This window comes from Pseudomonas sp. Pse1 (assembly GCF_024519635.1).
Lineage (GTDB): Bacteria > Pseudomonadota > Gammaproteobacteria > Pseudomonadales > Pseudomonadaceae > Aquipseudomonas.
The window spans coordinates 1-57062 of sequence record NZ_JALJRO010000006.1; the positions used below are offsets into that span (position 1 = coordinate 1).

The following is a 57062-nucleotide window of genomic DNA, read 5'->3' on the forward strand; positions in this document are numbered from 1 at the left end:
TTGGAGCGGGAAACGAGACTCGAACTCGCGACCCCGACCTTGGCAAGGTCGTGCTCTACCAACTGAGCTATTCCCGCATTGGCGTCCCCTAGGGGACTCGAACCCCTGTTACCGCCGTGAAAGGGCGGTGTCCTAGGCCACTAGACGAAGGGGACACAGCTACAACTTCACTCCTCACCGCGTTTCGCTATTCGCTTTCCGCTGTAAGTGGCGCGCATTCTATGGATGGATTGAGAGGTCGTCAACCCCCCGATATAAATTTATTTAAATCAATGACTTCCCTGCCCTTTCAAGGACGAATCAGGGTTTTCGGCCGACCGGTGTTTGACGCCTATATTCTGGCACTCGCCAAGGCGCTATAGTCCCTTGCACGCCGATAATGGCAATGTGCATTCATGGGCGCAGCGTCGTTGCAGCAAGCAAACTGACCCGTTTCTGATCGTCGCGCCGGCCTATGCGCTCTTGGGCATAGCCACTAAACTCGCACGCAAACCCTTAAAAGAGGTCTTCAAGGTGACGCCACTCATGATCACCCTGCTAGTAATAGTTGGGATCGCATTACTGATCGCCATTGGCTACATGAACAATGTGGTGGAAAACAACAAGCTGCAAAAGGCCCGCACCAAGCTCGAACTGAATGACCGTCTGCGCCGCTGTGGCGAAATCACCGAAACCTTTCCCGGACAACTGATGACCCCGGCGCTCAAATTGCTGCTGGCGCGCCTTGAACTGAATGTCTGCCAGCGCATGCTCAACCTTGAGAAGTCCAATGCAGCGCTGAAAAGCCGTATTGAGGAGTTGAAGGCGCTGATCGCTCAGGGCGAGTCGATTCCGGTCAACAATCCACCGGCACCGATTCTCACCGAGGCCAAGGCCAAGGACGTGCGTTTCTTGCTGGAAGCCTTGCATGGTCAGGTCACGCGCGCGGCCCACGACGGTTTTCTACCGACCAACGAAGCCAAAAGCTGGATACGCGAAATTCGCCATATCCTGGTGTTGCTGCACATCGAGTTCTTCAGCAACCTTGGCCAGCACGCCTTGCAGCAGGAACAACCCGGGCAGGCCCGCCTGGCGTTCGAGCGTGGCGTACAGTATCTGCGCAAACAAACGGACCCGCAGGTATACAGCGAGCAGTTGAAGTTTCTTGAAAAGCTCCTTGCCCGCGCCAACTCCACGGTGCTGACCAACAGTGCGCCGGTTGAAGGTGATGTCAACGAGCTGACCGAAGGCCTGAAGGACGTCGAGGCCGAAGCGGACTGGAAAAAGAAAGTGATCTACGACTGATAGCCACACCCTGAAAGATCGCTGGCCGTCTCTGGCCCGCGATCTTTCCTCATGATGGAACCGCACTACAGCCTGAAATGCCCCACCATTCCCTTGAGCTCACCCCCCAATTGCGCCAGTTCAATGCTCGATGCAGCATTGCCTTGCATTGCCAGTGACGATTGATCGGCGCTGGCACGAATGCTGGTCACGCTACGATTGATTTCTTCAGCCACCGAACTCTGCTGCTCGGCTGCCGCCGCAATTTGCTGATTCATCTGCTGAATCAACGAAACCGCTGCAGCAATACTGCCCAGCGCGCTTTCAGTCTGCAGCGCATCGCTGACCGCCAGCTTGACCAGTTCGCCGCTGCCGCGGATCGTTTGCACTGAAGCCTCGGCCGCCGCGCGCAGGGCGCTGACCAATCCTTCGATCTCCTCGGTTGATTGCCGGGTACGTCGGGCCAGGGCCCGAACCTCATCGGCCACCACCGCGAATCCCCTGCCCTGCTCACCCGCGCGCGCGGCTTCGATAGCAGCGTTGAGTGCAAGCAGATTGGTCTGTTCGGCCACACTCTTGATTACGTCGAGGACGCTGCCGATATTCTGGATCTGCGCGCTCAGGCCATCAATGCTGGAGCTGGCCGAGGTCGCCGAGTCCGCCAGTTGTTCAATCCGCTGCATACTCTGGCGCACCACCACTTGACCGTTTTCGACTTTATCGTCGGCAGTCTGTGCCGCCTGCGCAGCCTCTTCGGCGTTGCGGGCGACGTCGTGCACAGTGGCTGTCATCTGATTCATGGCAGTGGCGACCTGTTCGGTCTCCTCCTTCTGGCTACTGACTTCCAGATTGGTCTGTTCAGTCACTGCCGACAGTGACTGCGCGGAGCTGGCCAACTGCTCGATTCCCGCCTGCAACCCGCTGACGATCCGGCTCAAACCTGAACCCATCTGCTGCATGGCCTGCATCAGTTGGCCGATTTCATCGCGCCGGGTCACCTCCACCGTTGCACTCAAGTCACCTGCAGCAATTTGCTCGGCAAGCCGGATCACGCTGCGTAAAGGCGCAACAATCAACCGGGTAATGACCCAGGCAGCGACCAAGCCGACCAACAAGGCGAGAATCGACGACGCAATGATCAATAGCGAGTTTTTCTGCAGTTCCGCCTGCATGGCCTGATCCTGTGCCGCGTAGGCCTGATCGACCTGACGCACCACGTCGCCGGCACGTTGATGCAAGCGTTGATAGACCTGCTTTTCCTGAGCCAGGAGCCCGGTGTATTCAGCCAGTTTTTCACTGAACCCGGCGATGTGCCCGGTCACCTCGTTGAGTACCGTTTGATAACCCGCGTCCTTGAGCATACCGGTCAAGGCCTGCGCCTGGGCCAGCGCCTGATCTGCCTGCTCGATCTTGCCCTCATTGCTCTCATCCGAATTGGCCTGGCGGCCTTGATCAAGACGCACCCGTGCCTCGTTCATTGCCTGCAGCATCAATTTCGACACCTGGCTGACCAGGTTGGCCTGCTCGATGAACTCGGCACCCTCCTTGCCCGCTGACTCCTTGAGCGTGTAAGTGCCATCATCCGCCAGCCCGGCCTGCAAGACGTCGAGATTATTGGCCACACTGGACACTGACCAACTGGCCATTTCCAGCGCCAGATCCTTGGCCGCGGTCAATTCCACAAACTCATCGAACGCCTTGCGATAGGCGTCCAACGACTGGTCGACCTCGGACATCACCGAAGCACTGGCTTGGGACTCGGCCTTCAGACTTGTCGCCAACCCCTTGATCTCATCGATGCCCAGGCGCAAGGCATCGGCGGTCTTCCCATCGCCGCGTAACGCAAACTCCTGCTCCAGCAGGCGTACTTTAAGCAAGCCACTGTTGAGCGATGACATCTGTTTGAGCCCGTCGAAACGCTGACTGATGGTTTGCAGTGACCAGATGCCGATGGCAGCCACAAGGGCCGTCAATAGCAACACCAGGACAAAACCAAGTGCCATTTTCTTTGCCATGCCGAGGTTGGCAAATGGCCCTTGCACGCCTGAGATCATTACTCGCCCTCTCCTATCAGTGTCCATCGGAACAGGATGATTGTTGATTGCTGCAGGTTCGCAACGGGCCACCCCGGAGCACAAGCCTCAGGCACGGCGTTAATGGCAAAAAGCTACACAAGCGTCGCTTTCAGGATGCTTGAGGTCGATCTGACAATGAACAGTCCTGGAAAAAGGCAAGCGCTCGCGCATCATCCGCGTACGCCACATTGATACGCAGCCAATCGCTGGTCTGGCCCGTTGCATTGAAGGTGCTGCTACACGATAGCGAAACACCGTGAAGTAACGCGCTCGCACAAATCTGTTGGCGATCACGGTTTTTCGGACGCGCCCAGATGTACAAACCTGCAGTAGGTTGGCCGAACACCTCCCACTCCCGGTCTTCCAGCACCTGCAACGTTGCGCGCATGTCATGGCGCAACCGCAGGCGCTGTCGCTGGATCAATTTACGGTAGGCACCATTGGCCAGCAGTTGTGCGAGTACCGACTCGCAGAATTGCGAGGTTCCCAGGCTGGTAATACGTTTCACAGTTGCCAGGCGCGCGGCAATTTCTTCACCGGCCATTACGAAACCAACCCGCAATGAGCTGCTGAGGGTCTTCGAAAAGCTGCCCACGTAGATCACACAGCCGAAGCGATCCAATGCTGCCAGCCGAACCGCGCTACGTCCCTGAAAATCGGCATACACATCGTCCTCGACAATCATTGCCCCGTACTGCTCGGCCAGCGCCAGCAGTTGTTGCGCCACCTCCAATGACAGGCTGGTGCCCGTAGGGTTGTGACACAGACTGTTGATAAACAGAGCCCGCGGCGAGTGGCACCGCATCAGCGCTTCCAGGGCTTCGATATCCGGGCCGCGCGGCGTGCGCGGCACCTCCAGCAGTCGCACACCGTGCAGGCGCAATTGTTCGAAAAGATTCGGGTAGCCAGGATTTTCGACCACCACGCAATCACCCGGCTTGAGCAGCGCCCGAATGATCAGGTCGAGGCCATGGGTGGCCCCTGTAGTGGAGATCACTTGCGTTTCATCGGCGGCAATATTGAACGAGCGCAAACGCCTGAGAATCTGCTGACGCAGAGCGGGTAACCCATAGTCGGAGCTATAACTGAACAAGCCCTGCATGTCGGTGCGGGACACCTGGCAGATGGCGTAGCCCAAGTCATCGCTTTCACGCCAATGCTCCGGCATGCCTCCGTGCCCCAAGGGCAAACTGTTCCGTGGGCTGGCGGAAAATTCGGGAGCGCTTGAGGGCATCGCCACGAAAAAACTTGTGCCGTGACGTGACACGAGTACTCCTTGCGCCACCATGCGCTCATAGGCCTCTACCACACAGGACTGGCTGAGCAGGTTGTCACGGGCAAGTTGACGAATAGAGGGTAGACGGGTTCCAGGCTCGATGCCGCTGAGGCGAATCCAGCCGCTCAAGGCATCGACGATTTGCTGCACGACGGGGACAAGGGCCTGACGATCGATTCTCAATTCCATGAGAGTCCAACTCCAACTGTTTGAGGGTGTTTCCGCAATCAGTTAAGCACAGCGTGCCTGTCGCATATGTACGACAAAACCACCAAAACGGCCGCCTCTAACCCTTTGAAACACATTCCACCGAAGTTAAAAAAGCCCACATGAATGTGGGCCGAGTCTCACGCAAATGACAGCTGTCGTGCTGACAAACTACCGCACCTAGCCAGTGATCAGAACGCAGTCACACCGCCATCAACGGCCAGCGAATGTCCGGTAGTAAATGCCGCGCCATCGCTGCACAGATACAGCACCGCACTGGCAATCTCCTCCACCTTGCCAATCCGCCCCACCGGGTGCATGGCGGCAGCGAAATCGGCTTTCTTCGGATCGGCCTCATAAGCCCTGCGGAACATATCGGTATCGATCACCGCCGGGCACACCGCGTTCACGCGGATCTTTTTCTTCGCATATTCAATCGCCGCTGATTTGGTCAGGCCAATGACGGCATGCTTGGACGCTGCGTAGATGCTCATCTTCGGCGCCGCGCCAAGGCCAGCTACCGATGCGGTGTTGACGATGGCTCCGCCGCCCTGGGCCAGCATCAACGGCAATTGGTACTTCATGCACAACCAGACGCCTTTGACGTTTACCCCCATGATTGCGTCAAATTCATCGATGGAACCATCGGCCAACTTGCCCTTCTCGATCTCGATGCCCGCATTGTTGAAGGCGTAATCAACGCGTCCATAGGCACTCACTGCCTGCGCCAGCAAATTTTGCACATCGTTTTCGTCGGTAACGTTACAGCGCACAAACAGCGCTTCACCGCCTGCTGCGCGGATCAACTCGACCGTCCCTTCGCCACCGGCTGCATCAAGATCCGAAACCACTACTTGTAACCCTTCGGCGGCAAATGCCTGTGCGGTTGCGCGACCAATCCCGGCTGCACCACCCGTCACCAACGCTACCCGACCAGAAAACGTCATGCTCATTGTTATGCCCTCGAAAGATGGGAGTGATCGACTGCAGGCAGTCTAGCCACCCGCCCACCACGCGCGGCAGCACTATTGAAGGGCCGGTTGGCCAGCCATGAGTCCCAGTGATAAGTAGCTCGGGCCAACTATCACTGCTTTGGATCGGGTTGTATTCGCTGGCACGGCAGACCTTGCGACATCGACCTCGAGGGTCTATCAATCAGTCTTCCTTCACCCTTGAGTGACCGCCATGACTGCCCAGACCAATCGTCAATTCCTGCTCGCCAAACGCCCGGTAGGCGCTGCGACCCGTGAGACGTTCACCTACCAGCAAGTCCCGGTCGGTGAGCCAGCGGCGGGTCAGATCCTGGTCAAGAACCAGTACTTGTCGCTGGACCCTGCCATGCGTGGCTGGATGAATGAAGGCAAGTCCTACATTCCGCCGGTGGCCATTGGTGAAGTCATGCGCGCGCTGGGTGTAGGCCAAGTCATTGCCTCGAACAATCCGGGCTTTGCCGTGGGCGACTACGTCAATGGTGCACTGGGCGTGCAGGATTACTTCCTCGGCGAGCCGCGGGGTTTCTACAAAGTCGATCCGAAACTGGCGCCGCTGCCGCGTTATTTGTCAGCCTTGGGCATGACCGGCATGACCGCGTACTTCGCCCTGCTAGATGTCGGCGCACCGAAAGCCGGTGATACCGTGGTGCTGTCCGGTGCAGCCGGCGCCGTAGGCAGCATTGCCGGGCAGATAGCCAAGCTCAAGGGCTGCCGAGTGGTGGGGATTGCCGGGGGTGCCGACAAGTGCAAATTCCTGGTCGATGAACTGGGTTTCGACGGCGCCATCGACTACAAGAGCGAGGACGTGGTGGCCGGTCTCAAGCGCGAATGTCCGAAAGGCGTGGACGTGTACTTCGACAACGTCGGCGGTGACATCCTCGATGCGGTGCTCAGCCGCCTGAACCTCAAGGCCCGGGTAGTGATCTGCGGTGCCATCAGTCAGTACAACAACAAGGAAGCGGTCAAGGGCCCGGCCAACTACCTGTCGCTACTGGTCAATCGCGCGCGCATGGAGGGCTTCGTGGTGATGGATTATGCGGCGCAATACGCCAGTGCCGCCCAGGAGATGGCCGGTTGGATGGCCAAAGGGCAGCTCAAGAGCAAGGAGGATATCGTCGAAGGGCTGGAGACGTTCCCCGAAACCCTGATGAAGCTGTTCAACGGCGAGAACTTCGGCAAGCTGGTGCTGAAAGTGTGACGCAAAGCATTGCGGGAGCCGCCAGGCGGCTCCCGCAAAACCTCAGGCCAGTTCGGCGACGACGTCGGCCAATGCCTTGGCCGGATCGGCCGCCTGGCTGATCGGACGACCGATCACCAGGTAATCGGAGCCGGCGTCCAGCGCCTGGCGCGGGGTCAGGATCCGGCGCTGGTCGTCCTGGGCGCTGCCTGCCGGACGGATTCCCGGGGTCACCAGTTGCAGCGACGGGTGCGCCGCCTTCAGGGCCTGGGCTTCCAGCGCCGAGCACACCAGGCCATCCATCCCGGCCTTTTCCGCCAGGGCCGCCAGGCGCAGCACTTGCTCCTGTGGCTCGATGTCCAGGCCGATACCGGCCAGATCCTCACGCTCCATGCTGGTCAGCACGGTCACGCCGATCAGCAACGGCTTCGGACCGCTGCGCTGATCCAGCACTTCGCGGCAGGCCGCCATCATGCGCAGGCCACCGGAGCAATGCACATTGACCATCCACACGCCCATCTCGGCCGCGGCCTTGACGGCCATGGCGGTGGTATTCGGGATGTCGTGGAATTTCAGGTCGAGGAACACTTCAAAACCCTTGTCGCGCAGGGTGCCGACAATTTCCGAAGCGCAGCTGGTGAACAACTCTTTACCGACCTTGACCCGGCACAGCTTCGGGTCCAACTGGTCCGCCAGTTTCAGTGCGGCGTCACGGGTAGGGAAATCCAGGGCGACGATGATAGGAGTCTGGCAGGCGGACATGAGTGGGCTCTCAGGCAAGTCGAAATCGGCGCGCATTGTAGCGGAACACGAGCCCGTCCGGGACCCGATGATCGGTAAATCATCCTTTACCCCTAAAAACCCCAGGCTCAGCGCCTCTCTTCTACCCGCGCCTGGCTCTTGCTCCAGTCAGTCAGGAGGCTATACGCCACCGCCAGCAGGGTTGGACCAATGAACAGGCCAATGAAGCCAAAGGCGATCAAACCGCCGAACACCCCGAGCAGCACGATCACCAGCGGCAGATTGCCACCACGGCTGATCAGGTAAGGTTTCAGGACATTATCCACACCGCTGATGATGAACGTACCCCAGATCCCCAGGAATACCGCATAACCATACTCGCCCTTCCACACCAGCCAGGCAGTGGCCGGAATCCATACCAACGGCGGGCCCATGGGAATCAGGCTGAGCAGGAAGGTCACGATGCCCAGCACCAGCGCCCCCGGCACACCGGCGATCAGGAAGCCGATCAGCGCCAGCAGCGCCTGCGCCGCCGCCGTACCAATGACCCCGTTGACCACGCGCTGGACCGTCCCGGCCACGAGTTCGATGTAATAACTGGCACGATCACCAATCAGGCGCTCCAGCAGGCGATGAACGAACATCGCCAGGCGTGGACCATCCCGATAGAAGAAGAACACGAAAACGATACTCAGGGTCAGTTCAAGGATACCGCCGCCGATCTGCGCACTGCGCGCCAGCAACCAGTTACCGACCTGCCCGAGGTGCGGCTTGATCGCCACCATCAATGCGGCACCTTGCTGGTCGATGCTGTTCCAGATACCCACCAACCGCCCGCCCACCAGCGGCACGCCGGCCAACCACAGTGGTGCCTCGGGCAGGCCGTCGACCTGCACGTCCTTGATAAAGGCCGTGGCATCGCGCACGTGATCCGCCAAATTCAAGCCCAGCCAAACCAGTGGCGCCGCCACCAGCAGCATCCAGCACAGGGTCAGCAATGCCGCTGCCAGGGATTCGCGCCCCTTGAGCCAACCGGTCAACAGACGCATCAGCGGCCAACTGGCAAACGCCAGCACCGCGCCCCAGAACAGCGCCGACCAGAAGGGCGCCATCACCCAGAAGCTGGCACCAAATAACACCAGAAGGAGGATTTGCACCAACAGGCGATCGTTATTGAGCATGGACAATCTCGAACAGGGTTAGTCAAAAGGTGCACGGGCGGACAGCCGATGGCGCGTCCGCCTGCACAGAGCTTAACGCAAGAGTTCGAAATGCAGGCCTGGCGCTTGCATCTCGCCCAGTTCCAGTCGAGCGTTGCGCACGCCTGCGGCGATCAGGGCCTGGCGCCAGGCCTCGGCCTGAGTACCGGAAATACTGACGCGAGAGGTGGTGTCGAGGTTCAGTCCACGGGACAACAGCGTTACCCAGGGCGCCTGCGGGTCGCCGGTCAGGCGTGCCAGGTCAAGCTTGCCGGTGTCCTTGAGCTGGCGCAGCAAGGTCGCGGAAGTGGGCAACACCTCGCCCAATGGCGCACTGGCGTCGAACTGCTCGACATGCAGGTAGGCCCGGCGATTACCTCGGGTGACGCTGTACAACGCTACCAGCGAGTTGTCCTGTGGTGCGGCCAGGCGCAGCAACAGGTAGGACTGCTCGGTATCGGCCCCGGAGAGCTTGGCGTTGCCGAAGACCTCATTGGCCCACAGGCTGTTTTCACCGCAATCACGCGCCTGACACCAGAACAACAGTTCGGCGCCCTGCTTCTGCAAGGCTTCCCGAGCGTTGGTGAAGGCCGCTTGGGCCGTGTGCTCCGCTGGCAACTCATAGGTCACTGCGGTCAACTGCCCACGGGGATTGAGCTGGCTCTCGGAGCGGATCCGGTTACTGATCTTGCGGATCGAACCCATCGGGTATAGCCGCTCCAGTTGCGCGGCCTGACGATAATCGACGATTTGCGCGTCGTCCGGACGGGGCAACAAAGGTAAATCCTGGCTGCCCGGTACATCGGCAGCCACTGCCAGCGAACTGAAACAACCAACCACCAGCAAACTGATAAAACGCATGGGCTTCAACCTTGAAGAGACTCTCATCGGATCAACATGGACTGGGCGCCCTTGATGACACTGGCATCGTCGATCCGCTGCGGGACCCGCAAACCACGCTGCACCGCGTCACGCCCGGCCATGGTTGCCATCCAGCGCTGCAGGGCCGGCAAGCCGTCGACCGAGACACCGGACCACTCATGACCACGGACCCAGGGGTAGGTGGCGATGTCGGCAATGCTGTAGGTGTCGGCGAGGAATTCGACGCTTTGCAGGCGGCTGTCGAGCACTTCATAGAGACGGCGGGTTTCATGCTGGTAGCGATCGATGGCGCCCTGGAGCTTTTCCGGGAAGTAGCGGAAAAACACATTCGCCTGGCCCTGCATCGGCCCGACTCCCCCCATCTGGAACATCAACCACTGGATGACCAGGGAACGTCCCTTGGGATCTTTGGGCAGCAGTTGCCCGCTCAGTTCTGCCAGGTACAGAAGAATCGCGCCGGACTCGAACACGGCGAAATCGCCGTTGGCACGATCGACAATCGCCGGGATCCGGCCATTGGGATTGATCTTGAGAAATTCGGGGGTCTTTTGTTCCTTCTTGTCGAAACTCAGGGCATGCACCGTGTAGGGCATGCCGAGCTCTTCGAGCACGATAGAGACCTTGTGGCCATTCGGGGTCGCAGCGGTGTAGAGATCTATCATGGTTGTCTCCCATTTCAACCCGCCCAGCCTCGACAGTTGCCCGCGGCAAGTCAAGGAATGGCGAAGAACCGATTGAAACAGTCTGCAACAAGGGTTGCACCGTGCTCGTCGTTCAAGTGCAGATGATGGCCGCCCGGCAGCTGTTCGCGACTGAAGGGTAGACGCTCCAGCAATTCGGGATGTTTGCCGAGCATGCCGTCCTCGGCGACCACCAGGTGCGCCGGGCAGGTTCGGCGCAGGGCGAACGACATCGCCTGTTCGCTGGACAGGCGCAAGGCTGAAGGCAGTGTCAGGCGGCTGTCAGTGCGCCAGGTGTAGCCACCCGGAACCGGCATCAGGCCGCGCTGGGCGAGCAACTCGGCGGCCTCGCGACTAACCGCGACCAAGCCCTTCATGCGCACTTCCACGGCGCGTTCCAGGGTCGGATACACCGGCTTGGTTTTGCCCAGCAGGTCAAGCTGGGCCTGCAAGGCCATGCCCATGCGTTCAGCTGCGTTATCGTGCTCGGCGGTCGGTGGAATGACCCCATCGATCAGCGCCAGGTGAGTAACGCGCTCGGGCATGGCCCCGGCGAGCACCAGCGCAACAATTGCTCCCAGGGAGTGTCCCAGCAGGGCAAACCTCTCCCAGCCAAGCTGCTCGGCAACTTGCAGCACGTCGTAGGCGTAGTCCCACAGCGCGTATCCGGCACCTGGGGGGCGATGCCCGGAATGACCGTGCCCGGCCATGTCCAGGGCGACGATGCGCAGCCCCTGAAGTTTCGGCGCCAGACGCGCAAAGCTGTTGGCATTGTCCAGCCAGCCGTGCAAGGCGATCACCGGCAGGCCATCTTCAGGCCCGAACAGATGGGCGGCCAGCTCGATGTGAGGCAGGTTCAGGCGCACTTCCTCGACGCCGCTCATGCGCAACTCCGGTCGCAGCGACCTTGCCAGCGCTGGAACAGGTCCTTGATCAGCGCAGCGGTGTTGTGTGGCTGTTCAAGGGGAAACATGTGCCCTCCCGGCACGCTCAGCGCCTCACCCTGTGGCATGCGATCGACAGCGTTGGCGTGATGACGCATCACCACCCGGCTCTGGCGACCACGCACCACGGCCAGAGGCACTTGCAACTGGCGTGTGCGCCCCGGGCTGGTATGGGGTACACCGCGGTAGATATTGATTTCAGTAGCCGGATCGAAACGCAGGCGCAGGCGATCACCCACCTGATGCAGACCGTGCTGCAGGTAGGCGTCGAAACACTCGGGGTCAAAACCGCGAAACAGGCTCTTGCCGGCGAAATAGCTACGGGCCGCTTCCAGGTCGTCGAATTCTTCCCGTCGCCCCAGCGTACGCCCTGCCGGGGTCAGGCGATCGATAAAGCCGAAGCGCTTGGCGGCGCGGATGATCCATTGATCGGAACGGGTCAGTACCGGCGAATCAAGCATCACCACGCCGCGATAAAGCTGTGGACAACGCAGGGCCGCGTGCAGGTGCAGGACACCGCCAAAGGAATGCCCGACGCCCCATACCGGCTCGGGTTGCTGTTCCAGGTGGTGGATCAGCTCATCCACCAGGTTGTACCAGTTATCGTCCGCCGGAAACCTGGGGTCATGGGCGTGCTGCTGCAGATGCGCGACCCGATATTCAGGCGCCAGTGCGGCGAACAACTTGCCGTAGGTACCTGAAGGAAAGCCATTGGCATGGGCGAAAAAAATCTGCTGCGGCATAACGGCGCGTCCATAAACGAAATCAACCTTGATTGTCCGTAAGACGCCGCCCTACAGCAATGACCGTAACTGCCATGAATGATGACAGTCAGGCCATCACCGCGATTGCTCCCTGCAGCCCGGCCTTGGTGGCTCAGCGTGCCGGCGGATTTTCACCCAGCGGCACCACCGCCATGGTCAGGCGCGACACGCAACTGGCCTTGCCCTCATCGCTGCTTAGGCGAATGTCCCAGACATGGGTGGTGCGCCCGATGTGAATCGGTGTGGCCACCGCCGTGACGCGTCCACTGCGCAGGCCGCGCAGGTGGTTGGCATTGATTTCCAGGCCCACGCAATAAAACTTGCTGGTATCGATGCACAGGTAGCTGGCCATCGAACCAACCGATTCGGCGAGCACCACCGACGCGCCGCCATGCAACAGGCCGTAGGGCTGATGAGTACGATGATCGATGACCATGCTCGCGGTCAGTGACTGCTCGTCGAAGGACTCGAAACGGATGTCCAGTACTTCACCGATGGTGTTTTTCTGAATCGCATTCAGTTGTTCAATGTTCGGGGTGGTACGCCACAGACTCATCACTTCATCCCTTGTTGGTGTTGTTGGACGTCAATCCTGCCATAGCACGGCTTCGCTGCGGGCGCTCCATTCTTCGAAGCGTGCTCCGTAGGTCGCCTCGATCACATTGCGCTTGATCTTCAGTGTCGGGGTCAGGAAACCGTTCTCGACCGCCCAACTGTCCTTGACCACCACCAGACGGCGCAAGCGCTCATGCTTGTCGAGGGCCCCGTTGACCTCTTCGAGCAGGCGCTCCAGGCTCGCCTGCAAGGCGTTACGCGCAGAACTGGTGGCGTCCTGCAGGCCGACGGCGGACAACACGCAAAGCCCCAGCGGCGCGCTCAGCCCATCGCCCACCACGCACACCTGTTCGATGCGGTTATGCACCGCCAGACGATTTTCAATTGGCGCCGGCGCAACGTACTTGCCTTTGCTGGTCTTGAAGATTTCCTTGAGCCGCCCGGTCAGGCGCAAATAGCCTTCGGCGTCCTGCTCACCCTTGTCGCCCGTGCGCAAAAAGCCGTCCTCAGTCAGGGTTTCGGCGGTCTTGTGCGGCTCTTTGAAGTAACCCTGCATGTTCGCACCGCTGCGCACCTGGACCTCGCCCGCCTCGTCGATGCGAACCTCTACTTCCGGACACGGCTTGCCGATCCAGCCCGACCGCTGCTGTCCTGCCAGGGAAATATGCGAGTAACCGCAGCTTTCGGTCATGCCGTAGACCTCAAGCACATCCAGCCCGAGGCGTTTGTACCAATTGAGTAATGCCAGCGGCACCGGGGCGGCACCGGACAGGGCAACGCGCAGCGCATCCAGCCCCAGGCCGGCGAGCACCTTGTGCCCGACGCGCTTGCCGATGATCGGCAAGCCCAACAGCAGATCGAGGCGCTTGGCCGGGATCTTGTTGTACACGCCCATTTGAAATTTGGTCCAGATACGCGGAACACCGAACAGCGCCGTGGGGCGCGCACGCCGTAGATCCACCAGGAAGGTGTCCAGACTTTCGGCGAAGAACACCGTCTGGCCCGTGTAGATCGACGCCAGCTCGACAAACATGCGCTCGGCCACATGACACAGTGGCAGGTACGACAGCAGTCGATCCGACTCGTTGAGGTTAAACAGCTGAGTGCCACGGGTCGCGGCAAATCCGAGGTTGCCGAAGTTGTGCATCACACCCTTGGGCAACCCAGTGGTCCCCGAGGTATAGATGATGGTCGCCAGTGCGTCGGCCGCCGGGGTCGGGCTGTCCTGGATTGGCGAGCAGCGCTGCAGGTCGGCCCAACTGAAGTCGAACATCCCTTCCGGACACAGCGGCAGGCTGACAGTTGGCAGGTCGGCGCTGACCCCTCGGGACATGCCCGACCAGTCGTCCAGCTTGCCAATGAAGGCAAGCGCCGCTTCGGAATGATCAAGCACCTGGGCCACTGATTCGGCCGTCAGGTTGGGGTAAAGGGGAACGGAGACGTGCCCGGCCATCCAGATCGCCAGGTCGGCGATGATCCAGTGCGCGCAGTTTTTCGAGATCAGCGCAATGTGGCTGCCCTGGGGCAACTCGCGCGCCCGAAGCCAGTGTGCGGCACAACGGGCCTGATGACCGACGTCGGCCCAGGTCAGGGTTTCCACCTGGCCGCCGGCCGACGGCTGCACCAGAAAACGCTGGGCGGGATGCCGACCTTCTCGCTCGTAGAACACTTGCAGCGGCAAACGAAAAGCGGCGGACATGGCGGGCGCTCCTTTTTGTTCGATGTGGCGGCAAGCGTAGACCAACCAAGCGATTGCTTGGTTGGCAATTGTAAACAAAGATATTCAACGCGGCCCCAGCCCATGTCGCCAGCTGCGTTGAGCGGCCCAAGGGCCGCGCCGATCAGTGCTTGGGGTGCTTGAGGCTGTTGAGCTTCATCAGCCCGGCCATTGGCCACTCGCCCTCCAACTCCGCCAGGGTCGCGGTGTGGACGGTTTCCGGCGCCTGCACATGACCATGCTGCAGGTAGCCCAGCAGGTTGCTCACCAGCGGGTTGTGACTGACCAGCAGCACGTTGTCCGCAGTGGCCAGTTGCTCCGCCACGGCTTGCGGACGGTTGTCCGGCGTCAACCATTCAACGGTGCGCAGATCCGGTGTGAAACCGAGAACCTCACGCACGATCTGCGCCGTCTGCTGCGCACGCAGGTAAGGGCTGGCGTAAATCGCCGTCAAGGGTTTGCCCATCAACTTCGCAGCACTGTGCAGGACCTCTTTGCGACCCCGCTCGGTCAGGGCTCGTTCCGAATCAGGACGCGAGCCGTACGGCTCGGCTTCGCCGTGACGCAGGACCCAGATTTTCATAGCTTCGGTTCCTCATCACGAACCGGGTGCGGAGCTGGCGGGACGCTATGGGGCGCCTCGCCTTCCGGGGTGCGCGGGGTCGGCCAGTCGGCAAATGGCCAGGGTTTCTGGTCACTGTGAAAGCTGCCGAAACGGCCGATCTGCGCAAGGAACTGGCTCAGGCTATCGCCGAAGTTCATCAGACCGGCATTCGGGGCGCCGTAAATCAGTCGATAGATCAACTGCACCACCACCAGCGCGCCGAGCAGGAATTGCGCCACCTGCCAGACCAGCACAAACACCAGCATCCACAACACGCGCAGGGCAATGGATTCGTACTTGGCGTCTACTTTGGGTTCGTTCATGGGTTGCTCCCTGGCTCGAGTGTTCAGTTAAAACCGCTGGTAGAGATGAAATCGACATCAGTTTTCGGTTCGCCGCGCATCAGCAGTTCAATCACCTGTTCAAGCGTGCGCCCTTCAAACAGAATCGCGTGCAGGCCGGCGACCAGTGGCATGTAGACCCCGACTTCCTGAGCCTTGGCCTTGAGCACTTTGAGAGTGTTAACGCCTTCAGCCACTTCGCCCAGGCGCGTCACGGCCTCTTCCAGGCTCAGGCCCTGGCCAAGGGCGAAGCCCACTTGATAATTGCGGCTCTTGGGCGAGGAGCAGGTGACGATCAGGTCGCCGACGCCGGCCAGGCCGAGAAACGTCATCGGGTTGGCGCCCTGATTCACCGCAAAGCGGGTCATTTCTGCCAGCGCCCGGGTAATCAGCATGCTCTTGGTGTTCTCGCCCATTCCGAGCGCCACCGCCATGCCGGCGATGATCGCGTAGACGTTTTTCAGCGCACCGCCCAACTCAACGCCAAAACGGTCGCCACTGGCGTACACGCGGAACGTCCGGCCATGCAATGCCGCCTGCACCGCTTGGCACAGCGCTTCGTCCTCACTGGCCACCACGGTTGCCGTCAGCGCGTGCTCAGCCACTTCACGGGCGAGGTTCGGCCCGGACAGCACGCCGATGCGCGCCTGCGGTGCGATCTCTTGAAGAATTTCGCTCATCAACTTGAAGGTTTGCGCCTCAATGCCTTTGGTCAGGCTAACCAGCATCTTGCCGCTCAGACGCTCAGCGTGCGGGGCCAATACCGAGCGCAGGGCGCTGGATGGCAAGGCAACGAAACACAGGTCGCAGTCGTTGAGGGGCGTCAGTAAATCCGTGACCGGCTCCACGGCCGAGTGCACTTTGATACCTTTGAGGTAGCGCGGATTCTCACGATTGACGCGAATGGCTTCGGCCTGATCGGGATCACGCATCCACTGTCGAACCGGATGACCGTTTTCCGCCAGCAAATTAGCCACAGCGGTACCAAAACTCCCGCCTCCCAGGACCGCAATAGGGCGCTGTTCTGTCATATCCAATCCATTAATCCATACCAGTGGCGATGGCGGCATTATACGGGGCGGTCGACCATCGGCCAGCCCCAGAGAAAATTACCGACACTTGTAGGAAGCTAGACAACAAATCCGAGGAAAACGCTGATAACGTAAATGGAAAAATAAACTGGCTCGGTTAACATGCGCCCCCTCCAAACGGTATCAAGGCTGTTCCGTGTTTGCTGGCCCCTGCCCTCTACGTTCGTCGCTGGCCCTGGCGCTGATCTTCAGCGACACGTTGCTGGCCGATGACCTGTTCCTCGACAACACGCAGTTGCCGCAAGTGCTGACGGCCACCCGACTCAAACAATCGCCTGCCGCCGTACCGGGCAGCATGACTGTGATTGATAGCCAACTGATCAAGGCCAGCGGCGCGCGGGACATCAGCGAAGTGCTGCGACTGGTGCCAGGGATGATGGTCGGCAATCTCACGGGCAACCAGCCGACCGTCAATTATCACGGTACCAACGCCAGCCAGGCGCGACGCATGCAAGTGCTGCTCGATGGCCGCTCACTCTACCGGGCCGGCCTGGCGACCGTGGAATGGAGTGACATCACCGTAGCGATGGAGGACATCGAACGGATCGAGGTTTTTCGTGGCCCCAATACGGTCAGCTACGGCGCCAATGCCCTGATGGCGGTGGTCAATATCATTACCCGCTCGCCCGCCCACAGCCATGGTTCGAGGGTCAAGGTTACCCGCGGTCAACGCGGCATCAACGACTGGTATGCCAGCCACGGCAACGGCTGGGCGTCCGGCGACATGCGCCTGTCACTGTCCGGCCAGCAGGACGATGGGTTCGACACCCATCAAATGGGCACGGACTATCGCGACAGTCGGCGCCTGGACCGCTTCAGCCTCGCTGTCAGCCAGGCGCTCGATGAGCGGCAGAGCATCGATTGGCAACTCAATGCCAAAGATGGCAGCAACCAACGGCCTTATACCTATCGTCCGGTGTTTTCCGGGATAACCGCTTCCGGCAACGGTTCCGATGTGATTGCCAAAACCTACGCCACCGCGCTGCGCTGGAATCTCGACTTCGATCCTGATCACAGCCTGTACGTCGAGGGCACCGCCCAGCATTGGGATCGCCAACAGACCTGGCGCGCTTGCGATGCCGAGATCTCGTTCAGCCCGCAGTTGACTGAGCTTTGGCAGTTGAACCCGAACTACGCCGAACAACTGGCGCGGCACATGGACAGCTTTACCGGCAGCGGCGCACCCTACGCCGCACCAGCGGAACAAGCGCTGGCCAATCAGGTGCTGGCGCAATGGAAAGGCGGCGCCAATCGAACCCTGTGCGGCGACATTGACCAAAGCAGTCGCGAATCGCGCTACGAAGTGGAAGTGCAGGACACCCTGGGCCTCTCCGACAGCCTGCGACTGGTCAGCGGCCTGAACTACCGTTACGACCGGGCCGACTCCGAGACCTACTTCAATGGCACCCTGGCTGAAACGACCTGGCGTCTGTTCGGTCAACTGGAGTGGCGTGCCACTGAGCATTGGCTGCTGCAGGGCGGCGCCATGTACGAAACCAACTACCTGATCGGCGACTCGCTGACACCGCGCTTCGCGATCAACTACCTGATCAATCCGCGCCACGGCCTGCGGGCGGTCTATTCGGAAGCCGTGCGCTCCCCGGACATGTTCGAGGACAACGTCAACTGGAGTTACCAGGTCAACGGACTGCAGCCCGCCGCCTACGGCCGGAGCAGTGCCCGCTATTTCGTCAGGACCCGCGGTCCGGGCGATCTGGAGCAAGAGCACATGCGCTCGCGTGAAGTGGGCTACAACGGTTTCTTCCCGGACTTTGGGCTGAACCTCGACGCGAAACTGTTCCATGACGAAATCACCGGCATGATCAGTGAGCCCCTGCGCAACAATCAGTACATTGCCAGCAACGCCAACACCGCGCGCTTCCAGGGTGGCGAAGCCCAGCTCGACTGGCGCGTGACCGCCGCCGATCGGCTGCGCCTGACCTACGCCTATGTCGATGCGCAGGCCAGCAGCCCTCTGGATGAGCCATTGACCGCGCGCCACAGCGGTTCCGCCGGCTGGCTGCGGGATTGGGGGCAAGGCTGGAGCAGCGCCCTCTTCTACTATGGCGCTGATGCGCTCAATGGTTACCGCTTCGAACGTGTCGATACGCGCATCGCCAAACGGCTGCTGCTGGGCAAGACCAGCCTGGAGCTGGCCGGCATGCTGCAGCAGCGGCTCGATCCGCAACCCACCACCTACGCCGACAATAACTACGACTCGCGTCACGTGGTGTATTTCAGCGCCGAGTTGACGTTCTGATATGAACCAGGCCCGCAGAGTGACTCGCGCAGTGAGCAGACTATGGTGTTGGTCGTGCATGCTGCTGCTCGCCAGCCTGTGCGCAGTGCCAGCGCGGGCAGCCGATGTGCTGCTGACCGGTGCCGAGAACAGCCCCGGCATGCAAGCGTTCACCCAGGCCCTCGCTGAACGGCGACCCAAAGACACTGTGCGCTTTATCGTCCTTGATCAGTTGCCGGCACCGTCGCGGATCCCCACCACTACCCGCCTGATTCTGCTGGACCTGGCCAGCCTTGACTGGCGCCTGCAGGACAATCAGGGGCCGCCTACCCTGGTGCTGCGGGTCAGCCGCGTGCAAGCCAATCAGCGCGTCGGCGAAACCCGGCCCATGCACCTGTGCCTACTCTGGAGCGATCCGCCCCTGAGCCGTCAATTGCGCCTGACCCGGATCCTGCTGCCGCAAGCCAGGCGAGTCGGCGTGGTGTACGGCAAAAACAGCGAATTCCTGCTCAAGGAACTGCATGGCAGCGCTCAGCACATGGGCCTGGAAATCGTCGCCGAACGTTGGGACGACACCCGCGACAGCCGGCCTCTGCAAGCGCTGCTGAAGAACAGCGATGTGCTACTGGGGCTTGATGACGCCGAGTTGTTTAATGCAAGCACCGCGAAAAACCTGCTACTGAGCAGCTACAGCCAGCAACAAGCGCTGATCGGCCCCAATGCGGGTTTCGTCAAGGCCGGCAGCCTGGCCAGTAGCTACAGCGATCAGGACGACTGGCTGGCGATCCTTGACGACCTGCTCGACCGTCCGCCCTCCATCTGGCCTCGCAGCCTGTATCCCAAGCGGTTCAAGGTGGCGAGTAACCCGCAAGTGGCGCGATCGCTGGGAATCGAGCAAATTGACCCGGCGACGGTCTCTCTTCAGTTGGCCGAAGGAGAATCGACTCCATGACCTTGCGCCGCCACTGGGGTATCAGCACCCGCACCCAGGTGATCAGTCTCGGTCCGGCCTTGCTGCTGACCCTGCTGCTGATCAGCTTCTTTACCTTCGTGCGCATCCAGGATCTGCGCCAGGAGCTCAACCACACCGGGCAATTGATCGCCAACCAACTGGCCCCCGCCACCGAGTACGGGGTGATTTCCGGCAACAAGGAAGTCCTCGAAAGCCTAATGAAGGCGACCCTGGCCACGCCCCATGTGCGCTTCCTGCAGGTCCGCGACAGCGCCAACAACATCCTGGTGCATGTCGAGCAGCCGTCGCTCTCCAGGGAAACATCGCAACTGGTCGAAGTGTTCCAGGCCCCGGTGCGCCTGCAGCGCATCTCGCTGAACAATGACTTTCTGCAGGGCGCGCCGCCAAATGGCGGAGTCGCCGAGGATTATTTAGGACGGGTGGTGGTCGGCATGTCCAACGACGCCTTCAACCAGCGCCAACAGGAAATCGTGCTCAAGGCCGGGATTCTCGCGCTGTTCGCCCTGCTCTTCACTTTCGTCCTGGCGCGTCGCCTCGCCGCCAGCCTGTCCGAACCGATCAGCGCCATGGGCAATGCGGTGAAAGCGATCCAGCAAGGCGACTACAGTACCCCGCTGCCGATTGTCGATGATGCCGAACTGGGCAGCCTGGCGCGGCACATTAACAACCTCGCCGACGGCCTGAAACACGCCAGCCACGACCAGCAGCAAGCCATGGCCCAGTTGATCCAGACCCGCGAGGAAGCAGAAAAGGCCAACAGCGCAAAATCCGATTTCCTGGCAATGATGAGCCATGAATTGCGCACGCCGATGAATGGCGTACTGGGCATGCTGCAACTGCTCGAAACCACGCAGATGACCGATGAGCAGGTGGAATACGCGGCGCTGGCCTCCCAGTCCACCGAACACCTGCTCAAGGTGATCAACGATATTCTCGATTTCTCCCGTATCGAACGCGCGCCCTTCGAGTTGGAGCACATCGCATTCAATCTCGCCGACTTGATCAGCAGTTGCGCCCAGGCCTTCGCCCACAGCGCCGTGCAGCGCGGCCTGAAGCTGCAACTGCAGCTACCCGATGGTATGCAGGCACTGCAAGTCCAGGGCGACCCTACGCGGATCCGGCAGGTTCTGGTCAACCTGATCGGCAACGCCTTGAAGTTTACTGAACGCGGCCAGGTGACCATCGAACCGCAGTGGCAATCCCTCGATCATGAATTGCTCTGGTTTACCTGCACCGTGCGCGACAGCGGCATTGGCATCGCCGCCGACAACCTGGAACCGATGTTCAATGCCTTCCAGCAAGCCGACAGTTCAATCTCCCGCCGCTACGGCGGCACAGGCCTGGGTCTGCCCATTGCCCGAGCCCTGGCCGAACGCATGGGCGGTACGCTGCGCGCGCAAAGCGAAGAAGGCCGGGGCTCGGTCTTTACTCTCGAAATTCCCTTGGCCCTGTCCCGCCAGGCCTTGCCACCGCCCACTCCGGCGCCGCGAGCCACGACCGTCAACGGTGCCGGGCGCCATGTCCTGCTGGTGGAGGACAACCCGGTTAACCAGACCGTGATTGAAGCAATGCTGCGCAGCCTGGGCTTTACCGTTAGCGTTGCCGACGACGGTGCACAGGCCGTGCAGAGCGCCGAAGGCCTGCGGTACGAGGCGATTCTGATGGATTGCCGGCTGCCAATCATCGACGGCTACGAAGCGACCCGGCAAATCCGCCAATTGCCCGGCTGCGCCGACGTGCCGATCATCGCCCTGACTGCCAACGCCCTGCAGGGTGACCGGGAAGCGTGTTTGTCGGCGGGCATGAACGATTACCTGGCGAAGCCTTTCAAACGCACTGATCTGCAGCAAATTCTCCAGCGTTGGCTGCAGTAGTACGCGGTTATCGAGCATCTGTGACTGGCGTGAAAGGCGAAAGTGCGGCAGTCTTAGACACCTCGACAGGCTCGTTTTTGGGCTTGAATAATAATTTCAGTGCACAAGTGTACATTCATGTCCCTTGTCCTGTGACTTTCACTACAACGCAATAGTCTATGAGTAGGCTGCCGTTACCAGGCATGAATGCCTTGTAGCGGCCGGGAAGATTCGCCCCACCTGCCGCATGGGATTATTGAGGAGCTCGCATGACCAAACAAAACGCCTTTACCCGGGAAGATCTGCTGCGCTGCAGTCGCGGTGAGCTGTTCGGCCCAGGTAACGCGCAACTGCCCGCCCCGAACATGTTGATGGTGGATCGCATCACCCACATCAGCGAAGAGGGTGGCAAGTACGGCAAAGGTGAATTGGTCGCCGAGCTGGATATCACCCCGGACCTGTGGTTCTTTGCCTGCCACTTTGAAGGTGACCCGGTGATGCCAGGCTGCCTGGGCCTCGATGCCATGTGGCAACTGGTTGGCTTCTTCCTCGGCTGGCAAGGCCTTCCAGGCCGCGGTCGCGCCCTGGGTTCGGGCGAAGTGAAGTTCTTTGGTCAGGTCCTGCCGACCGCCAGCAAAGTTACCTACAACATCCAGATCAAGCGCGTACTCAAAGGCAAACTGAACCTGGCCATCGCCGATGGTTCGGTCAGCGTTGACGGCCGCGAGATCTACACCGCCGAAGGCCTACGGGTCGGCGTATTCACCTCCACTGACAACTTCTAAGGGTTATTCGCATGCGCCGCGTCGTTATCACTGGTCTGGGCATCGTTTCGTGCCTGGGCAATGACAAAGAGACCGTCTCCGCTAACCTGCGTGCAAGCCGCCCGGGCATCCGGTTCAACCCGGAATATGCCGAAATGGGTCTGCGTAGCCAGGTTTCCGGCTCCATTGACCTCAACCTTGAAGAACTGATCGATCGCAAGATCTATCGCTTCGTCGGCCACGCGGCGGCTTACGCCTACCTGGCCATGAAAGACGCTATCGCTGACTCCGGCCTGACCGAAGAGCAGGTTTCCAACCCGCGTACCGGCCTGATCGCCGGCTCCGGTGGCGCATCGACCCTGAACCAGATGGAAGCGCTGGACATCCTGCGCGAGAAAGGCGTGAAGCGCGTTGGCCCATACCGCGTGACGCGGACCATGAGCAGCACCGTTTCCGCTTGCCTGGCCACCCCGTTCAAGATCAAGGGCCTGAACTACTCCATCGCTTCTGCCTGCGCCACCAGTGCTCACTGCATCGGTACTGCCATGGAACAGATCCAGATGGGCAAACAGGACATCGTGTTCGCCGGCGGCGGTGAAGAAGAGCATTGGAGCCAATCGTTCCTGTTCGACGCCATGGGTGCACTGTCCAGCAAGCGTAACGACACCCCGGAAAAAGCCTCCCGTGCCTACGATGCCGACCGTGACGGCTTCGTCATCGCCGGCGGTGGTGGCATGGTCGTGGTCGAGGAGCTGGAGCACGCTCTGGCCCGTGGCGCGAAGATCTACGCGGAAATCGTTGGCTACGGCGCGACTTCCGATGGCTACGACATGGTCGCCCCAAGTGGCGAAGGCGCAATCCGCTGCATGCAGCAGGCGCTGTCCACCGTCGACACTCCGATCGACTACCTGAACACCCACGGCACCTCGACTCCGGTCGGCGACGTCGCGGAAATGAAAGGTGTGCGCGAAGTCTTCGGCGACAAGGCTCCAGCCATCAGCTCCACCAAGAGCCTGTCGGGCCACTCCCTGGGCGCCGCAGGCGTTCACGAAGCGATCTACTGCATGCTGATGATGGAAGGTAACTTCATCGCCGGTTCGGCCAACATCGACGAACTGGACCCTGAAGTGGCCGATTTGCCGGTGCTGACCAAGACCCGCGAGAACGCCACCATCAACACCGTGATGAGTAACAGCTTCGGCTTCGGTGGCACCAACGCCACCCTCGTGCTGAAGCGCTGGGAAGGCAAGTGATTCGTCACTGCTGAACCCCACATGAAAACGCCCCGACTGGTTCGGGGCGTTTTTTATTGTCGGCGTTTTTGCCGCCTGGCATCACTGAACGGTAAAACTCTGTTGTGTCAGCAAGCGATCGCCCTGGAACACCATGAAACGCCACTCCCCCGGCACCACCTCGTGACTCTCGGTGAACTCGTAAGCCATCACATCCTGGGGTGCACCTGGCAGCAACTTCTGCATGACTTCCAGCTTATCGTGGCGCACGCCATCTGGGGTACGAATACCCGGCGTGAAATACAGCAATGTCAGCGGCTGGCCCTCGGCGGTTTTGCCTGCCAACTGGTAACGGATGCCGAACTTAGTGCCCAGTTTGGCCGGCACGGTGTGTGTTGGCTGGATCGACTCGTTGCTACGGCGTATCACCCGCTCCCCCGATTGCAGCTCAGCCTTGGTGCCTTCGAATACACCAAACTCCACCGGGCCTTGAACACTGACGTCGGCACCGGACAGGCCGCTGACCAGCATCAGCGGGGCCAGTACGCTTAAACGAACGAGGGACATATCACGCTCCTTGATTGAGATGAGCGCGAGGGTATGACGCCGGCGTGACAGGCTGATGACAGTCCTGCTCCGGCAGGTTCAGCGAGGCAACACCGCAAGAAAGTTGTCCCGCGCCACCTTGCGCGCCACGTCCTCGGGCAAGGCATCGAGAAACGGCTCGAAGCTGCGCATCTGCGCTCCCTGCTTGTTAAAGCGCCCGACCACATCGGATCCCAGCATGAAACGCTCGGGAAAGCGCTCCACCAACGCCAGCCACTCTTGTTGCGGCTGCCCCGCCTCATCCAGCAGATAAGGGTTCAGCACGCTCCAGGACAGGTCGACGAACAGGTTCGGATAGGTATCCAGCAGACGGGTCAAGGTGGGTAACAGGAAATCCATCCGGGTCTGATGCCGATGAATTTCCAGGCTAGTGCCAGCGTGCGCCCAGATAAAACGCGTATGGGGGTGATTACGCAGCGGTTCTTCAATTTCCGCCAGGTAGAGCGGATTCTTCTCACGCTTGGAGGTGATGTTGGAATGCAGCAACACCGGCAGATCATTCTCGGCGGCCAAATGATAAATCCGCGTCATGGCTTCATTGTTCGCCCGCGGCGTGTCGCCCGCGGTCAAGGCGGTCAGATCGTCGTGACGAGTAAACACCTCACCGATGCCCTGCCATAGCCCGGGATTGAGATCGAGCATGCGCTGGATATGGGCTGCGGAGTTCTTGTCATTGGGATTGAAGCCGGCAAGGAATGGATGGAAATGTTTGCGCTGCTCGGGCGTGAGCTTGTTTACGGCGTCGGCAACAATCACGTCAGTGGCGCTGTACCAATAGGCATCGGCGTCATCTCCGGCGTAGTAGCGCGGGCGCTTGGGCTCGTCTTCATGCCATTTCTTTGCCACTGGCACACCGGAAATCATCACGTGCTCGATACGATTTTCCTGCATCGACGCCAGAAGCTTCGGCATGCCTGCGGTTTCCTGGAAAAAATCCACGTAGTGCAGGTGCGCATCGCTGTAGGTGTATTCGCGGGCCTCGACCAGACCGCTCATTAGCAGCAACCACCCGGCAATCTTCCAGGTTTTCCAAGGCATTCCCACGCTCCCACTGACCAGAGCAAGGTAGACCGCGACTGTCCACCCAGGGTTCAGCTGTAAAGAAAGTGGAACGCCATGCCGACCGGATGCTCTATAACTGCAAGGTCTCAGCCCGTTCTATCCACTGCCCACGAGGTATGCCATGACTGTCACCATCAATACCGAATCCAGCGAAGGGTTTCGCCACAGCGTGCAGATCGACGACCATCAGCTCTTCGCCGATGTCCCGGTAGCCGCCGGCGGCGAAGCCTCTGCTCCCGAGCCGCACGACTATTTCGACGCAGCATTGGGTGCCTGCAAGGCCTTGACCCTCAAGTTGTATGCGAAGAAGAAAGGCATCCCGCTGACCGGGGTCACGGTCGAGGTCAAGCATGACAACAGTGAAGAGCAAAAAGGCAAATACGCCTTGCACGTCAAGTTGACCCTCAAGGGCGTCCTCACCGACGCTCAACGTGACGAACTGCACCGTGTCGCCGACCGTTGCCCGATCCACAAGCTGATGACCACCAGTGAAGTGAGCATCGAAACCCACCTGTCCGAAGGCGCGTTCAGCCAGTAACAGCATTCGCAGGCGCTAGCGGTTATGCTCGACGGCATCACCGCTATTGCCTGGAAGGCCTCATGAACACTCCGCTCGTCATCCGCCCACGCCCTGAAGATGTCGAAGGTCAGCCGATCCTGCGTCCATTGCCGTCGGCCAAATGCCGCAACGTCGGCCCCTTTGTGTTTTTTGATCACATGCTCGAAACCACCTATCTGGCAGGCAAGGGCATGAACATCCGCCAACACCCACACATCGGCCTGTCGACCCTGACCTACCTGTTCGAAGGTCAACTGCAGCACAAGGACAGCCTCGGCTCCGACCAGATCGTCAAGGCCGGCGACGTCAGCTGGATGACCGCCGGCAGCGCGATTGCCCACGTCGAGCGCACTCCGCAGGCGCTGTGGGACAGCGAATTCAAGATGCATGGCCTGCAGATCTGGCTGGCCTCGCCCAAGGAGCACGAGCGAGGCCCGGGACACTACAGCTATCATCCAGCCAGCAGCTTGCCGGTCAGCGACAACCTGGGTGTGAAGATCCGCATGATTGCCGGTTGCGGCTTCTGCCTCGAATCGCCGGTCCCGGTGCTCTCCCCCACCCTGTACGCCGAGTTGCAACTGCAAACCGCGACCACCCTGCTGATTCCCAACGAGCATCAGGAGCGGGCGATATACGTCCTCAGCGGCGACGCCCAACTCGACGACACCGCCCTGGAACCTCATGCGCTGGTGGTCTTGCCGCCCGGCGCGGAAATGATCCTGAGCGCCGCCAGCGACTGCCACGCCGTACTGTTCGGTGGCGCCCCGCTCGACGGACCACGGCGGATCAACTGGAACTTTGTCGCCAGCGATCCGGCTGCCATCGACGAGGCCCGCCGCCGCTGGGCGAGCGGCGACTGGCCAACGGTGCCGGGGGAAAACGAGCGAATCGAATTACCGCAGCGTTAGACCAACACCTCATCCAGCAAATTGTGCATCGCCAGGAACGCCCGCCCGGCGGTTTTGGCGTCGTACATCATCATGCCGGGCACCTTGGCATGGGGATCGGTAAAGGAGTGCACCGCCCCGCCGTAGCTGAGCAATTGCCAATCGACGCCCGCCGCATTCATCTCGGCCTCGAACGCCGGAAGTTGCTCCTTGGGCACCAATGGATCGGAGGCGCCGTGCAGCACCAGAACCGAGCCCTTGATGTTGTTAGCGTCGCTGGCATTCGGGGTGTCGAGGGTGCCATGGAATGACACTGCCGCTTTCACCGGCGCTCCGGTGCGGGCGAATTCCAGGGCGCAGCAACCGCCAAAGCAGAAACCGAATGTCGCCAGCCTCGACGTATCAACCTGCGCTTCGCCCTGGCTCTGCAACTGCTCGAATGCCGCCTGCATGCGCTTGCGCAACAGCGGCCGGTTATTCTTCAACGGCATCATCGCCGCCCCTGCCTCATCATTGTTACTCGGCCGCACCGATTGCCCATAGAGGTCGGCAATCAACACCACGTAGCCCTTGGCAGCGACCGACTTGGCAATCTCCTCGGCGCCAGCACTCACGCCCATCCAGTTCGGCGCCATCAATAGCCCCGGGCGTGGACCGGTATGACCGGCATCGAACGCCACGCGACTTTCGTAAGGTTGGCCATCAATCTGATAAGCCACTGAACGCACAGTGATTTGACTCATGACTCACTCCCGTCAAGAAACGCCAGAATGAAAAAAAACCCGCCGAAGCGGGTTTTTTCCTACGCGGTTAAACCGACAGTTCAACCAACAGCTTGTTCAGCCGGCGCACATAGGCCGCCGGGTCTTTCAGACTATCGCCCGCTGCCAGTGCTGCCTGATCGAAGAGGATGTGCGACAGGTCGCCAAAACGCTCTTCGTTCTGCTCGGCGTCGAGCTTCTCGATCAGCGGGTGAGCCGGGTTGAATTCGAAGATCGGCTTGGAGTCCGGCACCTTCTGCCCGCTCGCTTCAAGGATCTGACGCATCTGCAGACCCAAGTCCTGCTCACCGATTGCCAGAATCGCTGGCGAGTCGGTCAGACGGTGGGAAACCCGTACTTCGGCAACCGAGTCGGCCAGTGCGGTTTTCAGACGCTCGACCAGACCCTCTTTGGACTTGGCGACCTCTTCTGCGGCCTTCTTGTCCTCTTCCGAGTCCAGGTTGCCCAGGTCCAGGTCACCACGCGCCACGTCGACAAAGCTTTTGCCGTCGAAATCGCTGAGGTAGCTCATCAGCCACTCGTCGATACGATCGGTCAGCAGCAGCACTTCAATGCCTTTCTTGCGGAAGACTTCCAGGTGCGGGCTGTTCTTGACCTGGGCGTAGGTTTCGCCGGTCAGGTAGTAGATCTTGTCCTGACCTTCCTTGGCACGCGCCAGGTACTCAGCCAGCGACACCACTTGCTCACCCTCTTCGCCCTGAGTCGAAGCGAAGCGCAGCAGGCCGGCGATTTTTTCCTTGTTGGCAAAGTCTTCCGCCGGGCCTTCTTTCATGACCTGACCGAAGTTTTTCCAGAACCCCTTGTATTGCTCAGGCTCGTTCTTCGCCAATTTCTCCAGCATGTCGAGGACACGCTTGGTCAGCGCCGACTTCATCGAATCGATGATCGGGTCTTTCTGCAGGATTTCCCGCGACACGTTCAGCGACAGGTCGTTGGAGTCGACTACGCCCTTGATGAAACGCAGGTACAGCGGCAGGAACGACTCTGCCTGGTCCATCACGAACACGCGCTGCACGTACAGCTTCAGGCCTTTTGGCGCTTCACGCTGGTACAGGTCGAATGGCGCACGGGCCGGCACGTAGAGCAACGAGCTGTATTCCAGCTTGCCTTCGACCTTGTTGTGGCTCCAGCTCAGCGGGTTCTCGAAATCGTGGGCGATGTGCTTGTAGAACTCCTGGTATTCCTCGTCCTTGACCTCGGTACGCGGACGGGTCCACAGCGCGCTGGCGCGGTTGACGGTTTCCCACTCGACGGCCGGGGCCTCTTCGCCTTCGGCAGCCGCCGCTTCCTTCGGCAATTCAATTGGCAGGGCGATGTGATCGGAGTACTTCTTGATGATGTTGCGCAGACGCCAGCCATCGGCGAATTCGTCTTCAGTAGGTTTCAGATGCAGGACGATGCGGGTACCACGATCGGCTTTTTCGACAGTGGCAACTTCGAACTCGCCTTCGCCCTTGGACGACCAGTGCACGCCTTCGCTAGTGGCGAGGCCGGCACGACGGCTGAACACTTCAACCTTGTCAGCAACGATGAACGCCGAGTAGAAACCGACGCCGAACTGACCGATCAGGTGCGAATCCTTCTTCTGGTCGCCCGACAGGTTTTTCATGAAATCCGCGGTGCCGGATTTGGCGATGGTCCCCAGGTGGGTAATCACATCGCTGCGGCTCATGCCGATGCCGTTGTCTTCGAGAGTGACGGTCTTGGCGTCCTTGTCGAAGCTCACGCGAATTTTCAGTTCCGCGCCACCTTCCAGCAACTCAGGCTTGGACAGGGCTTCGAAACGCAATTTGTCGACCGCGTCAGATGCGTTGGAGATCAGTTCGCGAAGGAAGATTTCCTTGTTGGAATACAGCGAATGAATCATCAGGTGCAGCAGTTGCTTAACCTCGGTCTGGAAGCCCAGGGTTTCCTTTTGAGTTTCCACGCTCATGGTCATCAAACTCCAATTGGATGGCAGTGGCCGCGTCCTGAAAGGTCAGCGGCGGGATGTCATCAAAGTTGGGGGCTGTGTCGAGGATTTCAAGAGCCGACTGCTTCCTCAATCTTGAAATGTGCACGCGCCGTGGCAATCGCCTCGGCTTCAGTGCTCTGCCACGCGGTTATCGCGACGTTGGCCACCCGCCGGCCCTGGCGGCAAACCTGGCATTTGGCGTAAGTATCGCGAAACTGTCCGGCGCGCAGGTAATCGAGGGAGAAGTCGATGATCTTCGGCACCCCGGGCGAGCCGGTGAACACCAACAGGTGCAGGGCCGCCGCCAGCTCCATGAAACCGGCAATCACCCCGCCATGAATCGCCGGCAGCAACGGGTTGCCAATGTTGTCCTTGCTGGCCGGCAGCTTGAACAGCAACTCGTCGCCCAATCGCGAACACTCCACACCTATCAGCTTGGCGTAGGGAATCAGATGCAGCAGCGACGCATAGTCGCCCTGCGCGTGAGCCTGTTGCAGTTGTTCCTTGAAGTTATCGTTCATCTCGCCTCACCACTGATCCCGCCACCGAAGCCTTTGGTGCCCCTGATACCCTTGCCCATGCGCATGAAAGTGCCGACGACATGGGCGATCGGTTGCTCGGGATCGTCCTGATAGGCAAAGCCACGCATGAAGATCACATCAGTGGTCACCCGATAACACTGGGCGAAGCCGTAGACATCCTTGTACGGCTCGGCCGGATGCATGTAGTCGATCCGCAGGTCGAGGGTCGGACACACCTCGAACTGCGGCAGGACACAGAGCGTGGCCATTCCACAGGCGGAATCCATCAATGTGGTAATCGCGCCGCCATGGATAACTCCGGTTTGCGGGTTACCGACGATGTGCGCGCTGTAGGGCAAGGTAATGGTGATGCCCTGTTCAGTGGCGCTATGGACCCGCAGATCCAATACCTGACAATGGCGCAGCGCCGATAAAAAGCGCGTCGCACGTTCAAAAATGGGGTTATCCGTCATGCGCTATAGGCTCTGGGCAAGGGATGATGCATAGCAGTTATGGGACTAAGAAAAAGTTCCCGTAAGAAGAAACTTATATATCTGAGGGATTCATTGAACTTAACCACGAGCGCCGTGCTCGAAAGGACAAGTAGATATTTTCCATAAGGAGAAACACCCCATGCGTAAGACTTTAGCTATTGCCTTGATGTTGACCGCTTCCCTCGGTCTCGCTGCCTGCGATAAAAAATCCGAGGACAAAGCTCAAGATGCCAACCAACATGCTGAGCAAGCACAGCAAAAGATGAACGAAGCTCAGGATAAGGTGAACGAGGCAGCGAAAGAAAACGCCGAAGCCGCCAAAGATCAGGCTGAATCGAACAAAGCTGCCGCAGAAGAAGCCGCTCCTAAAACCAACTGATCCGGTTTTAGCGCTTCAATATAAAGCCCGCCAAGTGCGGGCTTTATTGTGTTTGCAGGAAAATGACGGTTAGAGCAACACAGTCCGAAATGTCGGACTGAGCATTAACAGCAGCGAACAGACCAGGCCGATCACCCACACCAGACTGCGCTGCCAGGCCAGATCAGCCCAGTAACACAACAAGTAAACAATCCGCGCAACAACAAACACAATGGCCAGCCCATCGATCAGCCAACCCGCTGTTTGCGTGGTGTGTGCCATTAACACGCCCACTGCAAACACAATAAACGCCTCGAAACTGTTCTGGTGGGCCGCCAGTGCGCGTGCACCAAAACCGGTAAGTTGTGCCTGTTGCTGACGTGGCAGATGATTGTTGTAGCACCCCTGCTCTTTCATCGCCTTGCCCACCGGCATGCGCGCGACAAAAATCAGCAACGCACTGATAAACACACACCAGAACGGGATACTCATCAACTCACCTCTTTACTGGCTTCGGGCAATGGCGCCTCTGTAGGGGTATAGACCATGACTTCAAGTACGTCGGAATGAAACTCCCGGCGATACAACACCAGCACCACGCCGGCACTCAGCAACATGAACAACCAGGGACTAACGAACCAGGCCAGCATGGTCATGCCGAAGTAATAGGAACGCAGGCCAAAGTTGAACTGGTTGGCCGCCATTGAAATCACCCGCGCAGCACGTTGGGCAAATGCCTTGCGCTCCTGCTCGGAAACATGCCGCTCACCTACCATCGGCGCCGAGCCCACCAGAACCGCCGCGAAGTTGTACTGGCGCATGCACCAACTGAAAGTGAAGAAGGCGTAGACGAACACCAGCGCCAGGCACAGCAGCTTTATCTCCGACATACCCTGGGACGCTTGCTGCACCATGGGAATGTCCGCCAGCAGCGACACCGCGCGCTCGGAGGCACCCAGCACGGTGAGGATGCCGGCGAGGATGATCAGGGTGCTGGACGCAAAGAAGGACGCGTTGCGCTCCAGATTGCCAATCACGCTGGCATCGGCGATGCGGTTATCACGCAGCAGCATGCGGCGCATCCAGTCTTCTCGGTATAGGTGCAGAACACTGGCCAGGCAGGCCGTGTCGCGGCCTTTCCAGGTGGCGTAGCGGGTGTAACCGCCCCAGCAGGTGACAAACCAGAGCGCGGCGATGATGTGCAGCAGATTGGCGTGGACGAACGACATGCAGTTCCTTGTGTGGTGCGAGGTTCAAATGGAAAACAGTGCTTCGACGTTAGCCGACAAAAAAAGACACGACCAGCGGCCCATAAAAAATGCCCCGTATCGATTGATACGGGGCATTTCCTGTTACATCAGCGTCCGCTTGTGGCAGACGTCGAGGTTTACGCCAAGGCTTCGCTGCGCTTGCCCAGCAGGCGATCGCAGGCTACGGCAATCACCAGGGTGAAGAAGCACGGCACCAGCCACGCCAAGCCTTGCTCGGCGAGCGGCAGGTGCGTCAGTTGCGTCGGCATCCAGTCGGCCAGGCCAGCACCCTTGAGCGCATCGATCAGGCCAAACAGGAACGACACCAGCATGACCGGACCAACGATACGGCCCTGCTCCAGCCAGAAGTCCTTGCAGAAGCTCAGGGCTACCAGAACGATGCACGGCGGGTAGATAGCGGTCAGCACCGGGATCGAGAACGCGATCAGGTTGGTCAGGCCGAGGTTGGACACCAGCAGCGAGAACGCCGCCAGGATGACCACCAGAGTCTTGTAGGACAGAGGCAGCACACGGCTGAAGTATTCGGCACAGGCGCAGGTCAGGCCGACGGCAGTTACCAGGCACGCCAGGGAGATCAGTACCGCGAGGAAACCGCTGCCCAAGGAGCCGAAGGTGTGCTGCACGTAAGCATGCAGGACCGCAGCGCCGTTGGTCGCGCCCATGGCCACCTCATGGCTGCCCGAACCCAGTCGGAACAGACTGACGTACACCAGCGCCAGGCCAACGCCGGCGATCAGCCCGGCAATGATGGCGTAACGGGTAATCAGCGCCGGTGACTCAACGCCACGGGAACGAATGGCATTGACGATCACGATGCCGAACACCAGTGCGCCAAGGGTATCCATGGTCAGGTAACCATTGATGAAGCCCTGGGAGAACGGCGCCGCAACATACTCCGCAGTGGCAACACCAATGTCGCCCGCCGGCAGCGCGAATGCAGCGATACCGAGTACCGCCAGGGCGATGATCTTCAGCGGCGCAAGGAAACGCCCTACGGTGTCCAGCAAGCGGCCTGGGTACAGGGAGATGAAGAACACCAGCAGGAAGTACACGGAGCTGTAGAGGAACAGCGCCAGCGGGCTTTCACCCGTCAGCGGCGCCAGACCCACTTCGAAAGATACGGTGGCAGTACGCGGGGTGGCGAACAGCGGCCCCACAGCCAGGTAGCAGGCTGCCGCCAGAATGCCGCCAGCGATCTTGCCAATCGGGCTACTCAGGGCGTCCATGGCGCCGCCGACCTTGGCCAATGCGACAACGGTGATCACCGGCAAACCGACCGCGGTGATCAAAAAGCCCAGCGCAGCCATCCAGACATGAGGTCCGGACTGTAAACCGACGATAGGCGGGAAGATGATGTTGCCAGCCCCGACGAACAGGGCAAACGTCATAAAACCAAGTGCCAGAATGTCCTGGCCTTTCAACACTTTCATTAAGGAAATACCACACTACTGAATCGGAATTTAGAGAGGGATTTCCCTGATGGGTGAGGGAAATGCTGTCGGTCCGTATGGGACTGACCCGTTTAGCGCGCAGCAACCTTGTGGGACGCAAACGCAAGATGGCGGCTAGGGTACCGAATTTGTGGGTCAAACGCACTGTTTGAGGGCGGACTATCCGATGCGCGACACTTCCGTGTCGCGTTTATGCATGTAAATGGTTTTCGCCTACATGTCCGTCATCGCGAGCAGCGAAACGTCGCCCGGGCTAGAACCACAGTTGACCGAGTTTCCATGTGGGAGCGAGCCTGCTCGCGAAGAGGCCAGCACAGCCAATACAACTATCAGAAACGACAAAGGCCACCCGAAGGTGGCCTTTGTCAGCAGAGCTGCAAGCTAAGCGCGAGGCTTACTTGACAGCCCAACCGGTCAGCTCAGCCAGGGCTTTGCCGATGTCTGCCAGCGAACGCACGGTTTTCACGCCTGCGTCTTGCAGCGCAGCGAATTTCTCGTCTGCAGTGCCTTTGCCGCCAGAGATGATTGCGCCAGCATGGCCCATGCGCTTGCCCGGAGGAGCAGTCACACCAGCGATGTAGGAAACAACTGGCTTGGTCACGTGTGCCTTGATGTAGGCAGCCGCTTCTTCTTCAGCCGAACCGCCGATCTCACCGATCATTACGATCGCTTCGGTCTTCGGGTCTTCCTGGAACAGCTTCAGGATGTCGATGAAGTTCGAACCCGGGATCGGGTCACCACCGATGCCGACGCAAGTCGACTGACCGAAACCGGCGTCAGTCGTCTGCTTAACAGCTTCGTAGGTCAGGGTGCCGGAACGGGAAACGATACCGACCTTGCCTGGCAAGTGAATGTGACCTGGCATGATGCCGATCTTGCATTCGCCTGGGGTGATCACGCCTGGGCAGTTAGGGCCGATCAGGGTAACACCCAGTTCGTCGCACTTAACTTTAGCGTCCAGCATGTCCAGAGTAGGAATGCCTTCGGTGATGCAGACGATCAGCTTGATGCCGCCGAAAGCCGCTTCCAGGATCGAGTCTTTGCAGAAAGGAGCCGGAACGTAGATCACGCTGGCGGTAGCGCCAGTGGCCGCTACTGCGTCTTTAACGGTGTTGAACACTGGCAGACCCAGGTGCTCGGTGCCGCCTTTGCCCGGAGTTACACCACCTACCATCTTGGTGCCGTACTCAATGGCTTGCTGGGTGTGGAAACTACCTTGCGAACCGGTAATGCCCTGGCAGATAACTTTGGTGTCTTTATTGATCAGGACGCTCATTATTTGCCCTCCGCAGCTTTGACAACTTGTTGAGCAGCGTCGGTCAGGCTGGTTGCAGCGATGATGTTCAAACCGCTTTCTGCCAGTACTTTAGCGCCCAGTTCAGCGTTGTTACCTTCAAGGCGAACAACAACCGGGATTTTCACGCCGACTTCTTTCACTGCACCGATGATGCCTTCGGCAATCATGTCGCAACGAACGATGCCGCCGAAGATGTTGACCAGTACTGCAGCGACGTTAGTGTCGGACAGGATGATCTTGAACGCTTCGGTAACGCGTTCTTTGGTAGCACCGCCGCCCACGTCGAGGAAGTTGGCTGGCTTGCCGCCATGCAGGTTGACGATGTCCATGGTACCCATGGCCAGGCCAGCACCGTTGACCATGCAACCGATGTTGCCTTCCAGCGCTACGTAGTTCAGTTCGAACTTGGCAGCGTGCGCTTCGCGCGGATCGTCCTGCGACGGATCGTGGAAAGTCTTCAGCTTAGGCTGACGGTACATGGCGTTGGCGTCGATGTTGATCTTCGCGTCCAGGCAGTGCAGATCGCCGTCAGCCTTGATCACCAGCGGGTTCACTTCCAGCAGGGCCAGATCGTGATCCTTGAACAGTTTGGCCAGACCTACGAAGATCTTGGCGAACTGGGCAACTTGCTTGCCTTCCAGACCCAGTTGGAACGCCAGCTCGCGACCCTGGAATGGCTGAGCGCCAACCAGTGGATCGATAGTGGCTTTCAGAATTTTTTCTGGAGTGTCGTGAGCGATTTTCTCGATGTCCACGCCACCTTCGGTGGAAGCCATGAACACGATACGACGGCTCGAACGGTCAACGACAGCGCCCAGGTACAGCTCTTTAGCGATATCAGTGCACGATTCAACCAGGATCTTGGTGACTGGCTGACCATTGGCGTCAGTCTGGTAAGTCACCAGACGCTTGCCCAGCCACTGCTGTGCGAAGGCTTTGGCGTCTTCTTTGCTGCGAACCAGCTTTACGCCGCCCGCTTTACCGCGACCACCGGCGTGGACCTGGGCTTTGACAACCCACTCACTGCCGCCGATTTTGTCGCAAGCTTCTGCTGCTGCTTCCGGGGTGTCTACCGCGTAACCGGTGGATACTGGCAGGCCGTACTCAGCGAACAGCTGCTTACCCTGATACTCGTGAAGATTCATGCTTATTACCGTCTTCGTTAGGTACTGCGCATTCGGTGCTGCACTTGTAAAAGTGCCGCACCACCTGTGACTGCTGCTTGCATAGCGGAGCTATGCAAGACTGCGTCCAGCGGATATTCCGCGGTGAGTCTTGCAAGCAAGGCTCACGACGGGCCAAACCGCCGTGGTTTCTTATTATGTCTTAACGCTTCTTGCGGTTGGCGATGTGGATGGCGCCGCCATTCACTGCCAAAGCTGCTTCGTGCAAGGCTTCAGACAGGGTCGGATGGGAGAAAACCATCATGCCCAGGTCTTCAGCGCTGGTGCCGAACTCCATACCGATCGCGCCCTGCTGAACCAGTTCTGCAGCGCTTGGGCCAATCACGTGGACGCCCAGTACGCGGTCAGTCTTGGCATCTGCGATGACCTTGACGAAACCACCGGTGTCGTTGGCTGCCATGGCACGGCCAGAGGCTGCGAACGGGAAGGTGCCGACGTTAACTTCAACGCCTTCAGCTTTCAAGGCCTGCTCGGTTTTACCGACCCATGCAATTTCCGGGTGAGTATAAATAACCGAAGGGATCAGGTCATAGTTCATCTGGGCCTTGTGGCCCTTGATGCGCTCGACAACCATGATGCCCTCTTCCGAGGCCTTGTGCGCCAGCATCATACCGCGCACCACGTCGCCGATGGCGTAGACGCCCGGTACGGTGGTGGCGCAGTGATCGTCAACGTGCACGAAACCGCGCTCGTCCAGGGTCACGCCGCAGTCGGCGGCCAGCAGATCAGTGGTCACCGGACGGCGACCAACGGCTACGATCAGCTTGTCGAAAGTGATGGTCTGTTCGCCGTTGGCGTCGGTGTAGTTCACCAGAACTTCTTCGCCAGTGACTTTGGAGCCGGTCACGCGAGCGCCCAGCTTGATGTCCAGACCCTGCTTGGTCAGGGTTTTCAGCGCTTCCTTGGAAACAGCGGTGTCCGCTGCCATCAGGAAAGTGTCCAGGGCTTCCAGGACAGTCACTTGTGCACCCAGACGCGACCATACCGAACCCAGCTCCAGACCGATCACGCCAGCGCCGATCACGCCCAGACGTTTAGGTACGGTTTGGAATTCCAGGGCGCCGGTGGAATCGACGATCACATTCTGGTCAACCGGAGCAGGCGGAATGTCGATAGGACGCGAACCTGGAGCCAGGATCACGTTTTCAGCTTCGATGACTTCAACCGAACCGTCTGGCTTGGTGACTTCGACTTTCTTGCCAGCCAGCAGCTTGCCGTGGCCCTGGATCGAAGTAACACCGTTGGCCTTGAACAGGGTCGCAACGCCGCCGGTCAGGTTCTTGACGATGCCAGCCTTGCGGCCAACCATCGCAGCGACGTCCATTTTGACTTCGCCGGTGGAGATACCGTGAACGTTGAAGCTTTCTTTGGCTTCCTTGTACTTCCAGGAGCTGTCCAGCAGCGCCTTGGACGGAATGCAGCCAACGTTCAGGCAGGTACCGCCCAGGGCTTGCTTGCCTTCGGCGTCGGTGTACTTCTCGATGCACGCGGTCGACAGACCCAGTTGGGCGGCCTTGATGGCAGCCACGTAGCCGCCAGGGCCAGCACCGATCACTACTACGTCAAATTTCTGTGACATGTAAAAGAATCCTCTTTAGCGAAAAGCTCCAAGCCGCAAGCTGCAAGCCGGGCTGCATTGACTCGCAGCTCGAAACTTGCAGCTCACGGCTGCTTCAATCAGATATCCAGCAACAGACGAGCCGGATCTTCCAGCAGGTTCTTGATGGTCACCAGGAAGGTTACAGCTTCTTTGCCATCGATCAGACGGTGATCGTAGGACAGCGCCAGGTACATCATCGGACGGATCACGACCTGACCGTTGATGGCCATAGGACGCTGGATGATGTTGTGCATGCCCAGAATTGCAGCCTGAGGCGGGTTGACGATCGGCGTCGACATCATCGAACCGAAAGTACCACCGTTGGTGATGGTGAAAGTACCGCCGGTCATTTCGTCCATCGACAGTTTGCCGTCGCGGGCTTTCTTGCCGAAGGTGGCGATGCCGCCTTCGATTTCAGCCAGGCTCATGTGTTCGGCGTTACGCAGAACCGGGACCACCAGGCCACGGTCGCTGGAAACCGCCACACCAACGTCGGCATAACCGTGGTAAACGATGTCGTTGCCGTCGATCGACGCGTTGACTGCCGGGAAGCGTTTCAGCGCTTCGGTAGCGGCCTTGACGAAGAACGACATGAAGCCCAGGCGCACGCCATTGTGGGACTTCTCGAACAGGTCCTTGTACTTCGAACGCAGGGCCATGACTTCGGTCATGTCGACTTCGTTGAAAGTGGTCAGCATCGCCATGTTCGATTGTGCTTCTACCAGGCGCTTGGCCACGGTTGCACGAACACGGGTCATCGGAACGCGCTTCTCGACGCGGTCGCCAGCAGCGAATACCGGAGCAGCAGCGGCAGGTGCAGCAGCCTTGGCCGGAGCAGCAGCTGGAGCCGAAGCCTTGGCGGCAACAGCAGCAACTACGTCTTCCTTGGTCACACGACCGCCTTTGCCAGTGCCGGCAACGGAAGCGATGTTGATACCGCTCTCTTCAGCCAGCTTGCGTGCAGCCGGGGCAGCAACAGGATCGTCTTCGCCAGCAGCGGCCGGAGCAGCAGCTTGTGCAGCGGCAGCCGGAGCGGCAGCAGCTGGAGCGGCAGCAGCACCGCCTTCAACGATCGAGCCCAGGACTTCGTCGGACAGAACGGTTTCGCCTTCGTTCTTGACGATAGCGCCCAGCACGCCGTCAGCAGTAGCCAACACTTCCAGCACGACCTTGTCGGTTTCGATGTCGACGATCAGTTCGTCGCGCTTGACCGCGTCGCCCGGTTGTTTGTGCCAGGTGGCAACGGTGCCATCGGCAACCGATTCCGGGAAAGTGGGGGCTTTGATCTCGATAGCCATTGTCTGTGGTTCCTTAAATTCGGTTTCAGGTGCGCGAAGGCGTTAAACAGTAAAGGCGTCTTGCAGCAGTTTTTCCTGCTGCTCAGCGTGCATCGATGCGTAACCACATGCCGGTGCAGCAGAAGCCTCACGGCCCGCGTACTCGAGTACGAGAGACTTGTTGAGGTTTGCGATGCTACGACGCAGGTGGTGTTGGCTGCAGTACCACGCACCCTGGTTCATCGGCTCTTCCTGACACCACACGGCATGCTTGACGTTGGTGTAAGGAGCCAGGACTTCTTTCAAGTCGTCCTCAGGGAATGGGTACAGCTGCTCGATACGCACGATGGCAATATCGTCACGGCCTTCGGCACGGCGTTTTTCCAGCAGGTCGTAGTAGACCTTGCCGCTACAAAGCACGACGCGCTCGACCTTTTTCGGGTCCAGGGTGTCGATTTCCGGGATAACGGTCTGGAACGAACCTTCGGCCAGATCTTCCAGGGTCGAGATGGCCAACTTGTGACGCAACAGCGACTTCGGAGTCAGAACGATCAATGGCTTGCGCAGCGGGCGAATCACCTGACGACGCAGCAAGTGGTAGATCTGCGCCGGAGTGGTCGGCACCGCTACCTGGATGTTGTGCTCGGCGCACAGCTGCAGGTAACGCTCCAGGCGTGCGGAAGAGTGCTCCGGACCCTGGCCTTCATAACCGTGCGGCAGCAGCATGGTCAGACCGCACAGACGGCCCCACTTGTGCTCGCCACTGGTGATGAACTGGTCGATAACTACCTGGGCACCGTTGGCGAAGTCGCCGAACTGGGCTTCCCAGATCACCAGCGCGTTCGGCGTGGTGGTCGAGTAACCGTATTCGAACGCCAGTACGGCTTCTTCCGACAGGTACGAGTCGTACATTTCGAAACGCGGCTGACCGTCGTACAGGTTCTTCAGCGGAACGTAGGTGCCGGCGTCTTTCTGGTTGTGCAGAACAGCGTGGCGGTGCGAGAACGTACCGCGGCCAATATCCTGACCCGTCATGCGGATCGGGTGACCTTCGAACAGCAACGTCGCGTAGGCCATGGTCTCGGCGAAACCCCAGTTGATCGGCAGGCCACCGGCTTGCATCTTCTGACGGTCTTCGTAGATCTTGGCAACTTGACGCTGAACAACCAGACCTTCCGGAACTTCCAGCAGTTTGGCCGACAGTTCCTGCAAGGTTTTCAGATCAAAGCGAGTGTCGTGACGCGCAGTCCAGGCGTGACCCAGGTACGGACGCCAGTCGACGAACAGCTCTTTGTTCGGTTCCTTGACCAGGCTTTTTACAACATGCAGACCGTTGTCCAGCGCATTGCGGTATTCGTCGACTTTCGCCTGAACACGCTCTGCGTCGAGCACGCCGCTCTGGGTCAGGCGATCGGCATACAGCTCACGGGTAGTGCGCTGTTTGGTGATCTGCTGATACATCAGAGGCTGGGTACCGCTTGGCTCGTCGGCCTCGTTGTGGCCGCGACGACGGTAGCAGACGAGGTCGATCACCACGTCACGCTTGAACTGCATGCGGTAGTCAATAGCCAACTGGGTCACGAACAAAACGGCTTCCGGATCATCACCATTCACATGGAGGATCGGCGCCTGGATCATTTTCGCGACGTCGGTGGCGTACTCGGTGGAGCGCGAGTCCAACGGGTTGCTGATGGTGAAGCCAACCTGGTTGTTGATCACGATGTGCACAGTACCGCCGGTCTTGAAACCGCGGGTCTGCGACATCTGGAAGGTTTCCATCACCACACCCTGGCCGGCGAATGCTGCGTCGCCGTGGATGGAGATTGGCAGAACCTTTTCACCGGTCGGGTCGTTGCGACGATCCTGACGGGCGCGAACCGAACCCTCGACCACCGGGGAAACGATTTCCAGGTGGGACGGGTTGAACGCCATGGCCAAGTGAACTTCGCCACCACTGGTCATTACGTTGGACGAGAAGCCCTGGTGGTATTTAACGTCACCGGAACCCAGCTCGACCTTCTTCTTGCCTTCGAACTCGTCGAACAGCTCGCGCGGGTTCTTGCCGAAGGTGTTGACCAGTACGTTCAGACGGCCACGGTGGGCCATGCCGATGACGATTTCCTTGGTGCCGTAGGAACCGGAACGCTGGATCAGCTCGTCGAGCATCGGAATCAGGCTCTCGCCGCCTTCCAGACCGAAACGCTTGGTGCCCGGGTATTTGGTACCCAGGTATTTTTCCAGACCTTCACCGGCAGTCACACGCTCGAGCAGGTGGCCCTTGATGTCTGCGGAATAGGTCGGACGACCGCGCACGCTTTCCAGACGCTGCTGGAACCACTGGCGCTGCTCGGAATCGGTGATGTGCGTGAATTCAGCGCCGATGGTGCGGCAATATGTCTGCTGCAACGCTTCGTGAATTTCGCGTAGGCTCGCTTCCTCTTTGCCGATGAACAGGTCGCCGGCACGGAAGGTCGTATCAAGATCGGCATTGGTCAAGCCGTAATGATTGATCGACAGGTCTGCAGGTGCAGGACGCTGCCACAGTCCCAGCGGGTCAAGCTGGGCTGCCTGGTGGCCACGCATACGGTAGGCCTGGATCAATCGCAGCACTTCAACTTGCTTCTTCTCGTGCTCACTGCTCACGCTGCCGGCGGAAACCGGTTGGGCGCGGCGCTGGTTCTTTGCCAGCAGCACGAAATGATCGCGAATTGTGGAGTGCGAAACATCGATGGCAGAGTCGCCATCTGTAGGCAACTTCTGAAAGTAGGTGCGCCACTCTTCTGGCACAGCGTTAGGGTCGTGCAGGTAGAGCTCGTAGAGCTCTTCCACATAGGCAGCGTTACTACCGGACAGGTAGGCGCTGTTCCACATGCGCTGCATCACGCTTTCTTGCATGCTTGGTCACCCTCGGTTAGGGGAACACCATCGGCGAAGACACCGAGCAAACTTGCAGAAGTCCGAGTGCAGCGACCAAAACAAGCCACTTAGGATCACGCTGATAGTCCGGGTACCAGCCCGGATGCCCCTGCTTGTCTCATTTCTTCAAAATAAGAGCCGCAGCCTTGTAAGCTGCTGCTCTGGTTATAGCTACGACGCGGGTTGAAGCCCGCGCCTTAGCTCCTTCGGTTACAACGGTGCTACGGGTACTACAGCTGAATCACACGCCGCTTTGCAGAAGCATGTTACGAATGTGACCGATGGCCTTAGTCGGGTTCAGGCCTTTCGGACAAACGTTGACGCAGTTCATGATCCCGCGGCAGCGGAATACGCTGAACGGGTCATCCAGCGAAGCCAGACGCTCGGTAGTCTTGGTGTCGCGGCTGTCTGCCAGGAAGCGGTACGCTTGCAGCAGTGCAGCTGGACCCAGGAACTTGTCCGGGTTCCACCAGAAGGACGGGCAAGAGGTCGAGCAGCAAGCGCACAGGATGCACTCGTACAGACCGTCAAGCTTTTCACGCTCTTCAGGGGACTGCAGACGCTCGATGGCCGGAGCCGGCGTGTCGTTCTGCAGGAATGGCTTCACCTTCTCGTATTGCTTGTAGAAGATGCTCATATCGACGACCAGGTCACGGATTACCGGCAAACCTGGCAGCGGACGAACAACCAACTTGTTACCTTTTACAACAGCGGACAGCGGCGTGACGCACGCCAGGCCGTTTTTGCCGTTGATGTTCATGCCGTCGGAACCGCAAACACCTTCACGGCAAGAGCGACGATAGGAAAAACCCTCGTCCTGCTCTTTGATCAGGGCCAGCACGTCCAGCACCATCAGGTCTTTACCACCGGTATCAACCTGGAATTCCTGCATGAACGGCGCGGCGTCCTGATCAGGGTTGTAACGATAAACGCTGACTTTCAACATGGCGGCCACCCTTAATAAGTCCGAATCTTGGGTTCAAAAGTCGGAACAGTCTTCGGCGAGAAGTTCACAGCACGCTTGCTCACGCGCTTGTCACCCGGGAAGTAGAGGGTGTGGCACAGCCAGTTTTCGTCGTCACGGTCTTCGAAGTCTTCACGGGCGTGAGCACCGCGGGACTCTTTACGCACTTCAGCTGCGATGGCAGTAGCTTCAGCCACTTCCAGCAGGTTTTGCAGTTCCAGCGCTTCGATACGTGCAGTGTTGAACGCCTGCGACTTATCGTTGATCTTCACGTTGGCAATGCGCTTGCGCAGCTCGGCCAGTTGGGCAATACCCTTCTGCATGTATTCGCCAGTACGGAATACACCGAAGTAGTTCTGCATGCAGCTTTGCAGCTCGCGACGCAGGGTAGCCACGTCTTCGCCATCGGTACGTGCGTTCAGCGCGGACAGACGAGCCAGAGCGGCTTCGATGTCAGCTTCGGTCGCGTCGTCGTATTCGATGCCGTCAGTCAGGGCTTTTTCCAGGTGCAGACCCGCTGCACGACCGAATACCACCAGGTCGAGCAACGAGTTGCCGCCCAGACGGTTGGCGCCGTGTACCGATACGCAAGCCACTTCACCCACTGCGAACAGACCAGGGATGATGGTGTCTACGCCGTCGGCGTCCTGGGTGATCGCCTGGCCGTGAATGTTGGTGGCAACGCCGCCCATCATATAGTGGCAAGTCGGAACAACCGGAACCGGAGCAACTACCGGGTCAACGTGAGCGAAGGTCTTCGACAGTTCGCAGATACCTGGCAGACGGCTGTGCAGCACTTCCTCACCCAGGTGATCCAGCTTGAGCATCACGTGGTCGCCATTAGGGCCACAGCCGTTACCGGCGATGATCTCTTTAACCATGGAACGGGCCACAACGTCACGACCAGCAAGGTCTTTGGCGTTCGGAGCATAACGCTCCATGAAACGCTCGCCATGCTTGTTGATCAGGTAACCGCCTTCACCACGGCAACCTTCGGTGACCAGTACACCGGCGCCGGCGATGCCGGTCGGGTGGAACTGCCACATTTCGATGTCTTGTACCGGTACGCCAGCACGCAGGGCCATGCCAACGCCGTCACCGGTGTTGATCAGGGCATTGGTGGTGGACGCATAGATACGACCTGCACCGCCGGTAGCCAATACGGTGGCCTTGGCGCGGATGTAGGTGGTTTCGCCGGTTTCGATGCAGATGGCGATAACGCCGACGAACTCGCCCTGCGAGTTCTTCACCAAGTCCACAGCGTAGTATTCGTTGAGGAACGTGGTGCCCGCTTTCAGGTTGCCCTGATAAAGGGTGTGCAGCAGTGCGTGACCGGTACGGTCGGAAGCGGCGCACGTACGTGCAGCCTGACCGCCTTTACCGTAATCCTTCGACTGGCCGCCGAATGGACGCTGGTAGATACGGCCTTGCTCGGTACGGGAGAACGGCAGACCCATGTGGTCCAGCTCGAATACCGCAGCCGGGCCTTCCTGACACATATATTCGATAGCGTCCTGGTCACCGATGTAGTCGGAACCCTTGACGGTATCGTACATGTGCCAGCGCCAGTCATCGTTCGGATCTGCCGAAGCGATAGCGCAGGTGATGCCGCCCTGTGCCGACACAGTGTGCGAACGAGTCGGGAAAACCTTGGTGATCACGGCAGTCTTGTGACCACCTTGTGCCAGTTGCAGCGCTGCGCGCATGCCAGCACCGCCGCCGCCAATGATGATGGCGTCGAAAGAAATCGTTGGAATGTTAGCCATGAATCAGATACCCCAGAGAATCTGCACACCCCAGACGAAGTAAGCGAACATCGCAACGCCGCATACTGCCTGGAAGAGGAAACGTACCGCAGTCGCGGACTTGCCCAGCGCCATTGGCGTCAGGTAGTCGGTCGCGATGGTCCACATGCCGACCCAGGCGTGAGCGCCCAGGGCAACCAGTGCCAGCAGACTGAAAATACGCATTCCGTTGTGGCTGAACAGGCCGTGCCATTGCTCATAGCCGATACCCGGATTCACCGCGAGGTATCCGATCAGGAAAATGAAATAAGCCGCGAGAACGACCGCAGACACGCGCTGTGCCATCCAGTCATAGAGGCCCGAACGCGAAAGATTCGTAACGCTGGTTACCATATCCAAACTCCTGCCAGAACGATCAGCACCACGGAAATGGCGATGATGATTTTCGAGCCCAGGCGGCCGCCTTCCAGCGTCTCACCGATGCCCATATCCATGATCAAGTGGCGCACACCGGCTACCAGGTGATACAGCAGAGCGGACAGGAGGCCCCATGCTACGAACTTGGCCAGCGGGCTGGTCAAGCATGCCTTCACTTCGGCGTAGCCTTCCTCGGAACCCAGGGATTTGCCCAATGCATAAAGCATGAAGCCGAGGCCCAGGAAGAGAATGATGCCGGATACACGGTGAAGGAACGACGTAACGCCGGTGATGGGGAGTTTGATGGTCCTTAGGTCTAGGTTTACAGGTCGTTGGCTTTTCACGGCTTTTTTTTCACACTGAAGAGCCCCTAACAATCAGGGCAAAGTTGTTGGGGAGTGCACTGGTCAGGTAACCACCACCCAGGGATGCGACCCCCATCAAATACAGGCCCAAAAGCCCCTGGCGGTCGGAGGCCGAGTATAGACAGTTAGGTTACTAATGACAACGCAAACACCTACCCCAAATAGCTGATTGCACAAGCGGGATAAAAGGCGTAAATGGCAGGCAATTTCGAGGAAAAAGTGTGGTTAAAGCCTTCTGGGGCAAGACTTTAGGCAAATTGACATTCGAATTTATCTCACTATAGTGGTGCGGGCCCTGCGTGGGGGGTCTGTCTGATGATTTCAAGCATAAATAGGAGGCCACATGGCTGACAAAAAAGCGCAGTTGATCATCGAGGGCGCAGCCCCCGTCGAGCTGCCCATTTTAACCGGCACCGTTGGTCCCGATGTTATCGATGTTCGAGGCCTGACTGCCACGGGCCGCTTCACCTTCGACCCGGGTTTCATGTCGACCGCCTCCTGCGAGTCGAAGATTACCTATATTGATGGCGACAACGGCATCCTGCTGCACCGCGGCTACCCGATCGAACAACTGGCCGAGAAATCGGACTATCTGGAAACCTGCTACCTGTTGCTGAACGGCGAACTGCCGACAGCCGAGCAGAAAGCCCAGTTCGTCGGCACCGTGAAGAACCACACCATGGTTCACGAGCAACTGAAGACCTTCTTCAACGGCTTCCGTCGCGACGCCCACCCAATGGCCGTCATGTGCGGCGTAGTCGGTGCGCTTTCGGCCTTCTACCACGACTCCCTGGACATCAATAACCCGCAGCATCGCGAAATTTCCGCGATCCGCCTGGTTGCCAAGATGCCGACCCTGGCAGCGATGGTTTACAAGTACTCCATGGGCCAACCCATGATGTACCCGCGCAACGACCTGTCGTACGCGGAAAACTTCCTGCACATGATGTTCAACACCCCGTGCGAGATCAAACCGATCAGCCCGGTACTCGCCAAGGCCATGGACCGGATCTTCATCCTCCATGCCGACCACGAGCAGAACGCATCGACTTCCACCGTGCGCCTGGCAGGCTCCTCGGGTGCCAACCCGTTCGCCTGTATCGCAGCCGGTATCGCCGCACTCTGGGGCCCGGCTCATGGCGGCGCCAACGAAGCGGTACTGACCATGCTCGACGAAATTGGCGATGTCTCGAACATCGACAAGTTCATCGCCAAGGCCAAGGACAAGAACGATCCGTTCAAACTGATGGGCTTCGGTCACCGCGTGTATAAAAACCGCGACCCGCGCGCCACCGTGATGAAGCAGACCTGCGACGAAGTGTTGAAGGAACTGGGTATCCAGAACGATCCGCAACTCGAACTGGCCATGCGCCTGGAAGAGATCGCCCTGACCGACCCTTACTTCATCGAGCGCTCGCTGTACCCGAACGTCGACTTCTACTCGGGGATCATCCTCAAGGCGATCGGCATTCCAACCAGCATGTTCACCGTGATCTTCGCCCTGGCGCGGACCGTCGGCTGGATCTCCCACTGGAAAGAAATGCTCTCCAGCCCTTACAAGATTGGCCGCCCACGCCAGCTGTACACCGGCTACGAGTCGCGCGACATCAGCAAACTGGAAGACCGCAAATAAGCGCCCTCTCACGATAGCGTCTTGATTGCAGCGAAAACGGCCTCTGCTTCTTATATAAAGCAGGAGGCCGTTTTTGTTTGTGCTGCGAGTTACTGCTATTTGTCAGCCCGCACATCCATTCCTGCAGTAGCGCTCTCTCAACTGTCGGAGCTGGCTCCCCCCTCGGATGAATACCTCCACTCAGCCTCCTGTAACGGGGCCGGTGGATCAAAACCCCAAGCAACCGAGGCGGCCTGATTGAGTAGGTTGCGCGCAGCTCTACTGCAGGAGCGAGCCTGCTCGTGACGGTCGTTAACGATGACGCAGCTGTCCTGGCTGTAGGCGGCGGTCTCAGGTTGTTCGCGAGCAGGCTCGCTCCCACAGTGAGGTACGCCACCCCACCAAAAAAAATGCCCCAGTCTCTCAACCAGGGCATTTCCAAACCGCTCAGCTTATATAAGAAGCATCAGTGCGAAACCGCCCCGCTCGCCCCCAAGCCGGTCTGCGAACGAACGAACTGCGGAGCAAACAATTCCCGCTCTTTATCCGCAGCCGCCGACTTGTCAGTGATCGAGAAGAACCAGATCCCGATAAACGCAATGATCATCGAGAACAGCGCCGGGTACTCGTACGGGAAGATCGCCTTCTCGTGATGCAGGATCTGCACCCAGATGGTCGGACCCAGGACCATCAAGCCCACCGCGCTGACCAGCCCCAGCCAGCCACCAATCATCGCGCCGCGGGTAGTCAGCTTCTTCCAGTACATGGAAAGCAGCAGCACCGGGAAGTTACAGCTGGCAGCAATGGAGAACGCCAAGCCAACCATGAACGCAATGTTCTGGCTTTCGAACAGAATACCAAGGCCGATTGCCAGCACCGCCAGAGCGATGGTGGTGATTTTCGAGACGCGAATCTCATCCTTCTCGTTGGCCTTGCCTTTCTTGATCACGCTGGCGTACAGGTCATGGGACACCGCCGAGGCACCGGCCAGGGTCAGACCGGCGACCACCGCCAGGATGGTCGCGAACGCCACTGCCGAGATGAAGCCCAGGAAGATACTGCCGCCCACCGCGTTGGCCAAGTGCACCGCCGCCATGTTGTTACCACCCAGCAGCGCGCCAGCCGCATCCTTGAACGCCGGATTGGTGCTCACCAGCAGGATCGCGCCAAAGCCGATGATGAAGGTCAGGATGTAGAAGTAGCCAATGAAGCCGGTTGCGTACAGCACGCTCTTGCGTGCTTCTTTTGCGTCACTCACGGTGAAGAAGCGCATCAGGATGTGTGGCAGGCCAGCGGTACCGAACATCAGCGCCAGACCCAGGGAGAATGCGGAGATCGGATCCTTCACCAGGCCGCCCGGGCTCATGATCGCTTCACCTTTGGGGTGAACCTTGATCGCCTCGGAGAACAGCATGTTGAAATCGAAGTTAACGTGTTTCATCACCATCAGCGCCATGAACGAGGCACCGGACAGCAGCAATACTGCCTTGATGATCTGCACCCAGGTGGTCGCCAGCATGCCGCCGAACAGCACGTACATGCACATCAGGATCCCCACCAGGATCACCGCAACGTGGTAATCGAGGCCGAACAGCAGCTGGATCAACTTGCCGGCACCCACCATCTGCGCGATCAGGTAGAACGCTACCACCACCAGCGAACCGCAGGCAGACAGGGTGCGAATCTGGGTTTGCCCAAGGCGGTAGGACGCCACGTCGGCAAAGGTGTATTTACCCAGGTTACGCAGGCGCTCGGCGATCAGAAACAGAATGATCGGCCAGCCCACCAGGAAGCCGATCGAATAGATCAGGCCGTCATAGCCGGAGGTGAATACCAGCGCGGAAATACCCAGAAAAGAAGCGGCCGACATGTAGTCGCCGGCAATCGCCAGGCCGTTCTGGAAGCCGGTGATCTTGCCACCCGCCGCGTAGTAGTCAGAGGCCGAGTTATTACGCTTGGACGCCCAGTAGGTAATGCACAAAGTCGCGCCGACAAAGGCCACGAACATCAGGATCGCTGCAATATTCAGCGGTTGTTTGTGGACTTCGCCGGTCAGCGCATCCGCGGCCCAAACGGCCGGTGCGAAGGCGGCAATGCCCAGGGCTGCAATCAGACGCGGGATCATTGCTTGGCCTCCTTGAGAATTGCATTGTTCAGATCGTCGAACTCGCCATTGGCGCGACGCACATAGATACCGGTCAGGATGAAGGCCGAAACAATCAGCCCCACGCCAATCGGAATACCCCAGGTGATTGAGGAGTCAGGGCTGATCTTCGCCCCCAATACCTGCGGTCCATATGCAATCAGAAGAATGAAACCGGAGTACAAGCCAAGCATGATCGCCGAAAGAATCCAGGCGAACTTTTCTCTTTTGCGAACCAGCTCCTTGAAGCGCGGGCTGTTCTGAATCGAGAGGTAAATGCTGTCGTTCATTGTTTTTATCCTCGCAGCACAGATTTTAGTTGGAACATATCCACTGTATGCGGCTGGAGGAGAGGTTCCAGACGACCTTAGTCTTAGAACGCCATGTCGTTTTCTCCAATTCATAAACGACTGATGTAAAGGCCGCCACTCAGCGATAATCACCCAGAAACAACAAGGCCCCTTGGGCGTGGGCGCCAAAGGGGCCTGGAAAGTGCTGACTAGAGGCTTAGCTCAACTTACTTGGTCCACTCGGCAACACGCTCCGGGTGCTTGGCCACCCAATCCTTGGCCGCAGCGTCAGGCTTGGCGCCGTCCTGAATCGCCAACATCACTTCGCCGATTTCGTCTTTCGAAGCCCATTGGAAGTTCTTCAGGAATTTCGCCACTTCTGGCGCTTTTGTCGCCAGTTCTTTACTGCCGATGCTGTTAACGGTTTCTGCTGCACCGTAAACGCCTTTTGGATCTTCCAGGAAACGCAGTTTCCACTTGGCGAACATCCAATGCGGCACCCAACCGGTCACGGCAATGGATTCCTTCTTGTCTTCGGCGCGGGTCAGTTCGGCAATCATTGCAGCGCCGGAACTGGCTTGAAGTTTGTAATCGAGGCCGTAGTCCTTGATCGCCTGGTCGGTCTTGAGCATCACGCCTGACCCGGCGTCAATGCCGACGATCTTGTTCTTGAAGGTCGTGTCAGTCTTGAGATCGGCAATCGACACGGCCTTGACATACTCCGGCACGATCAAGCCGATCTTGGCGTCTTTGAAGTTGGGACCGTAGTCGACCACCTTGTCCTTGTTCTTCGCCCAGTATTCACCATGAGTCACCGGCAACCAGGCCGAAAGCATGGCGTCGAGTTTTCCGGTGGCAACGCCCTGCCACATGATACCGGTGGCCACGGCCTGCAGTTTCACGTCATAGCCAAGCTTCTGCTTGATCACCTCGGCGGCCACGTGGGTGGTGGCCACGCTGTCGGACCAACCGTCGACGTAGCCGATGCTCAGGGTTTTGTTTTCGGCGCTGGCCAAGGTGGAGCCCATCGCAAGTACCAGAGCGGCACTTGCGCCTAAGAGTCGTCGCATCTTCATCGTTACTTCCCCGAAAGTGCTGCGCCCGACGGGTGCCGAGCAGCGTCGTCAACCTATTGTTTTGGTGCACCGCGCCCCCATCACGCCTCACCGCGAACTCGTTGGAACATCAGCGGAGTACTGATGGATTGATCATCAACCTCACGCCCGCGACGACCTGCTCTGTCAGCGACCTCAAGGCAGCGAGAAACGACATCAGAAAGCCATTAACGACAGCTTGGCAAAAAGCCGCCACCCGCTCCGCCCGGTCTTTGCATGTAAAAACATTGCTACCCACCAAGCTGTGGATAAATGCAGGTAAGATGCGCGGCTTTGCTCCCCGATGGCCTGACCATGCCCGCCAGATCGCGCTTCCCTTTCGCCGCCTATGTCTTTGCCTGCCTGCTCGGCCTGTTCGCCCTGGGCGGCTACTGGTATGGCCTCGGTCAACCGGTTCTGCTGCCGGACGCCGCGACCCCGACGCACAAACTGCAGTGCGCCTCCTATACCCCTTTCGACAAGGACCAATCGCCGTTTGACCAGCCGTTCAACCTGCGCCCCGAGCGCATGGACGCCGACCTGGCTCTGCTCGCCACCCGCTTCGAGTGCATCCGCACCTACTCGGTGACCGGCCTCGAAGCGCTGCCGGGACTGGCGCGCAAGCATGGGCTGAAATTGATGATTGGCGCCTGGGTCAACAGCAATCCCGTGGACACTGCCAAGGAGATCGACCTGCTGATCGCCGAAGCCAACGCCAACCCGGACGTGGTTTCGGCGGTCATCGTCGGCAACGAAGCACTGCTGCGTAAAGAAGTCACCGGCCCGCAACTGGCGGCCCTGATCAAGCAGGTCAAACGCAGCGTCAAGCAACCGGTGACCTACGCCGACGTCTGGGAGTTCTGGCTCAAACACCCGGAAATCGCCCCGAACGTGGACTTCCTGACCATTCACCTGCTGCCGTACTGGGAAGACGATCCGTCCAACATCGATGCGGCCCTGCAGCACGTCGCCGAAGTGCGCCAGGTGTTCGGGAATCGCTTTGCCCCCAAGGACGTGATGATCGGTGAAACTGGCTGGCCTAGCGAAGGCCGCCAACGTGAAACCGCGTTGCCCAGCCGAGTCAACGAAGCCCGCTTTATTCGCGGCTTCGTCACCCTCGCCGAGCAACAGGGCTGGCGCTACAACCTGATCGAAGCCTTCGACCAACCCTGGAAACGCGGCAGTGAAGGCGCGGTCGGCGGATATTGGGGGCTGTTCGATGCCGACCGCCAGGACAAGGGCATCCTCGCCGGACCGGTCAGCAACCTGCCGTACTGGCCACAATGGCTGGCAGTCGGTGGCTTGATTTTCCTCGGCACCCTGCTGCTCGGCGGTCGCGTGCGCAGCACCCGGGCGGCGCTGGTCCTGCCCTTGCTCGGTGCCTTAGCGGCCTGCGCCATTGGCACCTGGGGCGAGCTGGCGCGGGTCACCAGCCGCTCTACCTGGGAATGGACATGGGCCGGCCTGCTGATCGCCCTCAACCTGGCGATCCTCGCCCACGCCGCGCTGAGCCTGAGCGCTGCCAGCGGCTGGCGCCAGCGCGTCTTCAATGTACTTGAGCGGCGCGCCGGCTGGCTGCTGGGCGCGGCCGGTTTTGCCGCTGCGGTGATGATGCTCGGGCTGGTGTTCGAGCCGCGCTACCGCAGCTTCCCCAGCGCCGCCCTGCTGCTGCCGGCGCTGGTCTACCTGGCGCGCCCGGTGAGCGCACCACGACGGGAAATCGCCCTGTTGACGTTGATCATCGGCGCGGGAATTGCGCCGCAGCTGTATCAGGAAGGACTGCTGAACCAGCAGGCCTGGGGCTGGGCGCTGGTGAGCGGGTTGATGGTGGCGGCGTTGTGGCGCAGTTTGAGAGCTAAATCGAAGTCAGCACAATAGAACGAAGCAACCCCAAGATCATTCCACACCGGGCTGGCTTCGCTCTATTGTGAGCGGATGAGACTCACGATCTGCCGCGTCCGATGCTCGTTGTGAGGATACCGTTTGACGTGTTCCCCCGTCGCAACCAATAAGTCTACATCTGCCTGACGAAGACGCTCCGCGACCTCTGGTTGCTGCGAATGCAGGTATTGTCTCTGCACCTCCGGGAAATTTTTATACCCCTCTTCTGCCATCATCTGACTCTCACTAAAACCCTGTGATTGTGCGTATCTGGCAATGGGCGGGGGAGCATCGGCGTTTTTTATCACGGTGTACTGCTCCCCAATTTGTCGCAACCTCACCTCATCACATTCTTCTTCATTGCAACAAGCCCTTTGCCAACTCGGCGAAAAGCAGGGAACGATGCAGACACACGATAAAAGCGCTGGATAGTCTGATGATTCTGGGGGGGCGCAACTCACCAGCCGATCCAAGGGGTCGTAGCCGTAGCCGCACAGCAGCGTTGCTTGCTGATCGGTCATGGCGTTGCTCCATTTCCCAGGCAAAAATCTGTCGCTCTAGGTTCGGAGCTAACGAAGCAGCTGTCTACTATCAGAACTACTAGAACAACCAGGCGGGAGCGCGGTTTGGCCGCGATGGCGGACTACCTGACACCTCGCGAAGCCCGAACCAACCGCAACCCGGCAATCACCACCGCAAACACCGCGAGGCTGGCGTTATATAACGCCAGCGCCGGCAAACCGCACACCAGCGCCAGCGCCGCCAGCCACCAGCCAGTGCGGCCCGGCAACAGAAAACCGAGCACCGCTGCCGCCAGCGCCGCCCAGCCCATGACCTGGAAGTGGATCAGCCACCCCAGGTTCGCCCGCAACTGACACTCCCAGCGGCTCGCCTCCTCCGCACAAATGCCCACCCACTGCGCATCCTCCATAAAGCCATAACGCGCACCATAACTGGCGGCCAGCCACAGAGGCAGGACGATGAGCAGCGCAATCAAGGGCAAGCGGCGGGACATGGAACACTCCAAAGGGCAAAAACGGCGCCCAGCTTAAACCCGTGGCTGGCGGACGCAACCGACATCAACAGATATCTGTTCATCAAATGGCGGCAAAGTGTATCGTCCAGCTACTATTACCTCGAACCCAGCCTCTTTGGTGCCGATGCATGGCACTTTGGCGCGATACCTGTGGTCATAGCCTGCGAACTTTATTCGGCACCTTCCTCTAAGGGATTTAGTCATGCTCCGTTCCTTGCGCTTTGCTGCCATTTTCGGCGGCCTTCTCCTGAGTGCGTCCGCGCTGGCGGCGGATATCGACGCCGCCAGTTACGGCTATCCGCTGACCAACCCGTTCGAAGCGACCATCGCCACGACGCCTCCGGATCTGCGACCCGAGCTCCCATCGGATGACGACATCAACCAGAGCGACCATAGCCTGACCCTGCGCCCTGAACGGCAGTTCGACCTGCCCGACAATTTCTGGGCGGTGAAGAAGCTGACCTACCGCATGGCCACCCAGGACCATGCAGCCCCGCTGATCTTCCTGATCGCCGGCACCGGCGCGCGCTATGACAGCAGCCTCAACGAATACCTCAAGCGCCTGTACTACAAGGCCGGCTATCACGTAGTCCAACTGTCATCGCCGACCAGCTTCGACTTCATCAGTTCAGCCTCGCGCTTCGCCACTCCCGGTGTATCCAAGGAAGACGCCGAAGATATGTATCGGGTGATGCAAGCGGTGCGCGCGCAGAACCCGAAACTGCCGGTGACCGATTTCTACCTCACCGGCTACAGCCTGGGCGCCCTGGATGCGGCATTTGTGGCCCACCTGGACGAAACCCGGCGCAGTTTCAACTTCAAGAAAGTCCTGTTGCTGAATCCGCCGGTCAACCTGTACACCTCGGTGACCAACCTCGACAAGCTGGTGCAGACCGAGGTCAAGGGCATCAACAACACCACCACCTTTTACGAGTTGGTGCTGAACAAGCTGACCCGTTACTTCCAGCAAAAGGGCTACATCGACCTCAACGACGCCCTGCTCTACGACTTCCAGCAGTCCAAGCAACACCTGACCAATGAACAGATGGCGATGCTGATCGGCACCTCATTCCGCTTTTCCGCCGCCGATATCGCCTACACCTCGGACCTGATCAATCGCCGCGGCCTGATCACCCCACCCAAATACCCGATCACCGAAGGCACCAGCCTCACGCCCTTCCTCAAGCGCGCGCTGCAATGCGACTTCGACTGCTACCTGACCGAGCAAGTGATCCCGATGTGGCGCGCACGCACCGACGGCGGCAGCCTGCTGCAACTGATCGACCAGGTCAGCCTGTACGCGCTGCAGGATTATCTGCAAGGCAGCTCGAAAATCGCCGTTATGCACAACGCTGACGATGTGATTCTCGGCCCGGGCGACCTCGGTTTCCTGCGCAAGACTTTTGGCGACCGCCTGACGGTCTACCCTCACGGCGGCCATTGCGGCAACCTCAACTACCGCGTCAACGCCGACGCCATGCTGGAGTTTTTCCGTGGCTAAACATCTACTGATTCTCGCGGCGATGCTCTGTGCAGGCGCTGCCAATGCCGACAACAGTAAGGCCAACAACCCGCCCGTGGTCGATCCGGACGGCTTTACCGAGCCGCTGAAACAACTCACATTCAACCCGGGGCTGGATCAGCGCGAATTCGAGCGTTCGACCCTGAGCGCACTGAATGTCTACGACCCGCTGGAGTCGTGGAACCGCCGGGTCTACCACTTCAACTACCGCTTCGATCAGTGGGTGTTCCTGCCGGTGGTCGACGGTTACCGCTATGTCACCCCGAGCTTCCTGCGCACCGGCGTCAGCAACTTTTTCAACAACCTCGGTGATGTGCCGAACCTGGTGAACAGCCTGCTGCAGCTCAAGGGCCAGCGCTCGCTGGAAACCACCGGCCGCCTGCTACTCAACACCACCATCGGCATCGCCGGACTGTGGGATCCGGCGACGGCCATGGGTCTGCCGCGCCAGAGCGAAGACTTTGGTCAGACCCTGGGCTTCTATGGCGTCCCGGGTGGCGCCTACCTGGTCCTGCCGATCCTCGGCCCATCGAACCTGCGCGACACCTCGGGGCTGGTGGTGGACTACACCGCGGAGAATGCGATCAACTTCCTCAACGTGGCGGAAGTCAGCAAGAACCACCCGGAGATCTGGATTCTGCGCGGCGTCGACAAGCGTTATCAGACCAACTTCCGCTACGGCCAGATGAACTCGCCGTTCGAGTACGAGAAGGTTCGGTACGTGTATTCCGAGGCGCGTAAGTTGCAGATTGCCGAGTAATCCCTGTAGGAGCAGCCCGGGCGGCGCTCCGCCGCCCGGGCTGCTCCTACAGATGGGAGAACCATCAGCCCTTCAGCGCTTTCCAGATCTTGCCGACGACCATCACCACACCCAGCACTACCGCCCCCGCCACAATCCCCGCCACACCGTTGAGCAACAGCGGCACGATAACCCCTGCCCCGCCCGCCGCTGCGCCGACACCTTCAATCCAGTGATGCACCACCGGCACGCCATGGGTGAGGATCCCGCCACCCACCAGAAACATCGCCGCAGTGCCAATCACGGACAGGCTTTTCATCATGTACGGCGCCGCCCGCAGGATCGCGCCGCCAATGCTTTTGGCGAGTGCCGAGGTTTTTTGTGTGAGCCATAAGCCGAGATCATCGAGCTTGACGATGCCGGCCACCAGGCCGTAAACGCCGACGGTCATGACAATGGCAATCCCAGACAGCACGATCACCTGCTGGGTCAACGGTGCATCAGCCACGGTGCCGAGGGTGATGGCGATGATTTCTGCCGAGAGAATGAAGTCGGTGCGCACCGCGCCCTTGATCTTGTCCTTTTCGAAAGCCACCAAGTCGACTGCCGGATCGGCCACTGCTTCGGCCAATTGGGCATGCACGGCCTGATCCTCGGCGGGACTGTGGAGGAATTTGTGCGCGAGCTTTTCGAAGCCTTCGAAACACAGGTAGGCGCCGCCGACCATCAGCAGCGGCGTCACCAGCCAGGGCACGAAGGCACTGATGGCCAAGGCAGACGGAACCAGGATCAGCTTGTTCAGAAACGAGCCCTTGGCCACCGCCCAGACCACCGGAATTTCCCGCTCGGCACGCACCCCGGAGACTTGCTGGGCATTGAGTGCCAGATCGTCGCCAAGCACCCCGGCGGTCTTTTTTGCCGCCATCTTAGTCATCAGCGCGACGTCATCCAGCACCGCCGCGATGTCGTCGATCAGCACCAGCAAACTGCTTCCTGCCATGGCTTGAATGTTCCTGAGTAAGTGAATGTTTCGCAGCATAGCCTGCCCCGGCGCCAATGGGCATTCTTGAGCGCCGCGCAAGCCCGGTGCTACCATGCCCAACCGCCAGTACCGGCAAGGAACACCTTGGTTTATGAGCACTATCCGCGAGCGCAACAAACAACTGATCCTGCGTGCCGCCAGCGAAGAATTTGCCGATAAGGGCTTCGCCGCGACCAAAACCAGTGACATCGCGGCCAAGGCGGGCTTGCCCAAGCCCAACGTCTACTACTACTTCAAGTCCAAGGAGAACCTCTACCGCGAGGTCCTCGAGAGCATTATCGAGCCCATCCTGCAGGCTTCTACGCCGTTCAATGCCGACGGCGTCCCCCATGAAGTGCTCAGCGGCTACATCCGTTCGAAGATCCGCATCTCCCGCGACCTGCCCTTCGCCTCCAAGGTATTTGCCAGCGAAATCATGCACGGC

The 57062-nt window shown here is 59.4% G+C and carries 53 protein-coding genes, 2 tRNA genes and 1 pseudogene (1 of these 56 running past the window's edge); 15 read left to right on the top strand and 41 right to left on the bottom strand.

The genetic code is table 11. The features are described from left to right. Position 1: 1 nt before the first annotated feature. Positions 2-77 (bottom strand) — tRNA-Gly (locus NR126_RS10825). A gap of 2 nt (positions 78-79) precedes the next feature. Then, positions 80-155, bottom strand: a tRNA-Glu gene (locus NR126_RS10830). Positions 156-525: 370 nt separating this feature from the next. Between NR126_RS10830 and NR126_RS10835 the strand changes: the two genes are divergently transcribed. After that, positions 526-1284, top strand: coding sequence for a hypothetical protein (locus tag NR126_RS10835; RefSeq protein ID WP_081786433.1), 759 nt, complete (start codon positions 526-528; stop codon positions 1282-1284). A 65-nt stretch (positions 1285-1349) separates the two neighbouring features. On the opposite strand, the gene NR126_RS28980 is transcribed toward NR126_RS10835, so the two are convergent. The 4 genes and pseudogenes from NR126_RS28980 to NR126_RS10850 form a co-directional block, all read right to left on the bottom strand. Then, positions 1350-2231: a methyl-accepting chemotaxis protein gene (locus NR126_RS28980; protein ID WP_372826345.1), complete on the bottom strand. Its 882-nt coding sequence runs from the start codon at positions 2229-2231 to the stop codon at positions 1350-1352. Continuing rightward, positions 2211-3344, bottom strand: a pseudogene (locus tag NR126_RS28985) (HAMP domain-containing protein); the annotation flags it as partial. The pseudogene NR126_RS28985 and the gene NR126_RS28980, both read right to left, overlap by 21 nt. A 103-nt stretch (positions 3345-3447) precedes the next feature. Beyond that, on the bottom strand, positions 3448-4803 hold the full coding sequence (locus NR126_RS10845) for a PLP-dependent aminotransferase family protein (protein ID WP_256830207.1): 1356 nt from the start codon (positions 4801-4803) through the stop codon (positions 3448-3450). Positions 4804-5012: 209 nt separating this feature from the next. After that, on the bottom strand, positions 5013-5774 hold the full coding sequence (locus NR126_RS10850) for an SDR family oxidoreductase (RefSeq protein ID WP_027621113.1): 762 nt from the start codon (positions 5772-5774) through the stop codon (positions 5013-5015). A 232-nt stretch (positions 5775-6006) separates the two neighbouring features. On the opposite strand from NR126_RS10850, the gene NR126_RS10855 reads away from it, so the two are divergent. Continuing rightward, on the top strand, positions 6007-7011 hold the full coding sequence (locus tag NR126_RS10855; RefSeq protein WP_027621112.1) for an NADP-dependent oxidoreductase: 1005 nt from the start codon (positions 6007-6009) through the stop codon (positions 7009-7011). A 42-nt stretch (positions 7012-7053) separates the two neighbouring features. Here NR126_RS10855 and pyrF read toward each other — a convergent pair whose 3' ends face one another. The 11 genes from pyrF to NR126_RS10910 form a co-directional block, all read right to left on the bottom strand. Then, positions 7054-7752, bottom strand: coding sequence for an orotidine-5'-phosphate decarboxylase (pyrF, locus tag NR126_RS10860; protein ID WP_027621111.1), 699 nt, complete (start codon positions 7750-7752; stop codon positions 7054-7056). A 107-nt stretch (positions 7753-7859) separates the two neighbouring features. Continuing rightward, positions 7860-8912, bottom strand: a complete 1053-nt coding sequence (locus NR126_RS10865) for an AI-2E family transporter (protein ID WP_027621110.1) — start codon at positions 8910-8912, stop codon at positions 7860-7862. 72 nt (positions 8913-8984) lie between these two features. Next, positions 8985-9791, bottom strand: coding sequence for a DUF4892 domain-containing protein (locus tag NR126_RS10870; protein ID WP_256830208.1), 807 nt, complete (start codon positions 9789-9791; stop codon positions 8985-8987). A gap of 23 nt (positions 9792-9814) precedes the next feature. Beyond that, on the bottom strand, positions 9815-10474 hold the full coding sequence (locus tag NR126_RS10875; protein WP_027621108.1) for a glutathione S-transferase family protein: 660 nt from the start codon (positions 10472-10474) through the stop codon (positions 9815-9817). Positions 10475-10524: 50 nt separating this feature from the next. Beyond that, positions 10525-11376: an alpha/beta fold hydrolase gene (locus tag NR126_RS10880; RefSeq protein WP_027621107.1), complete on the bottom strand. Its 852-nt coding sequence runs from the start codon at positions 11374-11376 to the stop codon at positions 10525-10527. Then, positions 11373-12179: an alpha/beta fold hydrolase gene (locus tag NR126_RS10885; protein WP_027621106.1), complete on the bottom strand. Its 807-nt coding sequence runs from the start codon at positions 12177-12179 to the stop codon at positions 11373-11375. The genes NR126_RS10880 and NR126_RS10885 overlap by 4 nt, the downstream gene beginning before the upstream one ends. Before the next feature lie 133 nt (positions 12180-12312). Further along, on the bottom strand, positions 12313-12756 hold the full coding sequence (locus NR126_RS10890; protein WP_027621105.1) for a hotdog fold thioesterase: 444 nt from the start codon (positions 12754-12756) through the stop codon (positions 12313-12315). 30 nt (positions 12757-12786) lie between these two features. Then, a complete protein-coding gene (locus NR126_RS10895) occupies positions 12787-14454 on the bottom strand; it encodes an AMP-binding protein (RefSeq protein WP_256830209.1) in 1668 nt (555 codons plus the stop codon). 142 nt (positions 14455-14596) lie between these two features. Next, positions 14597-15055 carry a phosphohistidine phosphatase SixA gene (sixA, locus tag NR126_RS10900; protein ID WP_256830210.1) on the bottom strand — a complete coding sequence of 153 codons (459 nt, stop codon included), beginning with the start codon at positions 15053-15055 and terminating at the stop codon, positions 14597-14599. Beyond that, positions 15052-15399, bottom strand: coding sequence for a DUF4389 domain-containing protein (locus NR126_RS10905; RefSeq protein ID WP_027621102.1), 348 nt, complete (start codon positions 15397-15399; stop codon positions 15052-15054). The genes sixA and NR126_RS10905 overlap by 4 nt, the downstream gene beginning before the upstream one ends. Before the next feature lie 23 nt (positions 15400-15422). Then, positions 15423-16448, bottom strand: coding sequence for an NAD(P)H-dependent glycerol-3-phosphate dehydrogenase (locus NR126_RS10910; RefSeq protein ID WP_256830211.1), 1026 nt, complete (start codon positions 16446-16448; stop codon positions 15423-15425). 196 nt (positions 16449-16644) lie between these two features. Between NR126_RS10910 and NR126_RS10915 the strand changes: the two genes are divergently transcribed. From NR126_RS10915 to fabB, 5 genes are all read left to right on the top strand, one after another. Next, positions 16645-18768 (top strand): TonB-dependent siderophore receptor, encoded by a 2124-nt coding sequence (locus NR126_RS10915; RefSeq protein ID WP_027621100.1) that lies wholly within the window; start codon positions 16645-16647, stop codon positions 18766-18768. Between the two features lie 58 nt (positions 18769-18826). Continuing rightward, positions 18827-19699 (top strand): ABC transporter substrate-binding protein, encoded by an 873-nt coding sequence (locus NR126_RS10920; RefSeq protein ID WP_256350924.1) that lies wholly within the window; start codon positions 18827-18829, stop codon positions 19697-19699. Continuing rightward, positions 19696-21594, top strand: a complete 1899-nt coding sequence (locus tag NR126_RS10925) for an ATP-binding protein (protein WP_256830212.1) — start codon at positions 19696-19698, stop codon at positions 21592-21594. The genes NR126_RS10920 and NR126_RS10925 overlap by 4 nt, the downstream gene beginning before the upstream one ends. A gap of 248 nt (positions 21595-21842) precedes the next feature. Beyond that, positions 21843-22358, top strand: coding sequence for a 3-hydroxyacyl-[acyl-carrier-protein] dehydratase FabA (fabA, locus tag NR126_RS10930; RefSeq protein WP_027621097.1), 516 nt, complete (start codon positions 21843-21845; stop codon positions 22356-22358). Positions 22359-22369: 11 nt separating this feature from the next. After that, on the top strand, positions 22370-23590 hold the full coding sequence (gene fabB / locus NR126_RS10935) for a beta-ketoacyl-ACP synthase I (RefSeq protein ID WP_008016529.1): 1221 nt from the start codon (positions 22370-22372) through the stop codon (positions 23588-23590). A gap of 81 nt (positions 23591-23671) precedes the next feature. Here the strand turns inward: fabB and NR126_RS10940 are convergent, their stop codons facing one another. Then, on the bottom strand, positions 23672-24136 hold the full coding sequence (locus NR126_RS10940; RefSeq protein WP_256830213.1) for a DUF3859 domain-containing protein: 465 nt from the start codon (positions 24134-24136) through the stop codon (positions 23672-23674). A 78-nt stretch (positions 24137-24214) separates the two neighbouring features. Continuing rightward, the gene (locus NR126_RS10945) at positions 24215-25213 is read right to left on the bottom strand and encodes an amidohydrolase family protein (protein WP_027621095.1); all 999 of its coding nucleotides are present in this window, start codon (positions 25211-25213) and stop codon (positions 24215-24217) included. Positions 25214-25358: 145 nt separating this feature from the next. On the opposite strand from NR126_RS10945, the gene NR126_RS10950 reads away from it, so the two are divergent. Continuing rightward, positions 25359-25775: an OsmC family protein gene (locus NR126_RS10950; RefSeq protein ID WP_027621094.1), complete on the top strand. Its 417-nt coding sequence runs from the start codon at positions 25359-25361 to the stop codon at positions 25773-25775. 62 nt (positions 25776-25837) lie between these two features. Further along, positions 25838-26704: a pirin family protein gene (locus NR126_RS10955; protein ID WP_256830214.1), complete on the top strand. Its 867-nt coding sequence runs from the start codon at positions 25838-25840 to the stop codon at positions 26702-26704. On the opposite strand, the gene NR126_RS10960 is transcribed toward NR126_RS10955, so the two are convergent. The 4 genes from NR126_RS10960 to NR126_RS10975 form a co-directional block, all read right to left on the bottom strand. Then, positions 26701-27426, bottom strand: coding sequence for a dienelactone hydrolase family protein (locus NR126_RS10960; RefSeq protein WP_027621092.1), 726 nt, complete (start codon positions 27424-27426; stop codon positions 26701-26703). The genes NR126_RS10955 and NR126_RS10960 overlap by 4 nt on opposite strands. A gap of 67 nt (positions 27427-27493) precedes the next feature. Next, positions 27494-29398: a molecular chaperone HtpG gene (gene htpG / locus NR126_RS10965; RefSeq protein WP_027621091.1), complete on the bottom strand. Its 1905-nt coding sequence runs from the start codon at positions 29396-29398 to the stop codon at positions 27494-27496. 89 nt (positions 29399-29487) lie between these two features. Next, positions 29488-29940 carry a PaaI family thioesterase gene (locus tag NR126_RS10970; RefSeq protein WP_027621090.1) on the bottom strand — a complete coding sequence of 151 codons (453 nt, stop codon included), beginning with the start codon at positions 29938-29940 and terminating at the stop codon, positions 29488-29490. After that, a complete protein-coding gene (locus NR126_RS10975) occupies positions 29937-30413 on the bottom strand; it encodes a PaaI family thioesterase (protein WP_027621089.1) in 477 nt (158 codons plus the stop codon). The genes NR126_RS10970 and NR126_RS10975 overlap by 4 nt, the downstream gene beginning before the upstream one ends. Positions 30414-30573: 160 nt before the next feature. Here NR126_RS10975 and NR126_RS10980 point away from each other — a divergent pair, with 160 nt between their 5' ends. Beyond that, the gene (locus NR126_RS10980; protein WP_027621088.1) at positions 30574-30813 is read left to right on the top strand and encodes a hypothetical protein; all 240 of its coding nucleotides are present in this window, start codon (positions 30574-30576) and stop codon (positions 30811-30813) included. A 69-nt stretch (positions 30814-30882) separates the two neighbouring features. Here NR126_RS10980 and NR126_RS10985 read toward each other — a convergent pair whose 3' ends face one another. From NR126_RS10985 to sdhC, 12 genes are all read right to left on the bottom strand, one after another. Then, entirely contained in the window at positions 30883-31284 is a 402-nt protein-coding gene (locus NR126_RS10985; protein WP_105754374.1) for an MAPEG family protein, read from the bottom strand. After that, positions 31284-32021: a DUF599 domain-containing protein gene (locus NR126_RS10990; protein WP_027621086.1), complete on the bottom strand. Its 738-nt coding sequence runs from the start codon at positions 32019-32021 to the stop codon at positions 31284-31286. The genes NR126_RS10985 and NR126_RS10990 overlap by 1 nt, the downstream gene beginning before the upstream one ends. A gap of 158 nt (positions 32022-32179) precedes the next feature. After that, positions 32180-33493, bottom strand: coding sequence for a branched-chain amino acid transport system II carrier protein (brnQ, locus tag NR126_RS10995; RefSeq protein ID WP_027621085.1), 1314 nt, complete (start codon positions 33491-33493; stop codon positions 32180-32182). 415 nt (positions 33494-33908) lie between these two features. Beyond that, positions 33909-34790 (bottom strand): succinate--CoA ligase subunit alpha, encoded by an 882-nt coding sequence (gene sucD / locus NR126_RS11000; RefSeq protein ID WP_003223019.1) that lies wholly within the window; start codon positions 34788-34790, stop codon positions 33909-33911. Then, the gene (sucC, locus tag NR126_RS11005) at positions 34790-35956 is read right to left on the bottom strand and encodes an ADP-forming succinate--CoA ligase subunit beta (protein ID WP_007919879.1); all 1167 of its coding nucleotides are present in this window, start codon (positions 35954-35956) and stop codon (positions 34790-34792) included. The genes sucD and sucC overlap by 1 nt, the downstream gene beginning before the upstream one ends. A 181-nt stretch (positions 35957-36137) precedes the next feature. Next, positions 36138-37574: a dihydrolipoyl dehydrogenase gene (lpdA, locus tag NR126_RS11010; RefSeq protein ID WP_027621084.1), complete on the bottom strand. Its 1437-nt coding sequence runs from the start codon at positions 37572-37574 to the stop codon at positions 36138-36140. A gap of 98 nt (positions 37575-37672) precedes the next feature. Continuing rightward, the gene (gene odhB, locus NR126_RS11015) at positions 37673-38893 is read right to left on the bottom strand and encodes a 2-oxoglutarate dehydrogenase complex dihydrolipoyllysine-residue succinyltransferase (protein ID WP_027621083.1); all 1221 of its coding nucleotides are present in this window, start codon (positions 38891-38893) and stop codon (positions 37673-37675) included. A gap of 42 nt (positions 38894-38935) precedes the next feature. Continuing rightward, entirely contained in the window at positions 38936-41767 is a 2832-nt protein-coding gene (locus tag NR126_RS11020; RefSeq protein WP_027621082.1) for a 2-oxoglutarate dehydrogenase E1 component, read from the bottom strand. A gap of 262 nt (positions 41768-42029) precedes the next feature. After that, a complete protein-coding gene (locus tag NR126_RS11025; RefSeq protein WP_027621081.1) occupies positions 42030-42734 on the bottom strand; it encodes a succinate dehydrogenase iron-sulfur subunit in 705 nt (234 codons plus the stop codon). A gap of 11 nt (positions 42735-42745) precedes the next feature. After that, on the bottom strand, positions 42746-44518 hold the full coding sequence (sdhA, locus tag NR126_RS11030) for a succinate dehydrogenase flavoprotein subunit (protein WP_027621080.1): 1773 nt from the start codon (positions 44516-44518) through the stop codon (positions 42746-42748). 3 nt (positions 44519-44521) lie between these two features. Further along, positions 44522-44890, bottom strand: a complete 369-nt coding sequence (gene sdhD, locus NR126_RS11035) for a succinate dehydrogenase, hydrophobic membrane anchor protein (RefSeq protein WP_027621079.1) — start codon at positions 44888-44890, stop codon at positions 44522-44524. After that, the gene (gene sdhC / locus NR126_RS11040; RefSeq protein WP_027621078.1) at positions 44884-45258 is read right to left on the bottom strand and encodes a succinate dehydrogenase, cytochrome b556 subunit; all 375 of its coding nucleotides are present in this window, start codon (positions 45256-45258) and stop codon (positions 44884-44886) included. The genes sdhD and sdhC overlap by 7 nt, the downstream gene beginning before the upstream one ends. Positions 45259-45622: 364 nt before the next feature. Between sdhC and gltA the strand changes: the two genes are divergently transcribed. Then, positions 45623-46912 carry a citrate synthase gene (gene gltA / locus NR126_RS11045; protein WP_027621077.1) on the top strand — a complete coding sequence of 430 codons (1290 nt, stop codon included), beginning with the start codon at positions 45623-45625 and terminating at the stop codon, positions 46910-46912. A gap of 445 nt (positions 46913-47357) precedes the next feature. Here the strand turns inward: gltA and NR126_RS11050 are convergent, their stop codons facing one another. The 3 genes from NR126_RS11050 to NR126_RS11060 all read right to left on the bottom strand — a co-directional run bounded on the left by NR126_RS11050 (position 47358) and on the right by NR126_RS11060 (position 50400). Further along, positions 47358-49016, bottom strand: a complete 1659-nt coding sequence (locus NR126_RS11050) for a cation acetate symporter (protein ID WP_027621076.1) — start codon at positions 49014-49016, stop codon at positions 47358-47360. After that, positions 49013-49324, bottom strand: a complete 312-nt coding sequence (locus NR126_RS11055) for a DUF485 domain-containing protein (protein ID WP_027621075.1) — start codon at positions 49322-49324, stop codon at positions 49013-49015. Before NR126_RS11055 ends, NR126_RS11050 begins: the two co-directional genes overlap by 4 nt. Before the next feature lie 227 nt (positions 49325-49551). After that, entirely contained in the window at positions 49552-50400 is an 849-nt protein-coding gene (locus NR126_RS11060; protein WP_027621074.1) for a glycine betaine ABC transporter substrate-binding protein, read from the bottom strand. A 291-nt stretch (positions 50401-50691) separates the two neighbouring features. Between NR126_RS11060 and NR126_RS11065 the strand changes: the two genes are divergently transcribed. Next, entirely contained in the window at positions 50692-52296 is a 1605-nt protein-coding gene (locus NR126_RS11065; RefSeq protein ID WP_256830215.1) for a beta (1-6) glucans synthase, read from the top strand. A 44-nt stretch (positions 52297-52340) separates the two neighbouring features. Here NR126_RS11065 and NR126_RS11070 read toward each other — a convergent pair whose 3' ends face one another. Both NR126_RS11070 and NR126_RS11075 read right to left on the bottom strand, forming a co-directional pair. Beyond that, positions 52341-52820 (bottom strand): hypothetical protein, encoded by a 480-nt coding sequence (locus NR126_RS11070; RefSeq protein ID WP_256830216.1) that lies wholly within the window; start codon positions 52818-52820, stop codon positions 52341-52343. A 122-nt stretch (positions 52821-52942) separates the two neighbouring features. Then, positions 52943-53314: a hypothetical protein gene (locus NR126_RS11075; RefSeq protein ID WP_027621071.1), complete on the bottom strand. Its 372-nt coding sequence runs from the start codon at positions 53312-53314 to the stop codon at positions 52943-52945. A gap of 223 nt (positions 53315-53537) precedes the next feature. Here NR126_RS11075 and NR126_RS11080 point away from each other — a divergent pair, with 223 nt between their 5' ends. Together NR126_RS11080 and NR126_RS11085 are read left to right on the top strand one after the other, a co-directional pair. Continuing rightward, a complete protein-coding gene (locus tag NR126_RS11080) occupies positions 53538-54836 on the top strand; it encodes a serine/threonine protein kinase (protein ID WP_027621070.1) in 1299 nt (432 codons plus the stop codon). 22 nt (positions 54837-54858) lie between these two features. Beyond that, the gene (locus tag NR126_RS11085) at positions 54859-55617 is read left to right on the top strand and encodes a VacJ family lipoprotein (protein WP_306218778.1); all 759 of its coding nucleotides are present in this window, start codon (positions 54859-54861) and stop codon (positions 55615-55617) included. A 64-nt stretch (positions 55618-55681) separates the two neighbouring features. Here NR126_RS11085 and NR126_RS11090 read toward each other — a convergent pair whose 3' ends face one another. Then, positions 55682-56596 carry a DUF808 domain-containing protein gene (locus tag NR126_RS11090; RefSeq protein WP_256830217.1) on the bottom strand — a complete coding sequence of 305 codons (915 nt, stop codon included), beginning with the start codon at positions 56594-56596 and terminating at the stop codon, positions 55682-55684. Between the two features lie 133 nt (positions 56597-56729). On the opposite strand from NR126_RS11090, the gene NR126_RS11095 reads away from it, so the two are divergent. After that, a protein-coding gene (locus NR126_RS11095; RefSeq protein WP_027621067.1) for a TetR/AcrR family transcriptional regulator crosses the window boundary here: on the top strand, positions 56730-57062 show its 5' portion. Its footprint extends 273 nt past the window's final position; 333 of the gene's 606 nt are visible here — the first part of the coding sequence; its start codon is at positions 56730-56732; the stop codon falls past the right edge of the window.

Excerpts from the sequence above, each read along its gene's own strand:
- NR126_RS28980 (WP_372826345.1), bottom strand. The coding sequence starts at position 2,231 with ATGCAGGCCATGCAGCAGATGGGTTCAGGTTTGAGCCGGATCGTCAGC.
- htpG (WP_027621091.1), bottom strand. The coding sequence starts at position 29,398 with ATGAGCGTGGAAACTCAAAAGGAAACCCTGGGCTTCCAGACCGAGGTT.
- NR126_RS10980 (WP_027621088.1), top strand. The coding sequence starts at position 30,574 with ATGCGTAAGACTTTAGCTATTGCCTTGATGTTGACCGCTTCCCTCGGT.
- NR126_RS11085 (WP_306218778.1), top strand. The coding sequence starts at position 54,859 with ATGCTCTGTGCAGGCGCTGCCAATGCCGACAACAGTAAGGCCAACAAC.
- NR126_RS10990 (WP_027621086.1), bottom strand. The coding sequence starts at position 32,021 with ATGTCGTTCGTCCACGCCAATCTGCTGCACATCATCGCCGCGCTCTGG.
- NR126_RS10885 (WP_027621106.1), bottom strand. The coding sequence starts at position 12,179 with ATGCCGCAGCAGATTTTTTTCGCCCATGCCAATGGCTTTCCTTCAGGT.
- NR126_RS10845 (WP_256830207.1), bottom strand. The coding sequence starts at position 4,803 with ATGGAATTGAGAATCGATCGTCAGGCCCTTGTCCCCGTCGTGCAGCAA.
- NR126_RS10920 (WP_256350924.1), top strand. The coding sequence starts at position 18,827 with ATGCTGCTGCTCGCCAGCCTGTGCGCAGTGCCAGCGCGGGCAGCCGAT.
- fabA (WP_027621097.1), top strand. The coding sequence starts at position 21,843 with ATGACCAAACAAAACGCCTTTACCCGGGAAGATCTGCTGCGCTGCAGT.
- NR126_RS11050 (WP_027621076.1), bottom strand. The coding sequence starts at position 49,016 with ATGATCCCGCGTCTGATTGCAGCCCTGGGCATTGCCGCCTTCGCACCG.
- NR126_RS10955 (WP_256830214.1), top strand. The coding sequence starts at position 25,838 with ATGAACACTCCGCTCGTCATCCGCCCACGCCCTGAAGATGTCGAAGGT.
- NR126_RS11055 (WP_027621075.1), bottom strand. The coding sequence starts at position 49,324 with ATGAACGACAGCATTTACCTCTCGATTCAGAACAGCCCGCGCTTCAAG.
- NR126_RS10910 (WP_256830211.1), bottom strand. The coding sequence starts at position 16,448 with ATGACAGAACAGCGCCCTATTGCGGTCCTGGGAGGCGGGAGTTTTGGT.
- sdhD (WP_027621079.1), bottom strand. The coding sequence starts at position 44,890 with ATGGTAACCAGCGTTACGAATCTTTCGCGTTCGGGCCTCTATGACTGG.
- NR126_RS10940 (WP_256830213.1), bottom strand. The coding sequence starts at position 24,136 with ATGTCCCTCGTTCGTTTAAGCGTACTGGCCCCGCTGATGCTGGTCAGC.
- NR126_RS11090 (WP_256830217.1), bottom strand. The coding sequence starts at position 56,596 with ATGGCAGGAAGCAGTTTGCTGGTGCTGATCGACGACATCGCGGCGGTG.
- NR126_RS10895 (WP_256830209.1), bottom strand. The coding sequence starts at position 14,454 with ATGTCCGCCGCTTTTCGTTTGCCGCTGCAAGTGTTCTACGAGCGAGAA.
- NR126_RS10975 (WP_027621089.1), bottom strand. The coding sequence starts at position 30,413 with ATGACGGATAACCCCATTTTTGAACGTGCGACGCGCTTTTTATCGGCG.
- odhB (WP_027621083.1), bottom strand. The coding sequence starts at position 38,893 with ATGGCTATCGAGATCAAAGCCCCCACTTTCCCGGAATCGGTTGCCGAT.
- sdhA (WP_027621080.1), bottom strand. The coding sequence starts at position 44,518 with ATGGCTAACATTCCAACGATTTCTTTCGACGCCATCATCATTGGCGGC.
- NR126_RS11075 (WP_027621071.1), bottom strand. The coding sequence starts at position 53,314 with ATGTCCCGCCGCTTGCCCTTGATTGCGCTGCTCATCGTCCTGCCTCTG.
- NR126_RS11025 (WP_027621081.1), bottom strand. The coding sequence starts at position 42,734 with ATGTTGAAAGTCAGCGTTTATCGTTACAACCCTGATCAGGACGCCGCG.
- NR126_RS10880 (WP_027621107.1), bottom strand. The coding sequence starts at position 11,376 with ATGAGCGGCGTCGAGGAAGTGCGCCTGAACCTGCCTCACATCGAGCTG.
- fabB (WP_008016529.1), top strand. The coding sequence starts at position 22,370 with ATGCGCCGCGTCGTTATCACTGGTCTGGGCATCGTTTCGTGCCTGGGC.
- NR126_RS10835 (WP_081786433.1), top strand. The coding sequence starts at position 526 with ATGATCACCCTGCTAGTAATAGTTGGGATCGCATTACTGATCGCCATT.
- NR126_RS10960 (WP_027621092.1), bottom strand. The coding sequence starts at position 27,426 with ATGAGTCAAATCACTGTGCGTTCAGTGGCTTATCAGATTGATGGCCAA.
- sucD (WP_003223019.1), bottom strand. The coding sequence starts at position 34,790 with ATGAGCGTCCTGATCAATAAAGACACCAAAGTTATCTGCCAGGGCATT.
- NR126_RS10855 (WP_027621112.1), top strand. The coding sequence starts at position 6,007 with ATGACTGCCCAGACCAATCGTCAATTCCTGCTCGCCAAACGCCCGGTA.
- NR126_RS10875 (WP_027621108.1), bottom strand. The coding sequence starts at position 10,474 with ATGATAGATCTCTACACCGCTGCGACCCCGAATGGCCACAAGGTCTCT.
- NR126_RS10925 (WP_256830212.1), top strand. The coding sequence starts at position 19,696 with ATGACCTTGCGCCGCCACTGGGGTATCAGCACCCGCACCCAGGTGATC.
- NR126_RS10865 (WP_027621110.1), bottom strand. The coding sequence starts at position 8,912 with ATGCTCAATAACGATCGCCTGTTGGTGCAAATCCTCCTTCTGGTGTTA.
- NR126_RS11070 (WP_256830216.1), bottom strand. The coding sequence starts at position 52,820 with ATGACCGATCAGCAAGCAACGCTGCTGTGCGGCTACGGCTACGACCCC.
- brnQ (WP_027621085.1), bottom strand. The coding sequence starts at position 33,493 with ATGAAAGTGTTGAAAGGCCAGGACATTCTGGCACTTGGTTTTATGACG.
- NR126_RS11060 (WP_027621074.1), bottom strand. The coding sequence starts at position 50,400 with ATGAAGATGCGACGACTCTTAGGCGCAAGTGCCGCTCTGGTACTTGCG.
- sixA (WP_256830210.1), bottom strand. The coding sequence starts at position 15,055 with ATGAAAATCTGGGTCCTGCGTCACGGCGAAGCCGAGCCGTACGGCTCG.
- NR126_RS10850 (WP_027621113.1), bottom strand. The coding sequence starts at position 5,774 with ATGAGCATGACGTTTTCTGGTCGGGTAGCGTTGGTGACGGGTGGTGCA.
- NR126_RS11080 (WP_027621070.1), top strand. The coding sequence starts at position 53,538 with ATGCTCCGTTCCTTGCGCTTTGCTGCCATTTTCGGCGGCCTTCTCCTG.
- NR126_RS10985 (WP_105754374.1), bottom strand. The coding sequence starts at position 31,284 with ATGAGTATCCCGTTCTGGTGTGTGTTTATCAGTGCGTTGCTGATTTTT.
- NR126_RS10890 (WP_027621105.1), bottom strand. The coding sequence starts at position 12,756 with ATGAGTCTGTGGCGTACCACCCCGAACATTGAACAACTGAATGCGATT.
- NR126_RS11020 (WP_027621082.1), bottom strand. The coding sequence starts at position 41,767 with ATGCAAGAAAGCGTGATGCAGCGCATGTGGAACAGCGCCTACCTGTCC.
- lpdA (WP_027621084.1), bottom strand. The coding sequence starts at position 37,574 with ATGTCACAGAAATTTGACGTAGTAGTGATCGGTGCTGGCCCTGGCGGC.
- NR126_RS10970 (WP_027621090.1), bottom strand. The coding sequence starts at position 29,940 with ATGAACGATAACTTCAAGGAACAACTGCAACAGGCTCACGCGCAGGGC.
- gltA (WP_027621077.1), top strand. The coding sequence starts at position 45,623 with ATGGCTGACAAAAAAGCGCAGTTGATCATCGAGGGCGCAGCCCCCGTC.
- sucC (WP_007919879.1), bottom strand. The coding sequence starts at position 35,956 with ATGAATCTTCACGAGTATCAGGGTAAGCAGCTGTTCGCTGAGTACGGC.
- NR126_RS10905 (WP_027621102.1), bottom strand. The coding sequence starts at position 15,399 with ATGAACGAACCCAAAGTAGACGCCAAGTACGAATCCATTGCCCTGCGC.
- NR126_RS11065 (WP_256830215.1), top strand. The coding sequence starts at position 50,692 with ATGCAGGTAAGATGCGCGGCTTTGCTCCCCGATGGCCTGACCATGCCC.
- pyrF (WP_027621111.1), bottom strand. The coding sequence starts at position 7,752 with ATGTCCGCCTGCCAGACTCCTATCATCGTCGCCCTGGATTTCCCTACC.
- NR126_RS10870 (WP_256830208.1), bottom strand. The coding sequence starts at position 9,791 with ATGCGTTTTATCAGTTTGCTGGTGGTTGGTTGTTTCAGTTCGCTGGCA.
- NR126_RS10950 (WP_027621094.1), top strand. The coding sequence starts at position 25,359 with ATGACTGTCACCATCAATACCGAATCCAGCGAAGGGTTTCGCCACAGC.
- NR126_RS10945 (WP_027621095.1), bottom strand. The coding sequence starts at position 25,213 with ATGCCTTGGAAAACCTGGAAGATTGCCGGGTGGTTGCTGCTAATGAGC.